The sequence below is a fragment of the Micromonospora sp. H33 genome (assembly GCF_052068455.1).
Lineage (GTDB): Bacteria > Actinomycetota > Actinomycetes > Mycobacteriales > Micromonosporaceae > Micromonospora.
This window is the reverse complement of record NZ_JBQHDE010000001.1, coordinates 565645-623315: the sequence shown is the minus strand read 5'-3', so window position 1 is coordinate 623315 and position 57671 is coordinate 565645. Positions and strand designations below refer to the sequence as shown.

The 57671-nt window shown below is 72.7% G+C and carries 50 protein-coding genes (2 of these 50 only partly in view); 28 read left to right on the top strand and 22 right to left on the bottom strand.

From position 1 onward, the window contains the following. From nuoF to ACTMS0_RS02875, 10 genes are all read left to right on the top strand, one after another. A protein-coding gene (gene nuoF / locus ACTMS0_RS02920; protein ID WP_441153503.1) for an NADH-quinone oxidoreductase subunit NuoF crosses the window boundary here: on the top strand, positions 1–322 show its end. 995 nt of this gene lie to the left of the window's left edge; 322 of the gene's 1317 nt are visible here — the last part of the coding sequence; the start codon falls outside the window, past its left edge; its stop codon occupies positions 320–322. Then, entirely contained in the window at positions 322–2835 is a 2514-nt protein-coding gene (locus ACTMS0_RS02915; protein WP_441153502.1) for an NADH-quinone oxidoreductase subunit G, read from the top strand. Before nuoF ends, ACTMS0_RS02915 begins: the two co-directional genes overlap by 1 nt. Beyond that, positions 2832–4178 (top strand): NADH-quinone oxidoreductase subunit NuoH, encoded by a 1347-nt coding sequence (nuoH, locus tag ACTMS0_RS02910; protein ID WP_441153501.1) that lies wholly within the window; start codon positions 2832–2834, stop codon positions 4176–4178. Before ACTMS0_RS02915 ends, nuoH begins: the two co-directional genes overlap by 4 nt. A gap of 1 nt (position 4179) precedes the next feature. Next, positions 4180–4815: an NADH-quinone oxidoreductase subunit NuoI gene (gene nuoI / locus ACTMS0_RS02905; RefSeq protein ID WP_441153500.1), complete on the top strand. Its 636-nt coding sequence runs from the start codon at positions 4180–4182 to the stop codon at positions 4813–4815. Then, complete coding sequence (locus tag ACTMS0_RS02900; protein ID WP_441153499.1) at positions 4812–5582, top strand: NADH-quinone oxidoreductase subunit J; 771 nt, start codon at positions 4812–4814, stop codon at positions 5580–5582. The genes nuoI and ACTMS0_RS02900 overlap by 4 nt, the downstream gene beginning before the upstream one ends. Next, positions 5579–5896: an NADH-quinone oxidoreductase subunit NuoK gene (gene nuoK / locus ACTMS0_RS02895; RefSeq protein ID WP_441153498.1), complete on the top strand. Its 318-nt coding sequence runs from the start codon at positions 5579–5581 to the stop codon at positions 5894–5896. Before ACTMS0_RS02900 ends, nuoK begins: the two co-directional genes overlap by 4 nt. Before the next feature lie 13 nt (positions 5897–5909). After that, on the top strand, positions 5910–7865 hold the full coding sequence (gene nuoL, locus ACTMS0_RS02890; protein WP_441153994.1) for an NADH-quinone oxidoreductase subunit L: 1956 nt from the start codon (positions 5910–5912) through the stop codon (positions 7863–7865). A 79-nt stretch (positions 7866–7944) separates the two neighbouring features. Then, entirely contained in the window at positions 7945–9477 is a 1533-nt protein-coding gene (locus ACTMS0_RS02885) for an NADH-quinone oxidoreductase subunit M (RefSeq protein ID WP_441153497.1), read from the top strand. Continuing rightward, positions 9474–11027, top strand: coding sequence for an NADH-quinone oxidoreductase subunit NuoN (gene nuoN / locus ACTMS0_RS02880; protein WP_441153496.1), 1554 nt, complete (start codon positions 9474–9476; stop codon positions 11025–11027). Before ACTMS0_RS02885 ends, nuoN begins: the two co-directional genes overlap by 4 nt. A 146-nt stretch (positions 11028–11173) precedes the next feature. Beyond that, entirely contained in the window at positions 11174–12259 is a 1086-nt protein-coding gene (locus ACTMS0_RS02875; RefSeq protein WP_441153495.1) for a polyprenyl synthetase family protein, read from the top strand. A gap of 92 nt (positions 12260–12351) precedes the next feature. Here ACTMS0_RS02875 and ACTMS0_RS02870 read toward each other — a convergent pair whose 3' ends face one another. Continuing rightward, positions 12352–13533, bottom strand: a complete 1182-nt coding sequence (locus ACTMS0_RS02870) for an MFS transporter (protein ID WP_441153494.1) — start codon at positions 13531–13533, stop codon at positions 12352–12354. 154 nt (positions 13534–13687) lie between these two features. Between ACTMS0_RS02870 and ACTMS0_RS02865 the strand changes: the two genes are divergently transcribed. Then, positions 13688–14470: an IclR family transcriptional regulator gene (locus ACTMS0_RS02865; RefSeq protein WP_441153493.1), complete on the top strand. Its 783-nt coding sequence runs from the start codon at positions 13688–13690 to the stop codon at positions 14468–14470. Positions 14471–14592: 122 nt separating this feature from the next. Here ACTMS0_RS02865 and ACTMS0_RS02860 read toward each other — a convergent pair whose 3' ends face one another. Beyond that, positions 14593–16713 (bottom strand): PhoX family protein, encoded by a 2121-nt coding sequence (locus ACTMS0_RS02860; RefSeq protein WP_441153492.1) that lies wholly within the window; start codon positions 16711–16713, stop codon positions 14593–14595. 179 nt (positions 16714–16892) lie between these two features. Between ACTMS0_RS02860 and ACTMS0_RS02855 the strand changes: the two genes are divergently transcribed. After that, entirely contained in the window at positions 16893–17459 is a 567-nt protein-coding gene (locus ACTMS0_RS02855; protein ID WP_441153491.1) for a sigma-70 family RNA polymerase sigma factor, read from the top strand. Next, entirely contained in the window at positions 17456–18139 is a 684-nt protein-coding gene (locus tag ACTMS0_RS02850) for an anti-sigma factor family protein (RefSeq protein WP_441153490.1), read from the top strand. Before ACTMS0_RS02855 ends, ACTMS0_RS02850 begins: the two co-directional genes overlap by 4 nt. A 6-nt stretch (positions 18140–18145) precedes the next feature. On the opposite strand, the gene rarD is transcribed toward ACTMS0_RS02850, so the two are convergent. The 4 genes from rarD to eccE all read right to left on the bottom strand — a co-directional run bounded on the left by rarD (position 18146) and on the right by eccE (position 22058). Next, entirely contained in the window at positions 18146–19135 is a 990-nt protein-coding gene (gene rarD / locus ACTMS0_RS02845; RefSeq protein WP_441153489.1) for an EamA family transporter RarD, read from the bottom strand. Beyond that, the gene (locus ACTMS0_RS02840; protein ID WP_441153488.1) at positions 19132–19623 is read right to left on the bottom strand and encodes a GNAT family N-acetyltransferase; all 492 of its coding nucleotides are present in this window, start codon (positions 19621–19623) and stop codon (positions 19132–19134) included. The genes rarD and ACTMS0_RS02840 overlap by 4 nt, the downstream gene beginning before the upstream one ends. Positions 19624–19696: 73 nt before the next feature. After that, entirely contained in the window at positions 19697–20083 is a 387-nt protein-coding gene (locus tag ACTMS0_RS02835; RefSeq protein ID WP_441153487.1) for a phage holin family protein, read from the bottom strand. Positions 20084–20165: 82 nt separating this feature from the next. Continuing rightward, positions 20166–22058, bottom strand: a complete 1893-nt coding sequence (eccE, locus tag ACTMS0_RS02830; RefSeq protein WP_441153486.1) for a type VII secretion protein EccE — start codon at positions 22056–22058, stop codon at positions 20166–20168. Between the two features lie 258 nt (positions 22059–22316). On the opposite strand from eccE, the gene ACTMS0_RS02825 reads away from it, so the two are divergent. Together ACTMS0_RS02825 and ACTMS0_RS02820 are read left to right on the top strand one after the other, a co-directional pair. Further along, positions 22317–22637 (top strand): WXG100 family type VII secretion target, encoded by a 321-nt coding sequence (locus tag ACTMS0_RS02825; protein ID WP_441153993.1) that lies wholly within the window; start codon positions 22317–22319, stop codon positions 22635–22637. Between the two features lie 27 nt (positions 22638–22664). Continuing rightward, positions 22665–22958 carry a WXG100 family type VII secretion target gene (locus ACTMS0_RS02820; RefSeq protein WP_441153485.1) on the top strand — a complete coding sequence of 98 codons (294 nt, stop codon included), beginning with the start codon at positions 22665–22667 and terminating at the stop codon, positions 22956–22958. Positions 22959–23137: 179 nt separating this feature from the next. Here ACTMS0_RS02820 and mycP read toward each other — a convergent pair whose 3' ends face one another. Then, on the bottom strand, positions 23138–24397 hold the full coding sequence (gene mycP, locus ACTMS0_RS02815) for a type VII secretion-associated serine protease mycosin (protein ID WP_441153484.1): 1260 nt from the start codon (positions 24395–24397) through the stop codon (positions 23138–23140). 152 nt (positions 24398–24549) lie between these two features. Between mycP and ACTMS0_RS02810 the strand changes: the two genes are divergently transcribed. After that, complete coding sequence (locus ACTMS0_RS02810; protein ID WP_441153483.1) at positions 24550–27336, top strand: SseB family protein; 2787 nt, start codon at positions 24550–24552, stop codon at positions 27334–27336. After that, positions 27333–27698, top strand: a complete 366-nt coding sequence (locus ACTMS0_RS02805; protein ID WP_441153482.1) for a hypothetical protein — start codon at positions 27333–27335, stop codon at positions 27696–27698. The genes ACTMS0_RS02810 and ACTMS0_RS02805 overlap by 4 nt, the downstream gene beginning before the upstream one ends. Before the next feature lie 8 nt (positions 27699–27706). Here the strand turns inward: ACTMS0_RS02805 and ACTMS0_RS02800 are convergent, their stop codons facing one another. The 5 genes from ACTMS0_RS02800 to acs all read right to left on the bottom strand — a co-directional run bounded on the left by ACTMS0_RS02800 (position 27707) and on the right by acs (position 37255). Next, positions 27707–28639, bottom strand: a complete 933-nt coding sequence (locus tag ACTMS0_RS02800) for an alpha/beta fold hydrolase (protein ID WP_441153481.1) — start codon at positions 28637–28639, stop codon at positions 27707–27709. Positions 28640–28754: 115 nt separating this feature from the next. Continuing rightward, positions 28755–29192 (bottom strand): hypothetical protein, encoded by a 438-nt coding sequence (locus ACTMS0_RS02795; RefSeq protein ID WP_441153480.1) that lies wholly within the window; start codon positions 29190–29192, stop codon positions 28755–28757. Between the two features lie 119 nt (positions 29193–29311). Beyond that, positions 29312–31771 (bottom strand): immune inhibitor A domain-containing protein, encoded by a 2460-nt coding sequence (locus ACTMS0_RS02790; RefSeq protein WP_441153992.1) that lies wholly within the window; start codon positions 31769–31771, stop codon positions 29312–29314. Between the two features lie 439 nt (positions 31772–32210). Next, positions 32211–34997, bottom strand: a complete 2787-nt coding sequence (locus ACTMS0_RS02785) for an immune inhibitor A domain-containing protein (RefSeq protein WP_441153479.1) — start codon at positions 34995–34997, stop codon at positions 32211–32213. Between the two features lie 269 nt (positions 34998–35266). Then, positions 35267–37255 carry an acetate--CoA ligase gene (acs, locus tag ACTMS0_RS02780; RefSeq protein WP_441153478.1) on the bottom strand — a complete coding sequence of 663 codons (1989 nt, stop codon included), beginning with the start codon at positions 37253–37255 and terminating at the stop codon, positions 35267–35269. Positions 37256–37530: 275 nt separating this feature from the next. Here acs and ACTMS0_RS02775 point away from each other — a divergent pair, with 275 nt between their 5' ends. After that, the gene (locus tag ACTMS0_RS02775; RefSeq protein ID WP_441153477.1) at positions 37531–38277 is read left to right on the top strand and encodes an oxidoreductase; all 747 of its coding nucleotides are present in this window, start codon (positions 37531–37533) and stop codon (positions 38275–38277) included. Here the strand turns inward: ACTMS0_RS02775 and ACTMS0_RS02770 are convergent. The 8 genes from ACTMS0_RS02770 to ACTMS0_RS02735 form a co-directional block, all read right to left on the bottom strand. Continuing rightward, positions 38274–38903, bottom strand: a complete 630-nt coding sequence (locus ACTMS0_RS02770; protein ID WP_441153476.1) for a TetR/AcrR family transcriptional regulator — start codon at positions 38901–38903, stop codon at positions 38274–38276. The two genes, ACTMS0_RS02775 and ACTMS0_RS02770, sit on opposite strands and share 4 nt — an antisense overlap. Next, positions 38798–40144: a methyltransferase gene (locus tag ACTMS0_RS02765; RefSeq protein WP_441153475.1), complete on the bottom strand. Its 1347-nt coding sequence runs from the start codon at positions 40142–40144 to the stop codon at positions 38798–38800. The genes ACTMS0_RS02770 and ACTMS0_RS02765 overlap by 106 nt, the downstream gene beginning before the upstream one ends. Continuing rightward, positions 40141–41046, bottom strand: a complete 906-nt coding sequence (locus ACTMS0_RS02760; protein ID WP_441153474.1) for a hypothetical protein — start codon at positions 41044–41046, stop codon at positions 40141–40143. Before ACTMS0_RS02760 ends, ACTMS0_RS02765 begins: the two co-directional genes overlap by 4 nt. Before the next feature lie 142 nt (positions 41047–41188). Next, positions 41189–41992 (bottom strand): HAD family hydrolase, encoded by an 804-nt coding sequence (locus tag ACTMS0_RS02755; RefSeq protein ID WP_167999634.1) that lies wholly within the window; start codon positions 41990–41992, stop codon positions 41189–41191. Between the two features lie 353 nt (positions 41993–42345). Then, entirely contained in the window at positions 42346–42705 is a 360-nt protein-coding gene (locus ACTMS0_RS02750; protein ID WP_441153473.1) for a tyrosine-type recombinase/integrase, read from the bottom strand. 107 nt (positions 42706–42812) lie between these two features. Then, complete coding sequence (locus tag ACTMS0_RS02745) at positions 42813–44054, bottom strand: low temperature requirement protein A (RefSeq protein ID WP_441153472.1); 1242 nt, start codon at positions 44052–44054, stop codon at positions 42813–42815. Between the two features lie 327 nt (positions 44055–44381). After that, a complete protein-coding gene (locus ACTMS0_RS02740; protein ID WP_441153471.1) occupies positions 44382–45593 on the bottom strand; it encodes a hypothetical protein in 1212 nt (403 codons plus the stop codon). A gap of 387 nt (positions 45594–45980) precedes the next feature. Further along, positions 45981–47000 (bottom strand): hypothetical protein, encoded by a 1020-nt coding sequence (locus ACTMS0_RS02735; protein WP_441153991.1) that lies wholly within the window; start codon positions 46998–47000, stop codon positions 45981–45983. Positions 47001–47414: 414 nt separating this feature from the next. Here ACTMS0_RS02735 and ssd point away from each other — a divergent pair, with 414 nt between their 5' ends. The 7 genes from ssd (at position 47415) to ACTMS0_RS02700 (ending at position 52782) form a co-directional block, all read left to right on the top strand. Next, positions 47415–48518, top strand: coding sequence for a septum site-determining protein Ssd (gene ssd, locus ACTMS0_RS02730; RefSeq protein ID WP_441153470.1), 1104 nt, complete (start codon positions 47415–47417; stop codon positions 48516–48518). Continuing rightward, positions 48515–49726, top strand: a complete 1212-nt coding sequence (locus tag ACTMS0_RS02725) for a TadA family conjugal transfer-associated ATPase (protein ID WP_441153469.1) — start codon at positions 48515–48517, stop codon at positions 49724–49726. The genes ssd and ACTMS0_RS02725 overlap by 4 nt, the downstream gene beginning before the upstream one ends. 275 nt (positions 49727–50001) lie before the next feature. Next, entirely contained in the window at positions 50002–50994 is a 993-nt protein-coding gene (locus ACTMS0_RS02720; RefSeq protein WP_441153990.1) for a type II secretion system F family protein, read from the top strand. Next, on the top strand, positions 50994–51770 hold the full coding sequence (locus ACTMS0_RS02715) for a type II secretion system F family protein (RefSeq protein WP_441153468.1): 777 nt from the start codon (positions 50994–50996) through the stop codon (positions 51768–51770). Before ACTMS0_RS02720 ends, ACTMS0_RS02715 begins: the two co-directional genes overlap by 1 nt. A gap of 18 nt (positions 51771–51788) precedes the next feature. Next, entirely contained in the window at positions 51789–51962 is a 174-nt protein-coding gene (locus ACTMS0_RS02710) for a DUF4244 domain-containing protein (RefSeq protein ID WP_441153467.1), read from the top strand. Continuing rightward, the gene (locus ACTMS0_RS02705) at positions 51959–52321 is read left to right on the top strand and encodes a TadE family type IV pilus minor pilin (protein ID WP_441153466.1); all 363 of its coding nucleotides are present in this window, start codon (positions 51959–51961) and stop codon (positions 52319–52321) included. The genes ACTMS0_RS02710 and ACTMS0_RS02705 overlap by 4 nt, the downstream gene beginning before the upstream one ends. Before the next feature lie 101 nt (positions 52322–52422). Continuing rightward, on the top strand, positions 52423–52782 hold the full coding sequence (locus ACTMS0_RS02700; protein WP_441153989.1) for an Rv3654c family TadE-like protein: 360 nt from the start codon (positions 52423–52425) through the stop codon (positions 52780–52782). Positions 52783–52972: 190 nt separating this feature from the next. On the opposite strand, the gene ACTMS0_RS02695 is transcribed toward ACTMS0_RS02700, so the two are convergent. After that, complete coding sequence (locus ACTMS0_RS02695) at positions 52973–53551, bottom strand: hypothetical protein (protein WP_441153465.1); 579 nt, start codon at positions 53549–53551, stop codon at positions 52973–52975. 197 nt (positions 53552–53748) lie between these two features. Next, positions 53749–56100 carry a DEAD/DEAH box helicase gene (locus ACTMS0_RS02690; protein WP_441153988.1) on the bottom strand — a complete coding sequence of 784 codons (2352 nt, stop codon included), beginning with the start codon at positions 56098–56100 and terminating at the stop codon, positions 53749–53751. A 280-nt stretch (positions 56101–56380) separates the two neighbouring features. Here ACTMS0_RS02690 and ACTMS0_RS02685 point away from each other — a divergent pair, with 280 nt between their 5' ends. The 3 genes from ACTMS0_RS02685 to ACTMS0_RS02675 form a co-directional block, all read left to right on the top strand. Next, positions 56381–56716 (top strand): STAS domain-containing protein, encoded by a 336-nt coding sequence (locus ACTMS0_RS02685; RefSeq protein WP_155329250.1) that lies wholly within the window; start codon positions 56381–56383, stop codon positions 56714–56716. Further along, the gene (locus tag ACTMS0_RS02680) at positions 56716–57150 is read left to right on the top strand and encodes an ATP-binding protein (RefSeq protein ID WP_441153464.1); all 435 of its coding nucleotides are present in this window, start codon (positions 56716–56718) and stop codon (positions 57148–57150) included. Before ACTMS0_RS02685 ends, ACTMS0_RS02680 begins: the two co-directional genes overlap by 1 nt. 321 nt (positions 57151–57471) lie before the next feature. Then, on the top strand, positions 57472–57671 hold the 5' portion of the coding sequence (locus tag ACTMS0_RS02675) for a sodium-translocating pyrophosphatase (RefSeq protein ID WP_441153463.1). The gene runs 2155 nt beyond the window's last position; the window shows 200 of its 2355 coding nt (coding positions 1–200); it begins with the start codon at positions 57472–57474; its stop codon lies beyond the right edge, outside the window.

The window sequence follows — 57671 nt, the reverse complement described above, 5'->3', positions numbered from 1 at the left end:
CTGCCCGGTGTACGCGACCTACCGGTGGCTGGAGTTCTACCACCACGAGTCGTGCGGCAAGTGCACCCCGTGCCGTGAGGGCAACTACTGGATGGTCCGCGTCTACCGCCGGATCCTCTCCGGCCAGGGCACCCACGATGACCTGGACACCCTGCTGGACACCTGCGACAACATCCTCGGCCGCTCGTTCTGCGGCCTGGGTGACGGCGCGACCAGCCCGGTGACCTCGTCGCTGAAGTACTTCAAGCAGGACTACCTCGACTACATCGAGGGACGTACCGCTCCGAAGCTCTCCGACAAGCAGCTGGTGGGAGCCCACTGATGACCGATGTAGCCAAGCAGACCGAGACGGTCACGCTCACCATCGACGGAATCCAGGTCACCGCCCCGAAGGGGACGCTGCTGATCCGGGTCGCCGAGCAGATGGGCATCGAGATCCCCCGGTTCTGCGACCACCCGCTGCTGGCCCCGGCCGGCGCCTGTCGTCAGTGCCTGGTCGAGGTGGAGGGGCAGCGCAAGCCGGTCGCCTCCTGCACCCAGACCGTGGCCGACGGCATGGTCGTGAATACCCAGCTCACCTCCCCGGTCGCCAAGAAGGCGCAGGAGGGGATCATGGAGCTGCTGCTGGTGAACCACCCGCTCGACTGCCCGATGTGCGACAAGGGCGGCGAGTGCCCGCTGCAGAACCAGGCGATGTCGACCGGCCGCACCGACTCCCGGTTCCACGAGCACAAGCGGGAGTACGAGAAGCCGGTGGAGATCAGCACCCAGGTGCTGCTCGACCGGGAGCGCTGCGTGCTCTGCCAGCGCTGCACCCGGTTCTCGGAGGAGATCGCCGGCGACAAGTTCATCGACCTGATGAACCGGTCGTCCGCCGAGGAGATCAACATCTACCGGGACGAGGCGTACGGCACCGACGGCGACGACGGGGACGAGCCGTTCAACTCGTACTTCTCCGGTAACACGGTCCAGATCTGCCCGGTCGGCGCGCTGACCGGCGCGCAGTACCGGTTCCGGGCCCGCCCCTTCGACCTGGTCTCCAGCCCCAGCGCCTGCGAGCACTGCTCGGCCGGCTGCGCCCAGCGCACCGACTGGCGGCGCGGCAAGGTGCTGCGGCGGCTGGCCGGCGACGACCCGGCGGTCAACGAGGAGTGGAACTGCGACAAGGGGCGCTGGGGCTTCCAGTACACCCGCGCCTTCGACCGGCTCACCACCCCGTTGGTGCGGGACGCGCGCACGGGTGAGCTGCGCGAGGCGTCGTGGAGCGAGGCGCTGACCGTCGCCGCCGAGGGCCTCCGGGCGGCGCGGGACGGCGGGCAGGGCGCGGCCGTGCTCACCGGCGGCCGGCTGACCGTCGAGGACGCGTACGCGTACGCGAAGTTCGCCCGGGTCGCGCTGAACACCAACGACATCGACTTCCGGGCCCGCCCGGTCTCCCGTGAGGAGTCCGACTTCCTCGCCAGCTCGGTCGCCGGGATCACCGACGTCACCTACGCCGACGTCGAGGCGGCGCCGGCGGTGGTGCTGGTCGGCCTGGAGCCGGAGGAGGAGTGCCCGATCCTCTTCCTGCGGCTGCGCAAGGCGTACCTGAAGAAGACCCTGACGGTGTACGCGCTCGCGCCGTTCGCGACGCGCGGCCTGGAGAAGCTCGGCGCCAAGCTCGCCCGGGTGGTGCCGGGCGAGGAGGCCAGCGTGCTCGCCGAGCACGCCACGGTCGCCGAGGCGCTGAGCCAGCCGGGGGCGATCCTGATCGTCGGCGAGCGGCTGGGCGCGGTGCCCGGCGGGCTCTCCGCCGCCGCGGACGTCGCCCGGCGCACCGGCGCGAAGCTCGCCTGGGTGCCGCGGCGCGCCGGTGACCGCGGCGCGGTGGACGCCGGCTGCCTGCCGAACCTGCTCCCCGGTGGCCGGCTGGTCACCGAGCCGGCAGCGCGGGCGGAGCTGGGCGAGGCGTGGGACATCCCGGCCGGGGTCATCCCCAGCCAGGCCGGCCGCGACACCGACGGCATCCTCGCCGCGGCGGCCGCCGGCCAACTCGGCGCGCTGGTGGTGGCCGGGGTCGACCCGGCCGATCTGGCCGACCCGCGGCTGGCCGAGGCGGCGCTGGACGCGGTGCCGTTCCTGGTCAGCCTGGAACTGCGGAACAGCGCGGTGGCCCGCCGGGCCGACGTCGTCTTCCCGGTCGCCCCGGTGGTCGAGAAGGCCGGCAGCTTCCTGGACTGGGAGGGGCGGCTGCGGACCTTCGAGGCGGTCCTGCACACCGCGGCGATGACCGACGGCCGGGTGCTGGACGCGCTCGCCGCGCACCTCGACGTGCGGCTCGGCACCGCCGACGTGCCGACCGTCCGCCGCGAGCTGGCCGGCCTGCCGCCCACCCGCACCACCCGGCCGGCCGCGCCGTCGGTGGCCCCGGCGGCGGTGCCGCAGCCGGGGGCCGGCGAGGCGGTGCTCGCCACCTGGCACCAGCTGGTCGACCTGGGCAGCCTGATCGACGGCGACGAGCACCTCGCGGGCACCGCCCGCCCGCCGGTGGTCCGGCTGGGCAAGGGCACCGCTGAGGCGATCGGCGTGGCCGACGGCGAGCCGGTGACCGTGGGCACCGACCGGGGCGCGGTCACGCTGCCGGCGGCGGTGACCGAGATGCCGGACGGTGTCGTCTGGCTGCCGACCAACTCGCCCGGCTCGACGGTCCGCCGCAGCCTCGGCGCCACGTCCGGCGCGATCGTGCGGGTGGCCGCCGCGAGCGCCCCGGGCGTTCCCCAGCAGGCCGACGCGCCGGTCGCCGCCGACGCCGCCGGCCGTCCCGGCCCGCTCCTCAACTCCGGGGGTGTCTCATGACCTACCTCGCGCAGGACCCGACGCTGGCGGACTTCGGCCGGGACCCGTGGTGGCTGGTCCTCGGCAAGGTCGTCTTCGCGTTCGCCTTCGGTCTGCTCGCCACCCTGCTCGGGGTCTGGTTCGAGCGGCGGGTCGTGGGTCGCATGGCGGTGCGGCCCGGCCCGAACCAGGTCGGCCCGTTCGGCCTGCTCCAGACCCTCGCCGACGGTCTGAAGATGGCCTTCAAGGAGGACATCCTCCCGCGGACCGCCGACAAGGTCGTCTACTTCTTCGCCCCGGTCATCTCGGTGGTCTGCGCGGTCACCGCGTTGTCGGTGATCCCGTTCGGTCCGATGGTCAGCATCTTCGGCCACCGGACGCCGCTGCAGGTCACCGACGTGCCGGTGGCGGTGCTGGTGGTGCTGGCCTGTTCCTCGCTGGCGGTGTACGGCGTCGTGCTGGGCGGGTGGGCCTCCGGCTCGACGTACCCGCTGCTCGGCGGTCTGCGCTCCACCGCCCAGATGATCTCGTACGAGGTCGCGATGGGTCTCAGCATCGTGGCGGTGTTCATGACCGCCGGCACGATGTCGACCAGCGGGATCGTCGCCAAGCAGGGCGACGCCACCCGGCTGACCGTGTTCGGCACCGAGATCCAGGCGCCCGGCTGGTACGCGATCCTGCTGCTGCCGAGCTTCGTCATCTTCTTCATCGCCGCGGTCGGCGAGACCAACCGCGCGCCGTTCGACCTGCCCGAGGCGGAGTCCGAGCTGGTCGCGGGCTTCATGACCGAGTACAGCTCGCTCAAGTTCGCGCTCTTCATGCTCAGCGAGTACGTCGCCATGGTGACCATGTCGGCGGTCACCGTGACGCTCTTCCTCGGCGGCTGGCACGCGCCGTGGCCGCTCACGGTGTGGGAGGGCGCGAACTCCGGCTGGTGGCCGATGCTGTGGTTCTTCGGCAAGGTCGTCGCCCTGGTCTTCGTCTTCGTCTGGCTGCGGGGCACGCTGCCCCGGCTGCGCTACGACCAGTTCATGCGCTTCGGGTGGAAGGTCCTGCTCCCGATCAACCTGGTCTGGATCCTGGTGCTGTCCGGCCTGCGGTCGATCGAGGACTGGGACAGCCGCAGCAAGCTGATCGCGGTCGGCATCCCCGCCGGCCTCCTCCTGCTCGCCACGCTGTTCTGGCCGAGCCGCAAGCCGGCGCCGAAGCCGACGCTCGCCGAGCAGGTCAACAACCGTCCACCGGGCAGCTTCCCGCTGCCCCCGCTGGACCTTCAGGTACCACCCAGCCCGCGGACCCGGCGCGTCGTCGCCGAGCGGGAGCCGGCCAACATCGCCGCCGGCACGGACTCCAGGGAGGTGTGACGTGGGCGCGATCACCGGAACGTTCAAGGGCTTCGGTGTCACCTTCTCGCACATGTTCAGGAAGGTCGTCACCACCGACTACCCGTTCAAGCCGCCGGTCTCGGCGCCGCGCTACCACGGGCGGCACATCCTCAACCGGCACCCGGACGGCCTGGAGAAGTGCATCGGCTGCGAGCTGTGCGCCTGGGCCTGCCCGGCGGACGCGATCTACGTCGAGGGTGGCGACAACACCGAGGAGCAGCGCTTCTCCCCGGGTGAGCGGTACGCCAGCGTCTACCAGATCAACTACGCGCGCTGCATCTTCTGCGGGCTCTGCATCGAGGCCTGCCCGACCCGGTCGCTCACCATGAGCAACGAGTACGAGCTGGCCCGGGACAACCGGCAGGACCTGATCTTCACCAAGGAGCAGCTGCTGGCGCCGCTGCTGCCGGGCATGGAGCAGCCGCCGCACCCGATGCGGCTCGGCGACAGCGAGAAGGACTACTACGTCGGCGCGCTGGAGAACCCGGGCACCTCGGCCGGCGCGGAGCACTCGCCGATGGGCCCCGGCCGCTACCAGCTCGACGAGCACCCCGGGGTCACGTTCCCCGGTGCCGAGCAGGCCGCGCAGCGGGCCGGCAAGGGAGACAGAGCATGACCACGCAGACGGTGCTCGCCGCGGCGGGCTCGGTGTCCGGCGGCGAGGCGGTCACCTTCTGGATCCTCGCCCCGCTGGCGCTGCTCGGCGCGATCGGCATGATCGCCGCGCGCAACGCCGTGCACTCGGCGCTCTGGCTGGTGCTTACCATGCTCTGCCTGGGCGTGTTCTACGTGCTCCAGGCCGGGCCGTTCATCGGCATGGTGCAGATCATCGTCTACACCGGCGCGATCATGATGCTCTTCCTGTTCGTGCTGATGCTGGTCGGCCGCGACGCGTCCGACTCGCTGATCGAGACGCTGCGGGGCCAGCGGATCGCGGCGATCCTCCTCGGGCTCGGCTTCGCCGGCCTGGTCGGCACCGGCGTGTACCGGGCGCTGGCCGGCGGCACCGCCGCCGGGCTGACGGCGGCCAACGCCGAGGGCAACGTGCAGGGCATCGCCCGGCTGCTGTTCACGAAGTACGTCTTCGCGTTCGAGCTGACCTCGGCGCTGCTCATCACCGCGGCCGTCGGCGCGATGGTGCTCGCGCACATCGAGCGCCGCAAGGAGGACAAGCTGGACCAGGTCGCCACCATGAAGGCGCGGTTCCGCCCCGGCAACTACCCCGGCCCGAAGCCCGGCCCGGGCGTCTTCGCCACCTCCTCGTCGGTCGCCACCCCGGCCCGCCTGCCCGACGGCCGGCTGACCGAGCGGAGCATCCCGGACATCCTGCCGGTCCGCGAGCTGACCGCCGAGGAGATCTCGCTGAAGGGGACCGACAAGTGAACGACTTCTTCTCGGTCGAACCGAACTACTACCTGGTCCTCGCCGCGGTGCTGTTCACCATCGGCGCCGCCGGGGTGCTCATCCGGCGGAACGCGATCGTGCTGTTCATGTGCGTCGAGCTGATGCTCAACGCGGCCAACCTGACCCTGGTCACCTTCAGCCGGATCAACGGTGACCTCAACGGCCAGATCATGGCGTTCTTCGTGATGGTGGTGGCCGCGGCCGAGGTCGTGGTCGGGCTCGCGATCATCATGGCGATCTTCCGGACCCGGCGCTCGGCGAGCGTCGACGACGCCAACCTGCTGAAGTACTGAGGGGCCTGCGGTGATGGAGATTCTGGCGAACGCTCCGGTCGAGCCGGTGGGCACCGTCACGTACGCGCCGGCCGACGGGTTGCTGGGCAGCGTCTGGCTGCTCGTCGCGATCCCGCTGGTCAGCGCCGCGATCCTGCTTCTGCTCGGCCGCCGGGCGGACCGGTGGGGGCACTGGCTCGGCGTCGCGTCGATCGGCGTCGCGTTCGTGCTCGGCCTGACCTACTTCCTCCAGCTGAGCGGCCTGGAGAACCGGTCCGTCGAGCTGAGTCTGTGGGAGTTCATCGCGGTCGGTGACCTGCGGGTGGACTTCGGCCTGCTCTTCGACCCGCTGGCCGCGGTCTTCGTCCTGCTGATCACCGGGGTGGGCTTCCTGATCCACCTGTACGCGGTGGAGTACATGGCGCACGACGTCGGGCGCCGGCGGTTCTTCGGGTACTTCAACCTGTTCGTCGCCGCCATGCTCCTGCTGGTGCTCGGCAACAACTACGTGATGCTCTACTTCGGCTGGGAGGGCGTCGGTCTGGCGTCGTACCTGCTGATCTCCTTCTGGTACGAGCGGCCGAGCGCCGCCACGGCCGGCAAGAAGGCGTTCCTGATGAACCGGGTCGGCGACGCCGGCCTGGCGATCGGCATCTTCATCATGTTCGCCACCCTGGGCACCACGCAGTACGACGAGGTCTTCAGCGGGGTCGGTGCGCTGACCTCGACCACCGTCCTCGTGCTCGGCCTGCTCCTGCTGCTCGGCGCGACCGGCAAGTCCGGCCAGTTCCCGCTCCAGGCCTGGCTCCCGGACGCGATGGAGGGCCCGACCCCGGTCTCCGCGCTCATCCACGCGGCCACCATGGTCACCGCGGGCGTCTACCTGATCGCCCGGTCGAACCCGATCTTCTCGGCCAACTCGACGCTCCAGCTGGTCGTGGTGAGCGTCGGTGCGCTGACCCTGTTGATCGGCTGCGTCATCGGCGCGGCCAAGGACGACATCAAGCGGGTGCTCGCCTGGTCGACGGTGAGCCAGATCGGCTACATGTTCCTCGGCGTCGGCCTGGGCGGCGCGGCGTACGCGCTGGCCATCGTGCACCTGCTGGCGCACGGCTTCTTCAAGGCCAACATGTTCCTCGGCGCCGGCTCGGTCATGCACGGCATGAACGACCAGGTCGACATCCGCCGCTTCGGCGCCCTGTCGAAGTACATGAAGATCACCTGGCTGACCTTCATGACGGGCTGGCTGGCCATCATCGGCCTGCCGCCGTTCTCCGGCTTCTTCTCCAAGGAGCCGATCATCGTGGCCGCGTTCGAGCGGGAGGGCTGGACGGCCTGGCTGTTCGGCACGGCCGCGCTGCTCGGTGCCGGGCTGACCGCGTTCTACATGACTCGGCTGTTCGTGCTCACCTTCCACGGCCCGGCCCGCTGGACCGAGGACATCGCCCACCCGCACGAGTCACCGAAGCTCATGACGATCCCGCTGGTCCTGCTCGCCGTCGGCTCGGTCGCCGCGGGCGCGCTGATGGCCGGCCCGGTGCCGTCGTGGCTGGAGGAGACCGCGGGGCTGGGCGGCCAGACGGAGGCGCACGAGGCGGTGCTGTCGCACCTCGCGATCACGATCCTGTCGATCCTGGTCACCGTGGTCGGCGCCGGGCTGGCCTGGTTCCTGTTCCGGGCCGGTACGGCCACCGAGCCGCAGCCGGCCGGGGTGCTGGTCACCGCCGCCCGGAAGAACCTCTACACCGACGCCGTCAACGAGGCGGTCTTCGAGAAGCCGGGCATCTTCCTCACCCGGGCTCTGGTCTACCTCGACAACCGCGGCATCGACGGGCTGGTCAACGGCCTCGCCGCCGGGGTGGGCGGCGGCTCGGGCCGGCTCCGGCGGCTGCAGACCGGCTTCGTCCGGTCGTACGCCACCTCGATCCTGGCCGGCGCTCTGCTGGTGGTGGCGGCCTTCCTGGCCGTCGAGGCGGGGTGGCTGGCGTGATCGACCTCAAGAGGCCGTCGGCCTCTCACGCGGCCGTCGCCGGCGGACCGCGCAGTGACGACGGAGGTAAGGCCGCGTAATGTCCGACTTTCCGTTCCTCTCGGTGCTCACCGTGGCGCCACTCGTCGGCGCCCTCGTGGTCGCCCTCCTGCCCCGCCACCGGCCGGAACTGGCCAAGCAGGTGGCGCTCGGCTGGTCGCTGCTGGTGCTGGCGCTGTCGGTGGTCATGTGGGTGACCTGGCAGACCGGCGGTGAGCGGTTCCAGTTCCGCGAGTCGTACCCGTGGATCCCGAACTGGGGCGTCAACTTCACCTTCGCCACCGACGGCATCGCGCTGGTGATGCTGATGCTGATCGCGGTGCTGGTGCCGCTGGTGATCCTCGCCTCCTGGCACGACGCCGAGTCGTCCAAGCGGTCGGTGCCGGTGTACTTCGCGCTGCTGCTCGTCCTCGAGTGCACGATGATCGGCGTCTTCGCCGCCGCCGACGTCTTCCTGTTCTACGTGTTCTTCGAGGTCATGCTCGTGCCGATGTACTTCCTCATCGGCAGCTACGGCGGCCACCAGCGGCAGTACGCGGCGGTGAAGTTCTTCCTCTACTCCCTGGTCGGCGGTCTGTTCATGCTCGCCGCGGTGATCGGCCTGTGGGTGGTCGGCGGGAAGACCTTCGACTGGGCGGCGCTGAGCCAGGTGGACATCTCCACCGGCACCGAGCGCTGGCTCTTCCTCGGGTTCTTCCTCGCGTTCGCGATCAAGGCGCCGTTCTTCCCGTTCCACACCTGGCTGCCGGACGCCGGTGGCGCGGCGCCGGCCGGTGCCGCCGCCCTGCTGGTCGGCGTGCTGGACAAGGTCGGGACGTTCGGCATCCTGCGGTACTGCCTCCCGCTGTTCCCGGACGCGGCCAAGTGGTTCGCCCCGTGGGCACTGGCGCTGGGCCTGATCGGCATCATCTACGCGGCGCTGCTCGCGGTCGGCCAGAACGACCTCAAGCGGCTGGTGTCGTACACGTCGATCGCGCACTTCGGCTTCATCGGGATCGGCATCTTCGCCTTCACCAGCCAGGCGGCGACCGGCGCGGTGCTCTACATGGTCAACCACGGCCTCGCCACCGGCCTGCTCTTCCTGGTGGTCGGCATGCTGATCGCCCGGCGGGGCTCCGCCCTGATCAGCGACTTCGGCGGAGCCGGCAAGCTGGTCCCGCTCCTCGCCGGGGTGCTGTTCTTCGCCGGTCTCGCCTCGCTGGCCCTGCCCGGGACCGCGCCGTTCATCTCCGAGTTCCTGGTGCTGATCGGCACGTTCACGGTGAACAAGCCGGTGGCGGTGATCGCCACGCTCGGCATCATCCTGGCCGCCGCGTACGTGCTGTGGATGGTGCAGCGCACCACCCAGGGCACCCTCAACCCGGCGCTGACCGAGGTCGACGGCATGAAGCGTGACCTCAGCCTGCGCGAGAAGGTCGTGGTGGCCCCGCTGATCGCGCTGATCGTGCTGCTCGGCTTCTACCCGAAGCCGGTCACCGACGTGATCAACCCGGCCGTGCAGGCCACCATGCAGGACATCGGCAGGACCGACCCGGCTCCGTCGGTGGGCAACGTCCAGGAGGCAGCGAAGTGACCGAGCTCAAGTTGCCCGCGATCGACTACGCGGCGCTCGCGCCGACGCTGATCATGCTGGGTGCCGCGCTCGTTGGCGTCCTCGTCGAGGCGTTCGTGCCGCGGCGGCTGCGGCACACGGTGCAGCTGTCGTTGGCGCTGCTGGCGGTGCTCGCCGCGCTGACCATGGTGGTGCTGAGCGCCGACGACCGCCTCATCACCATCGGCGGGGCGATCGCGGTGGACGGCCCGGCGCTGTTCCTCCAGGGCGCGATCCTGGTGCTGGCCGCGATGGCGCTGCTGCTGATCGGTGAGCGCTCGATCGAGCGGGGCGGGGCGTTCGTGGCCCAGGCCGCGGTGACCGCCGAGTCGGCCGACGACCGCCGGCAGGCCGAGGGCACCAACGGGCTCACCGAGGTGTACCCGCTGACCACCTTCGCGATCGGCGGCATGCTGATCTTCGTGGCGGCGAACGACCTGCTGACCATGTTCATCGCGCTGGAGGTCTTCTCGCTGCCGCTCTACCTGCTCTGCGCGCTGGCCCGCCGCCGGCGCCTGCTGAGCCAGGAGGCGGCGCTGAAGTACTTCATGCTCGGCGCGTACGCCTCGGCGTTCTTCCTGTTCGGCGTCGCCCTGGTGTACGGCTTCACCGCCGGCATCCCGGGCCGGCCGGCCGGGGTGGACTTCGCCACCGTCCACGCCGCCGTCACCGACAGCCCGGCCAGCCCGCTGCTGCTCTTCGCCGGCATGGCGCTGCTCTCCATCGGTCTGCTGTTCAAGGCCGCCGCCGCGCCGTTCCACGTCTGGACGCCGGACGTCTACCAGGGTGCGCCCACGCCGGTCACCGGCTTCATGGCCGCCTGCACGAAGGTCGCCGCGTTCGGCGCGCTGCTGCGGGTCTTCCACGTGGCGTTCGAGGGGGCCCGGTGGGACTTCACCCCGGTCCTCGGCGCGGTGGCGGTGCTGACCATGCTGGTCGGGGCGGTGCTGGCGGTCACCCAGACCGACATCAAGCGGCTGCTCGCGTACTCGTCGATCGCGAACGCCGGCTACCTGCTGGTCGGCGTCCTCGCGCCGAACAGCGAGGGCGTCTCCGGGACGATGTTCTACCTGGTGGCGTACGGCTTCTCGGTGCTGGCCGCGTTCGCCGTGGTGACCCTGGTCCGGGACGCCGACGGGGAGGCGACCCACCTGTCCCGGTGGGCGGGCCTGGGACGCCGCTCGCCGTTCTACGCCGCGCTGTTCACCTTCATCCTGTTCGCCTTCGCCGGCATTCCGCTGACCAGCGGCTTCACCAGCAAGTTCGCGGTCTTCGGGCCGGCGCTGGACGGCGGGCAGGCGTGGCTGGTGATCGCCGGTGTGCTGACCAGCATGGTGCTGGCCTTCCCCTACCTGCGGGTGGTCGTGATGATGTGGCTCTCCGAGCCCGGCGAGTCGACCCCGGCGGTGACCGTCCCGGGCGGGCTCACCTCGGCCGCGCTGATGATCGGCGTGATCGCCACCCTGGTCCTCGGCGTCGCCCCGGCGCCGCTGCTGGATCTCGCCACGGGAGCCGCCGAGTTCGTGCGGTGACCTCAGCTCCCCGTGGGGGCCGGTACGCGTCTGCGTACCGGCCCCCACGCCGTTCGCGCGGCCGTCCCGCGCCGTCCACCGAGGTGGCGGCCCTGCCCCGAGAGCTGCGGCCATCCCCGCCCCGGGGCTGGTCGAACGGGTGTGGCATGGTTGGAGACGTGGTGAATCCGGCTGGCGAGCGTTCAGGTGCCACCGGCGCGGGCGGCCGCCCGGGCCGGGAGCGCACGGGTCAGTTCGGCGCGCTCGGCCTGCACCTCGCCGATCCCCGCGTCGAGGAGTCGGTGCTGGGTGTGCTGGAGGCCGTCGAGGTCGAGCTGCGGGCCAGCGTCGCGAGCGCCGACCCGTTCGTCACCGAGGCCGCCCGGCACCTCGTCGAGGCCGGCGGCAAGCGGTTCCGGCCGCTGCTGGTGGCCCTCGGCGCCCAGTTCGGCGACCCGACGGGCGCGCAGGTCGTGCCGGCGGCGGTGGTGATGGAGCTCACCCACCTGGCGACGCTCTACCACGACGACGTCATGGACGAGGCGCCCGTGCGCCGGGGCGCCCCGAGCGCCAACTCGCGCTGGACGAACTCGGTCGCCATCCTGGTCGGCGACTACCTCTTCGCCCGTGCCGCGGACATCGCGGCCGACCTGGGCACCGAGGCCGTACGCCTCCAGGCCCGGACGTTCGCACGGCTGGTGCACGGGCAGATCGCGGAGACCGTCGGGCCGCGGGCCGGCGATGACCCGGTGGCGCACTACCTGCACGTCATCGCGGAGAAGACCGGCTCGCTGATTGCCACGTCGGCGCGTTTCGGCGGAATGTTCGGCGGTGCCAGCCGGGAGCACACCGAGGCGCTCGCCGGCTACGGCGAGACCATCGGGGTGGCCTTCCAGCTCTCCGACGACCTGCTGGACATCGCCAGCGAGTCGGTGCAGTCGGGCAAGACGCCCGGCACCGACCTGCGCGAGGGCGTCCCGACCCTGCCGGTGCTGTACGCGCTCGGCTCCGACGACGCCGACGCGTCGTCGATGCGACTGCGGGAGATCCTGGCGACCGGCGCGCTCACCGACGACGACCTGCACGCCGAGGCCCTGGGCCTGCTCCGTGAGAGCCCGGCCCTGAAGCGGGCCCGGGAGACGGTCCGCAGCTACGCCGAGGACGCCCGCGCCCGGCTGGCTCCGCTCCCGCAGATCCCGGCGCGCCACGCCCTCGAGTCCCTCTGCGACTACATCGCCGACCGCACCAGCTGACGGCCCTCCTGGGCGCCCGCCACCTCGTTGATCATGAGGTTGGCGGCAGTTCCCGCGATCGACTTCGCCGCCAACCTCATGATCAACGCGGATCAGCGGGTGGGGTGGGACAGGAGGCGGCTGCCGGTCAGCATCAGGGCGGCGGCCAGCAGCATCGAGACGGCTGCGGTGGTCCACATCGTGGAGTAGCCGGCGTGGGCCGCGAGGGGGCCGAGCGACAGGGGACCCAGGCAGCCGCCCGCGTACACCCCGGTCTGGGTGATCGAGGTGGCGGAGGCCGGAGCCTGCGGGTGGAGCCGGACCACGGCGAAGTTCATCAGCCCGGGCCAGGCCCAGCCGAGACCGAACCCGAGCACCACGCCGACCACCAGCGGGACCGGCCCGGCCACCGCGAGCAGACCGAGGCCGCCGGCGCCGACGACCAGCATCCCGGCGATGACCGCCACGTGCCCGCCCGCCCGGCGGTCGGCGAGCCAGCCGGCGCCGACCCGGGCGGCGACGCAGACGGCGCTGCCGAGGGTCAACGTCAGACCGGCCAGCCCGGGCGCCAGCCCCCGGGTGACGGCGGAGTCCACGACGAAGGTGCCGAGGGCGTTCGCCGAGCCGGAGGCGAGGGTCGCGGCCACCCCCACGACCACCAGGGCGCCGGTGGCACGCCCACCCCGGGCCGGTGCGGCCTCCCGGACCGGGCGGGGCTCCCGTGCGGGTACGGCCGGCAGCACGGCCAGCGCGGCGCCGGCGGCCGCCACGAACGCCCAGCGCCACCCGACGGTCAGCGCCACGGTCGGCACCGCCACCCCGGCCAGCAGCGTGGAGACCGGGATGGCGGCCTGCTTCACCCCGAACGACAGCCCCTGCCGCCGGACCGGGACGTGCCGGGCCAGCGCGGCGTTGCTGGCGAGCTGACCCAGGGCGTTGGCCGTGCCCGCCAGCGCGAGCAACCCGACCAGCACCAGGTACGACCGGGCGAGCCCGGCCACGGCCAGCATGGCGCCCGCGGAGACCAGGATGCCGGCCCGGGCCACCACGGCCGGACCGTAGCGCTCGGCGAGCGTGCCGGAGGGCACCGACGCCAGCGCGCCCACGCCGAAGTAGACCGCCACGACGACGCCGAGGCCAGCCGGGGAGAAGCCCAGGTCGTCGCCCATCTGGACGGCGAGCCCGCCGACCAGGAAGACCGGCAGGACGCAGGCGATGGTGACGGCGATGGCCGCGGCCGCGGCCCGTACGGGCCGGGCCGGGGCGTCGAGGGACTGGAGCGCGGTGTCGGCCATGATCTGAACAACTTACGCGAGCCGTTCCGGGTCCACGCTTCGTGTCCGGACCGGCACGAGCGGTGGATGACGATCTGGCATCCTCCACCCGATCAGGCATTTCGCACGGGGCACGTATTTCATATGGTGTAAGTCCCCGGCTGCGGAGGTGGTTGTGCGCGACCCCTTGGCGGAACCTTCGGACCTGATCCGGAGCGTGTCCCGCGCGCTGCGAGTGCTCGAGTCGGTCGGTCGTGCCCCGAAGGGGCTGACCGTCAAGCAGATCGCGCGCAGGTGCGAGCTGACCGTGGCGACCACCTACCACCTCGTCCGGACGCTGGCCTACGAGGGCTACGTGATCCGGCGCGAGGACGGCACGTACATCGTGGGTCTCGAGGTCGCCGACCGCTACCGCGAGCTGGTCACGGCCTTCCGCGGGCCGCAGGCGGTCGGGGAGTGCCTGCGGCGCGCCGCCGCCGACACCGGCTACAGCCACTACCTCGGCAAGTTCATCGGCGGTCAGGTGGCCATCACGGCGGTCGCCGAGGGCCCGCGCTCGCCGTACCTGGAGGATCTCGTCCCCGGCTTCGACGAGGGGGCGCACGCCACCGCGCTGGGCAAGGCGCTGCTCGCGACCCTCACGGCCGAGCAGCGGTTCCGCTACCTGCGGGAGTACGGCATGCGCGCGTTCACGTCCGCCACGCTGACCACGGTCGAGGCGTTCGAGGCCGACCTGGCGGCGGGGGACCGGCGGGGAATGCAGATGGAGCTGGGTCAGTTCCGGCAGGGGGTCGCCTGCGCGGCGGTGCTGGTGACCCCCGACAAGGACATGGAGCGCCGCGTGGTGCTGGCCTGTGCGCTGCCGGCCAGCGAGATGATGACCTCCGCCCGGGTGGTCCGGGCGAAGCTGCTCACCACCGCCCGCACCATCGCCGACAGCCTCGCCGCGGAGACCTGACGGCCGGCCGTCACGGCTTCCCGGCAGCAGGTGGGCGACGACCGGCCACGGACGGGCCCTCTCCCCGGCTGGGAGAGGGCCCGTCCCGGCGGTCCAGCGCCGAACCGCCCTGAGGGGAGCTGTCAGCCGCCGATCGGGCCGCCGTCCAGGCGCCACGTGACGGTGACGCCCGGCTTGGCGTAGTCGCCGTCCGGCCAGTTGGACGCCGGCTTCTCGACGGAGGCGCCGGAGATCTCACCGGGGTGCTGCACGGCCACGAAGACCGAGCGGTTGTCGCCGGTGATGAACGGGCCGCAGGCCTCGGCGCCGAGCGGCACGGTGAGGAACTGCTTGAGGTGGCCGCGCTCCGGGCCCTCGACCGCGGTCGCGAAGAGGCCGTCGTTGCTGCCCAGCGCGTTGCCGTCGGTGGAGATCCAGAGGTTGCCGGTGGCGTCGAAGGCGACGTTGTCCGGGCAGGAGATCGGCGAGACCTTGCTCTTGTCGTACCCGGCGAAGTAGGTCGACGGATCGGTCGGGTCACCGGCCACGATCGGCACCGACCACGCGAACGTCTCGGCCGCGTTGTCGCCGCGGTCCTCGACCAGCTCCAGCACGTGGCCGTGCTTGTTGGCGGTGCGCGGGTTCGCCTCGTCCGCCTTCGGGTTGCTGCCGACGCCGCGGTTGGTGTTGTTGGTCAGCGCCACGTACACCTTGCCGGTGAGCAGGCTCGGCTCGACGTCCTCCGGACGGTCCATCTTGGTCGCGCCGACCTTGTCACCGGCCAGCCGGGTGAAGGTGAGCACGTCCGCGGCGGTCATGCCCTCGACGTACGAGCGGTTGCCGCTGACCAGCTTGATCCACTGGCCACGACCGTTGAACGCGCCGTCGGCGGGAAGCTTGCCCGAGCCGTCGATCTCGGCGGCGCTGGTCTGGTCCAGCTTGGCGACGTAGAGGGTGCCGGACTCCAGCAGGGTCAGGTTGTGCCGGCGGGCGACCCAGGAGTCGCCCTTCATGAACTTCTTGTCGGACACGAACTTGTAGAGGTAGTCGAACCGCTCGTCGTCACCCATGTACGCCACGACGTGGCCGCTCCTGGCGACGATGACGTTCGCGCCCTCGTGCTTGAACCGGCCGAGCGCGGTGTGCTTGCGCGGCCGGCTCTCCGGGTCGTACGGGTCGATCTCGACGATCCAGCCGTGCCGGTGCGCCTCGTTGGGGTGCCGGGCCAGGTCGAAGCGCTCGTCGGCCCGGTCCCACTTGCGGTTGCCGCTCGGGTAGCGGGTGGTGGTGCTGAAGCCGTAGCGCGCCAGCTTCGGCTTCAGCTCCTCCGGGGCGCCGTCGCCACCGACGAAGTACTGGTTGAAGTTCTCCTCGCCGGAGAGGACGGTGCCCCACGGGGTCACGCCGCCGGCGCAGTTGTTCAGCGTGCCGATGACCGTCCGGCCCTTGGGGTCGGCGGCGGTCTTGAGCCACGCCGAGCCGGCGGCCGGACCGGTCAGCTCGAACTTCGTGGTGTTGGTGGTGACCCGCCGGTTGTACTGCCGCCGGCCGGACCGCACCGGGCGCCACTCGCCGGTGCCGCCGACGCGCTCCAGCTCCACCACGGACATGCCGTGCGCGGCCATGGCGACCTTCAGCTGCTCCACGGTCAGCGCGTCGAAGCTGGTGAAGCCGGGGAACATGAGGTCCTCGTTGGTGTACTCGTGGTTCACCACGAGCAGGGCGCGGTTGCGGCCCAGCGGCAGCACGCCGACGAAGTCGTTGTTGTAGCCGAACTGCTCGGCCTGAGCGGCGGCCGTCTGGTGGTGCAGGTTGAACTCGGGCGCGCCCGGCACCACCTCGTCACCCCACCGGATGACGACCGAGTGGTCGTAGCCGTTGGGGACGATGAAGCTGTCGAGCTTGTTCGGCGGGACCGGCTTGAAGGTCAGGGCGCCGCTGCCGATACCGCCGCTGGGGCGGGCGAACTCGGTGGTGTCCGGCACCGGCGGGGCGCCGGGGGCGGCCGAGGCGGCGCTGGCGCCGGCCAGCGCACCGGCGGCCGCGCCGCCGAAGCCGAGGACCAGCGCGCCGACCGCGCCGGCCCGGACCACGCCGCGGCGGGAGACCTCGGCGTCCACCAGCTCACCGAAGTACGCGTTGTCGGACGTGTTCGGCACCGGGTGGTCGCAGGCGTTGCCGCACCGGTAGAGACAGGTCATGGCGTCACGGCTGCCGTGGCGGGTGGAACCCAGCAGCGGGAGCAGCCGAGGACGGTCGCTCATGTGGAGGAGCCTCCTGGATGGGGTTGGCGCACGACGGAGTCAGGTGATGACGTGCGTACCCGCCGGACGCTAGGAGGAGCCGGTGGCCGCTCGTCGGCGCCGATGTGAACCAGGTATGAACAACTCGCCCGGGGCAACGGTGATGACCTGCGGCTGAACCGATCGGGACGGCCGCACGTATGTCCGTGCGGAGGCCACGCCGGACTCGCGCCGAGAGCGAGGAGACCGCCATCAGCGACCACGACGCCCACCTGCTCCGCGCCCTGCACGACGAGCACGCGGAGGCGCTGTACGCGCACGCCCTGCGCCTGGTCAACGGGGACCGGCAGCGGGCCGAGGACCTGGTGCAGGAGACCCTGCTGCGCGCCTGGCGGCACCCGGAGTCGCTCGACCCGCGCCGCGGGTCGGTCCGCGGCTGGCTCTTCACCACCGCCCGCAACCTGGCGATCGACGCCTGGCGCCGCCGGTCCACCAGGGTCGGCGAGGTCTACACCGACGAGCTGCCCGAGCCGTCGGAGACGGTCGACGAGGCGGAGCGCGCGGTGGAGGCGTGGACCGTCGCCGAGGCGCTGAACCGACTCAGCCCCACGCATCGTGAGGTCCTGGTGGAGTGCTTCTACCAGGGTCGGTCGGTGGCCGAGGCCGCCGCGCGGCTCGGGGTGCCGCCGGGCACCGTCAAGTCCCGGACGCACTACGCCCTGCGCTCACTACGGTTGGTCCTGGCCGAGATGGGGGTGACCGGATGACCCGGTGCGAGTTCGCGCACGACGACGGCGCGTACGTGCTGGGTGCGCTGACGCCGGCCGAGCGGACGGCGTACGAACGGCACCTCGCCGGCTGCGCCGAGTGCCGCCAGGCGGTCGCGGAGATCGCCGTGCTTCCCGGGCTGCTCGGGCGGCTCGACCCGGCCGGCCTCGAGCAGTTCCTGCCGCCCCCGGAGGATTCCCGCCTGCCCGACCTGCTCGCCGCGGCCCGGGAGCGCCGGCGCCGCGAACGGCTGGCCATCCGCCGCCGGTACGCCCTCACCACGCTCGCCGCCGCGGCGCTGGCGCTGGTCGTCGGCCTCGGCACGGCCGCCGTGCTGCCTGGTACGGATCAGCGCGGGGGAGGGGAGATGGTCGCCATGCAGCCGGTCGCCGGCACGGTGCCGGTGCACGCCGAGATCGGGCTGACCGGCACCGAGTGGGGCACCGAGGTGACGATGCGGTGCGGGTACGACTCGTCGGTCGGCTATCGCAAGGCGTCCGCCTTCCGACTGGTCGCGCGCAGCGCCGACGGCACCACCGAGCAGATCGGCTCGTGGCTCGCCGGCCCGGGCGACGACCTGCGGATCAGCGGCGCCACCCGGTTCACCGACGCGGAACTGGTCCGGCTGGAACTGGTCCGCGCCGACGGCACCCCGGTTCTGGCGTACGACGTCCGCTGACGGCGGTCACCCGCGATCTTGCGCCTTCTGACCGGACGGAGGTCGTGAACCGGGCGAGGCGGCGGCCGAAACTGCAAGATTGCGGTGTGGGGCCGCCGGTGCGGGCCGGCGGTTGCGGCGCTGGCGGTGGGCCGAGCGGAGGGCGTCGGTCGTGAAGATGGCCAGTGCCAGCCACACCAGGGCGAAGCCCGCCAGGCGGGCCGGGGGCATCGGCTCGTGGAAGACGAGGACGCCGCAGGCGAGCTGGAGGATCGGGGCGAGGTACTGGATCATCCCCAGGCTGGTGAGCGGCAGCCGGTTGGCCGCGCCGGCGAACATCAGCAGGGGGATCGCGGTCGCCGCGCCGGCCGCGACGAGCAGCGCGGTATGCCCGGCCGACACCGCGCCGAAGCTGGCCCCGCCGGTGCCGCCCAGCCACACCAGGTACGCCAACGCCGGCAGGGCCAGCACCGCCGACTCGACGAACAGCCCCTCGGCGGCGGGCAGCCCGAGCCGCTTCTTGACCAGGCCGTACCCGGCGAAGCTGAACGCCAGGACCAGCGCGAGGAACGGCAGCCGTCCGTAGTCGACGGTCAGCACCGCCACCGCCGCCCCGCCCACGCCGAGCGCCACCCACTGCGCGGGGCGCAGCCGCTCACGCAGCACGAACACGCCGAGCAGCACGACCACGAGCGGGTTGATGAAGTAACCGAGGGCGGTCTCCACCACGCGGTCGGAGTTCACCCCGTAGATGTAGGTGCCCCAGTTGAGGGCGATCAGCGCTGCGGCTACGCCGACCCCGGCCAGGGCGCGCGGCCGGCGGAGCAGCGCACGCAGGAAGCCGACGTTGCGCAGCGCGGCCAGCACCAGTGCGACGAAGACCACCGACCAGACGATCCGGTGGGCCAGGATCTCCAGCGGGCCGGCCGGCTGGAGCAGCTTCAGGTAGAGCGGGAAGAAGCCCCAGAGCAGGTACGCCCCGATGCCGTACAGGTAGCCGAGCCGACGAGGCGTCACGCCTCCACCGTAAGGGGCGTATCGGCCTGCTGCTCCTTGCTGGTGACGGGGCTCACCCGCTGGTCCAGCTGCATCCACCGGTCCGGCTGCTCGAGCGGGGCGAAGCCCACCTTCGCGTACACGCCGTGCGCGTCGTACGTGCTCAGCAGGATCCGGCGTACGCCGAACTCGGCGAGGTGGTCGCGGACCGCGCCGGCGAGCCAGCTGCCCAGCCCGCGCCCGCGCTCGGCCCGCTCGATGTAGACGTCGCAGAGCCAGGCGAAGGTGGCGTGGTCGGTCACGACCCGCGCCACCGCCACCTGGCGCCCGTCGCCGGGCCGGTAGACGCCGAAGCCGATCGAGCCGGCGAAGGCGCGCGCCACCGTCGCCCGGTCCCGCCCGAGGGCCCAGTACGCGTCGGTGCTGAGCCAGTGGTGCACCCGGTCGAGGTCGAGGCGCTCGGGGTCGGTGCTGATCAGGTAGCCGTCGTCACGGTTCAGGGTGAACACCGCTCCGACGCTAGTCGCCGGCCCAGGTGGCCTCAGCAGCCAATTTCCGCGATCTGGACCCGTGCCGCCGCCGTCAGTCGCGGTCGAGGATGGCGCCGAGGATCCAGGTGACGACGCTGACGAAGAGCGCGCCGAGCACGGCGGCCGGCCAGAACCCGTCCACGTGGAACGGCAGCCCGGCCTGGCCGGCGATCCAGCTGGTCAGCAGGAACAGCAGCCCGTTGACGACCAGCGCGATCAGCCCGAGGGTCAGCAGGTAGAAGCCGCAGCCGACGGTCTTGATGATCGGCTGGAGCACCGCGTTGACGACACCGAAGATCACGGCGACGAGGACCAGCGTCGTGACCGCCTCGGTGACCGATTCCGAGTCCAGCGTGATCCCGGGGATTAGCAGTGTGGCCAGCCAGAACGCCAGCGCCGTGACGCCCAGCCGGATCAGGAGCCCTTTCAGAAAACCCATGGCGGATGATGCTGCCACGGACCGATCTTCGGGGGAACCCTCCCGGCGCATGATCCACCCGCTGCTGCCGCTCCGGCATCGCTCATCGGCGCGTCGGGCGGCCCACCAGTTGCGCCTCGATCGGGGACGGGGTGAGCCGCGCCCACCGCAGGGCCCGTCGGTTGACCACCGCCACCATGTCCTCCCGGATCCGGGTGAGCCATCCGGCGGAGGCGCCGAGCCCCAGCGCGCCCCCGGCGAGCGCCGCCTCGGCCGGGCCGAGCGGCTGGAGGAGCGCCAGGTCGGCGCGGCCCAGCGTCGCCACGTCGGCCGCGGTCAGCTCGTCCCGGATGAGCAGGGTGGCCTGCCACGGCGGCCCGGGCTCGGGATCGGGCGGAACCGGGCCGGCATCGACCACCAGCAGCAGCGGCCGCAGGGGTGATCCCGGCTCCCCACCGGGCGGACGGCCCGGCGGCAGCAGCGGGATGGTGCCGCCAGGTGCGCCGACCCCCCGGACGAACGGCTCCCACGCCCGGGGGCGGGCGGTCTGCACCACCACCCGGGCGCCGAGCGCCATCGCCCGCAGGGCGATCAACTGGCCGGCTCGGAGCCCGCCGACGAGCACGACCCGGGTGCTCTCCGGACGGAACAGCCGGACGGTCAGGGCATCTCCGTGCCGGTTGGCGCCGACCAGCAGGCCCGCGTCGCCGACGGTCAGCTCCGCGGCGGCCGGCCCGGGCGGGCCGGCGCCGGGCAGGGCCAGCGGCGCCGTGGCGGCCAGCCCGGCGAACTGCTCCCCGTCGAGTCGCCGCACCGCACCGCCCGGCCCGGTCACCGCGCGGTGCAGCGCCTGCTCCGCCGCCGCCAGCTCGGCCGGCGTCCCGGCGGCGAGGCGTACGGCGAGTTCGGACGGGACGGCCGCCACCGCACCGGCTGACGGCCCGGCGCTGAGCGAGACGGTGATCGCGGTGGCCGGTAGGGCGAGCAGCCGGGACACCAGGCCCCGGGCGCCCTCGGTGCGCGGGTCCGGCCACCGGTCGAGCTGGAAGGTCGCCTGCCACAGACCGCCGGACCGGAGCGCGGGCCAGGTCTCCCGCACCGCCCCGGCGTCGTGGTGGGCCAGCTCGGCCAGGACCCGCAGCGCCGCGTGCTCCCCGAGCGGCCGGGCGGTCACCGGGGCGAGCCGGCGGAGGATCCGGCGCAGCGTGCCGTGCAGCGCCCGGCGCAGCTCCTCCGGCGTGACACCGTCGACGCGGAGCACCCGAACGGCGAGCACTGCCCGCTCGCGGCCGGGCAGCCGCCCGTCGGTGAGTTGCCGGTACGAGGTGGCGACCGTGCCGCCGCCGAGCGCGACGGCGGGTGCGGGCACCCCGGCCAGCAGGAGCTGGACCCGTACCGGCGGGCCGCCCGGTGGGGCGGCGGAGAGCAGGGCCGCCGGGGACGGCAGCGCCCGTGACCCGTCGCCGATCAGCTCCGCCGGATCCAGGATCTCCAGCAGGGCCACCATCCCGGTGGTGTCGTCCAGCACGGCGGCCGGTGCACCGGCCAGCTCCGCGGGCCGTACGACGGCGCCCGGATCGACCAGCTCCAGCAGGGCGGCCGGCTCGGCGTCCGCCGGCAGGGCGCGCGGCCGGGAGGCGTACGCCACGGCGGTCCCCAGCCATTCGAAGAGCCAGCGCCCGCGCAGGCGCGCCCCGGCCAGCACCACCAGCAGCGCGGCCACCGCCACGGCCGCCAGCATCGCCGCTGCTCCCCGCCCCGTTGCCGCGACGACGACCGCCACCGCGACCTGCCCGGCGACCACCTGGCCGGCCCGGACGTGGCGGGCCGACCGCCGGCGACGGAGGCTCCACTGTGGTGGCAGGACGGCGGGGGCGTCGGTGACCGGGGCCGGGTCAGCCCGGTCGCCGGGGCCCGGATCGCGCCGGCCGGGCAGCGCGGGCGGCGTGCCTCCCGGTGGGGACGAGGGCAGGCTCGCCGTGGTGGTCGCCGGCACCGCACCCTCCTCCACCGATCACGCACTGCGATGTGGCTGCCGCCCATCGTAAGCGTCTCGGCGGCGCGGCGGGAGCCGCAGTTGTCCACAGGGGACGCGGACGGGGTAGCAGAACCGCGATCGTACGGCTACCGTCAGCGACGAGTTATCGCTGACCCGCGCCCGCCGTGCTCGACGTCCCGGGCGGCGCGAGCGGCGCGCTCCCCGAGCGGGCGTGTCGACGGCCAGCACGACGCAGGAGACGAGGTGACGTCCGGAGTGTCCGAGACCCAGGCGGAAGCCGCGGTGATGCAGCAGACCGCCGCGAAGTTCGAGCAGGTCGACCAGTCGTTGCAGTCCATGCTGAGCGGCCTGATGGCCGAGCTGGAGGTGTTGCAGCAGGCCTGGCGCGGCGCCGGCGGGCGCTCGTTCGAGCAGGTCAAGCAGCAGTGGGCGCAGGACCAGGCGGCGTTGCAGCGGGCTCTGCGAGAGACCGCCACGGCGATCCGCACCGCCGGCCAGCAGTACGACGTCTCGGACGCCGAGGCCGCCAGCCGGGTGTCCACGACCAACCGCGGCGGCATCCAACTGCCGCTGTAGACCCGGACCCGGGGGAGGAGACAAGCGATGGAGCACGGTGTGCTGGTCGTCAACTTCGCGGCGCTGCAACAGGCCAGCGCGGACATCCAGAAGGCGCTGAGCACGCTCGACGCGCAGCTCGGTCAGCTCGAGCGGGACGCCGCCCCGCTGGTCGCGAGCTGGTCGGGTGAGGCCCGCGCGGCGTACGAGCAGCGGCAGACCCGCTGGCGGTCCGCCTCGCAGGATCTGCAGGCGATGCTGCGCGACATCAAGCTCGCGGTGGACGACTCCGCGGCCGACTACCTCGACACCGAGAAGCGGAACGCCAACCTGTTCCAGTGACACCCGCAGGACGTGGCGCCGGTCCGACGGGGTGGGCGCCACGTTCCGCATGTCCGGCCCCGCGCGCGACCGGTCGCCGCTCTCCGCGGGGCGTCGATGACGGTGAGGGCGGCTGCGGCGCGCCGAGGAGCTACCGGGGCTGATCACGTTCCGCCGGTGCCGCCGCCGGCCACCCCGGATCAGGCCGGGTCGGGCGGTCGCCACCGGCGGCGGGCGCCGCGGGGCAGCACGAGGGCCAGCAGCACCGCCGCGGTCACCGTCCCGCCGCCGACCCCGGCCACCAGCAGCGCCCGGTCCCGGGCCGCCGCCCGCCGTGCCTGCTGGGCCAGCAGTGCCGGGTCGGCCCGCTCGTCGAGCAGGGCCGCGGCCGGCCGGGTACGGGCCGGTCCGCCGCCGCTCTCGGTGAGTGCCCGGTACGGGTTCAGCACCCCCGCGCCGTACCCCGCCCCGGGAGCGGGATCGGTGGTCGCCAGGATCCGCTCCGCCACCTCGGCCGCGCCCAGATCCGGCCGGTACTGCCGGAGCAGGGCGGCGGTGGCGGCCACGAAGGGCACCGCGTAACTGGTGCCCTCGGCCCGGTGGTGTCCCTGCCCGGGCGCGGCGGTCACCACGTCACTCCCGGGCGCGACCAGGTCGACGTACGGGCCGATCTGGGAGAAGGAGGAGCGCACCCCGTCCGCCCCGATCGCACCCACCCCGAGCACGCCGTCGTACGCGGCCGGATAGGGCCGGGGATCGCCGCTCTCGTGCAGGTTGCCGGCGGCGGCCACGACGACGACGTCGCGGGCGAGCGCGTGGGCGACGGCGTCCCGCACGGCGGAGTCGTCCGCGTACAGCACCACGGAGAGGTTGAGCACGTCGGCGCCGTTGTCGACCGCCCACCGGATGGCCCGGGCGAAGTCGCGGGCGCTGACCGTACGCCCCGACTCCCGGCCGTCGACCACCTGCTGCTCGCTGACCCGGACGGGCAGGATCCGCGCCTCGGGGGCGAGGCCGTAAAAGGCCACGCCGTCGTGGCGCGCGGCGACGATGACGCTCGCGACTCCGGTGCCGTGGCCGGCGCAGTCCCGGGTGCCGTCGCCGCCGGGGTCGAGCAGGTCGGTGCCGGCCCGGACCCGCCCGGCGAGTTGCGGGTGGCGACGGTCCACACCCGAGTCGACCACCGCCACCGTCACGCCCGCCCCGGTGGCGAGCGGAGCCAGCCGCTCCGGGGCGTACCGCTGCTGCGGCCACGGCACCGCGGTGATCGGGCGGGCGGGCGCGAGGGGTGCGGCGCACGCCGGCGCGGCCCGACCGGCGAGGCCGGGGCCGGCCGGACCGGTGGTGGGGACGCCGGGGACGGGTGCCGTCGGGCCGGCGGGCGGCGCGGCGCCGGCCGTCAGCGTCGCCACCACCGCCGCGAGAGCGGCGAGCAGCGGCCGCGCGGGGCTCCGGGACATCGACCGCCTCCGTATCGTGTCGACTCCGGAACGCGATGTTATCGCGATGCGCCGTTACCGGTCGCCCTGGCGCGGCCAGCCATTGTGATCTTGATACGACCTTGTAGGTTGTACGCGATACCTGTGACCTGTTGCCGGGAGGAGGGGTGGCCGTGACCGAATGGGAGCCGGCCACCGAGGCGGAAGCGGCGCTGCGCGACGCGCTGCGCGCCAACGACCAGCAGCTCTACTTCCGCATCCTGTCCCGGACGGACCTGTTCCTTCCGGTCTCCGCGCAGGCGCTCGCCGGCCAGGCCCCGATGAACTGGGGCACGTGGACCACCGGCGGTCGCACCCACGTGCTGGCCTTCACCTCCGCCGCCGCGATGCGGGCCTGCCTGGGCGAGCACGCCGGCGCGAGCCGGCGCGCCGCGTACGACGAACTGGCCAGCCAGTGGCCGAACCACGAGTGGTGGCTCGCGGTCAACCCGGGCCTGCCCATCGAGGGGTACCTGCCCGCGTGGTACGTCGCCCAGCTCTCCCGCGGTGACGTCCGCCTGCCCGGCCGCACGATCGGGGCGCGGGCGCGCCTGGAGCGGGCTGAGACGCTCGCTCGAGTCCGGGCCGCGGAGAGCGCTCCGGGCGGCGGGGAGGACCAGCCGACCACCGGCCCGCAGGGCCGCGAGCCCAGCGCCGGCCAGGCACCCGAGGGCACCGTTCCCCTGCGACCGGCTCCCGCGCCCGTCCCGCCCCCCGGCACACCGTTGCGGAGCCCGGCCGAGCTGCGTGCCGCCGCCCTGCGGCGGCCGCTGGCGGACGCCGGCCGGGTCGCCACGCCGGCCGGGGAGACGGACGCCCGGTGGCCGGCGCCGCCGGATCCCGGGGGCGACCGTGCGGGCCGGCGTCCCGCCGACGCGCCGACGAACGGCCGCACCGGCGGCGAGCCGGAGCGGCCGAATCGCCGATCGTTCTTCGAAGCCGCGTCCGGCCGCGCCACCCGTGACGAGCGGGCCGTCCCGCCGCCCCGCTTCGCCCGGGGCTCCCAGCCCTTCCCGCGCCGCCAGCCCCGCACCGACCCGACGTCCGAGAGCCCCACGCAGGCGTTCGCCGGCGGGGACGCGACCCGTGCCGATCGGGACGCCCCGCCCTCGGCCCTCGCCCCGGCCGGGGAGACGTCCCGGACGCCGCAGCCGCGGGCCGCCGGGGAGGAGACCCGGCCCGTCCGCTTCCCGGTGCCCGATCCGGCGACCCTCCAGGCGTACGCCCGCCCCACGGCGGACGAGGAGGCCACCCAGACGCTGCCGCGGCGCCGCCCCACGCCGCCGCCCCCGGATCCGGAACCGGCCTCGATCGCCGAACCGGTCTCCGGGCCGCCGGCGCCCCGGCGGGGCTTCACCCCGATCGTCATCGAGGGCACGATCATCGAGTCGCGGGATCTCACCGTCCCGCCGGCCGACCCGGTCGGTGCCACCGGGCTGCGCAACGACCCGGCCCTGGCCGTGGGAACCGGCGCCGCCGCGCTGCTCGACGACCGGGGGCCGGGCGTGGAGCCGTCGCCCGCAGCCGAGTCGTTACCGCAGCGTCCCGCCGTCGCGGATACCCCCGGCACGGCGGGCGGGTGGGAGCCGACCAGGCCGGACGCCGAGCACCCGCAGCCCGGGCCGACCCTCCACCCCCTGGACGACCAGGAGGTCACGGCTCCGATTCCGGTTCCGCGGCCCCACGTGCCGGAGCAGGCGGGCCCGACGCCGGACGCGCTGGTGGCCGTCCCGGTCGTGGACGACCCGGCTCCCGTCGTCGCGGCGGGCACATTCGCCGCGCATCCCACCGTCGCGGGGGGCACACCCGTCCCGGACCCCGTCGGCGCACCAGGTACCGCCGGCCCGGACCTCGCCGGCGCGCCGGCGGATGCCCCGGTCGCGCCGGCCACCGCCGGTCCGGTGGACGCAGCCCCCCGGCCGGTCGGGCCGGCGGTCCCCGTCCCGGCGGACTTCGCGCCCGCGAACGCGGTCGAGGAGGACCTGCTCGACGCGACCGGCGCCGGGAGCACCGACACGTTCCTGTCGACGCTGCTGCTCGCCCGCGTGCTGCTGCCGGTGGCGCCCGACTCGGCCCCCGGCAGCCGGCCCGGCGAGCCCGGGTTCGTCTGGCGTACGGAGGAGCTGGACGGCGAGACGTTCGTCGTCGTGTACACGTCCCCGGAGCGGCTCGCCGAGCACACCGACGCCGCCGTCGAGACGGTCCGGGTGCGGTTCGTGCAGCTCATCCACCGCTGGCCGGACGAGTCGTGGTCCTTCGCCGTCAACCCGGGCAGCCCGATCGGCGCGAAGCTGCCCGGTGAGCAGATCATCGGGCTCGCCAACTGGGCGGCGGAGGTGGGCCTCGGCGCGGACACCGGCGCCGAGCCGGAGGCGCCACCCGCCGCGGCGGTCCCCGCCGAACGGCCGCGCTACGACCCGCCCGCCCCGGACCCGACCCGGCCGGTCGTCATGCAGAAGGCCGTCGCCCCGAGCCAGCTCGCGTACTACCTGGAACGGGGCTACGACCGGGTCTCCGGCTTCGTGCACCGCGCGGGCGAGCTGGCCCACCTGACCACCCCGGCGCAGCTGTTCGACGCGCTCGGCCTCGGCTACCCCGACTCGCCGTTCGCCCGGGCCGCCGAGGAGATCTACGTGTTGCGCTGGCCGGCGTACCGGCCGAGTCTCTACCGCATCCCGTACGGCGGCCAGAACGAGACCGCGATGCGGGCCATGGAGGGCTGGGTCATCGAGCGGCCCCCGTTCCGCGGCAACGGCTTCGCACCGGGGGAGAGCAGCGACGTGGTGGCGGAGTTCAAGGTGGACAGCGCCCGGTTGCCGCACGGCGCGCAGCTGTGGCGGATCGGCGCGGACGGCACCGAGCGGGTGGTGGCCACTCTGGACGCCGACGCGCTGCTGTGGCGGGAGGTGGGCGACGCGTGACCCGCGACGGGTTCGTGGCCCGCTGGCAGGGCCGCGAGTACCAGGCCAGCCCGGACGGCGACGACGTCCGGCTCTACCAGCCCGGCCCGGGAGAGGGCTTCACCGAGGTACGCCCCGGCCGGTACGTGCGGGTGGTGCCGGCGGCCGAGGTCGAGGACCTGGCGTACGTCCGCACGACCTGCACGTGGCAGGGGCAGCCGTTCATCGTGCTCGGTGAGCACGACGGCTGGCTGCGCGTGGAGTACACGGGCGGGCGGTGGCCGGTCGCGCAGGCGATGGGCCTCGAGGTGTTCGACTTCGGCGTCTACCAGGGCTGGGCGCCCGCCGCCGAGGTCAGTGACCTGCACGAGCAGCGGGTCTAGGGCCGGTCCTACGACTTCGTCCAGCGCAGGATCTCGCCGAGCACCACGTCCCGGGCCTCCACGTGCGGGAAGTGCCCGACGTGGTCGAGCAGCCGCCACTCGTACGGGGCCACGACGTAGCGGCCGGAGCCCTGGGCGGTACGGGGCAGGGCGGCGCTGTCGAGGGCGCCGTGCAGCTGGAGGGTCGGGGTGACCAGGGGCTTCTGCATGAGCCGCACGAACCGGTACCCGTGCAGGCGAAGCACCGACCGGAACGCCCAGCGGTAGCCCTCCAGGGCGCAGAACGCGGCCTGCGGGATCCGCATCGCCTCCCGGCACCGGGCGGCGTACGCGGGGAAGCCCGGACCGTTCACCCACCGGGGCCCGCCCCAGCGGCGCAGCATCTCCTCCACCGCCGCCGCGTCGTCGCGGGTCAGCATGTGTTCGTAGCGGGGAAGCTGGAACTTCAGCGTCGGCGTGGAGGCGGCGAACTGGCCGCGCGGGTCGGCGAAGATGGCGGCCCGCAGCCGCAGCGGGTGCGGCGCACCGAGCACCACCAGCCGTCGGACCAGGGACGGGTGGAACGACGCCACCGTCCAGGCGATCAGGCCACCGGCACCGCTGCCCACCACGGTCGCCGACCGCTCGCCCAGCGCCCGGATCAGCCCGGCGACGTCGGCGGCCAGCGTGTACCCGTCGTACCCCCGGGGTGGCTTGTCGCTCGCCCCGTAGCCGCGCAGGTCGACCGCGACGGCCCGGAACCCGGCGTCGGCGACCGCCGGCAGCATCTCGTGCCAGGCCCACCAGTGCTCCGGGAAGCCGTGCAGGAACAGCACCATCGGGCCGGCGCCGGCCTCCACGACGTGGAACCGGCTGCCGTTGGCACCGACGAACCGGTGCGTCCACGGCCCCTCGGTGAGGACGCAGGACTCGTCGACGGGCCCGCCGCGCTGCTCGGTCATGGGCACAGCCTAGGGCCCCGGTGCCGGCCGGCCGTCCGGCCGACCCGTCGGGTGGCCCGCATCGCTCCCGCAGCGGCTGTCGGGAGTCCTCGCTCCGGCGTTTCCGGACGGCCGCTCAGCCGACCGGACTGATCTTCACGATGGTGGCCGGGACGCCCGTCCCGCAGTCGACGCCCGGGGCGGACGGGCCGATGGTCACCCGGACCCAGGTGCCGGTCACGAAGGTTCCCATGCCCGCGCCATGCAGCGCGTACTCCCGGCCGTCGTCGGTGGTCAGGCCGTAACAGGGACCGTCGCCGCCCCGGGTGATCCGGCCGACGAGCACGTTGGCCCGGTACGGGTCGGTCGGCAGTTTCGGGGGCGCGGTCGGCCGCCCCATGGTCGGCGGCGTCGTGGGCGAGAGCGAGGGATCGGAACGGGCTGACGACGGGGTCTGCTCGGCAGGCATGGGCGCTTCCTTCCCCGCTCCGGTGCAGCCGACCGACAGCCCGACCACGGCGAGGGCGGTGGCCAGGCTCGCGGCGGGCAGGCCGGCGCGGCTCACGACGGGCACGAGGACTCTGACGTGCGGGCCCCTGCTCCGGTTCCGGAATCCCGGACCGGCAGCCCGGCGGAACGGGCGATGCCCGGGCAGGTGACCTGCCCGGGCATCGCGAGGTGTCGATCGGTGGCTCAGAAGAAGCGGACCTTGACGGAGGTGCCGTTCTGCTCCAGAACCTTGATCTTCATGCCGGTCGCGGGGAGCTTGACGCCGTGGTTCGGCAGCTCCTCGTACCAGTACTTCTTGGTGTCGTCGAACAGCGGCTCCGCGGCCTGGCCCCGCACGTACTGCGGCTGGCTGTTGAGGTGCAGCGTGAACGAGTCGGCCTTCTTGAGGCTGAACGGCGCGTCGTACACCTGGACGCGGGCCCGCCACGGCTGGCCGGTCAGGTTGTGGATCGGCCGCGGGTGCGCGTCGATGATCAGGTTGCGACCCTCACCCGGGTGCTCGAACGTGTCGTTGTCCGCCCACCGCAGGTTCCAGTAGGAGATGAGCAGACCCTCCTGGTACGCGTAGTGGTCGACCCAGTCCGGGCGGGTGTTCGCGTAACCGAAGAAGTACGGACCGGTCTTCAGGTACTTGTCGTACGAGACGTACGAGCGGTGGCCCGCGATGTAGTAGTTCGCGAACTTCCGCTTGTAGGTCTCCTCGACGATGTCCCAGCCGGTCAGGGCCCAGTCGCCGGCACCGGCCTCGGCGCCGTCGGCGAGCACGGTCTGGCCGTCGACGGTCAGGGTGATCGCGTCACCGAAGAAGCCGCCCGCGGACACGCCGCCGTCGGTGGCGTAGCGGAGGCGGAACTGCGCGACCTTGCCGGCCGCGAAGTCCATCGGGACGGTGATGTCCACCCACTTGCCGTCGCTGCTGCCGCTGAGCGCCGGCTTCGGGTTGTCCTTGGAGACCGGCGGGATCGGCTTGCCGTCGACCGTGCCGGGCAGCGCCGACCAGGTCTTGCCGCCGTCCAGCGACCCCTCGAAGTAGAGGTAGTCGTAACCCTGCTCGATGCTGTAGCGGCCCTTCATCGACAGCGCGGCCGACGACTTCCCGGTCAGGTCGATCGTCCGGGTCATCGTGTTGTTAAGGTCGTCCGCGTTGCCGGAGAAGTACTGCTTGGCGCCCTCGAACGGCTTGCCGTTGTCGAAGGTGTACTCGCGCTCCGGCAGCACGACCACGGCGCCCTGCGGCTTGGCGGAGTTGTACTCCTGCGGGCCGAGGGTCATGGTGCGCTTCTGCCCGGCCACGATCACCTCGTAGTCGAGCCAGCCGAGCTGGAGCTTGTTCCACGCGCCGAGGTCGCCACCGCGCTCGCCGATGCCGCCGTCGTTCTTGGCGCTGAGCCGGCTCTGGGCCATCAGGGTCCAGTGCTCGTTGTTGTTGTCGCCGCCGTTGATGACGTTGTAGTCGTCCGGCAGGCCGAGGTCGTGACCGTACTCGTGGTAGAAGACGCTGCGGCCGCCGTTCTCCGGCTGGATGGTGTAGTCACCGATCCACACGCCGGTGTCGCCGATCTCGGTGCCGCCGGCCGGGAAGTTGGCCGGGCCGGTCGAGCCCTGGTCGGTGGCGAAGGCGTACCAGCGGTGGCTCCAGATCGCGTCCTCACCCTGGTTCGGGTCACCGTCGGCCATGTCGCCGCCGGCGTGGCCGATCTGGAAGTGGTCGATGTAGCCGTCGGACTCGTTGAAGTCGCCGTCGCCGTCGAAGTCGTACCGGTCCCACTTGTCCATCGCCTTGACGTCCGCGGCGATCTGGGCGTCGGTGCGGCCCTGGGTCTTCTGGTCGGCGACCCACTGGTTGGCGGCGTCGCGGACGAGCTCCCACGTGTTCTGGCAGACGTTGCTGGAGCAGACGGCGGAGTCGTCGCCCTCGCCCGGCTCCTCGCCCGGCTCCGGGTCCGGCACCGGGTCGTTCGACCGGCCGTAGCGGGCCTCGTTGTACTTGACCTTGACCCAGTTGCTGACCACGCCGTCCACGCTGTAGCGACCCGACGACTGGGCCTCGTAGTACTGCTTCAGCGACTCGTCGCCCGGCTTGGTGCCGAAGTAGAGCTTGCGGAAGTGCTCCGGGCTGAAGTCCGCCTGCCATACGGTGGAGTTGTCCGCCGCGCGATTCGGCGCGGGGATCTGGTTGTGCAGCGGCCCGTCGAACCGCGCCGGACCCGGCCAGTCGGGGTCGGTGTCCTTGTCCGGGAATTCCGGGTGACGCTCGTTGCCGAATTCGGCCAGGATCACGAAGATCTGGTCGTTGCGCTCCCGGGAGAGCTCGACGTACTGGTCCTTCTTGCCGCCGTTGCCGCGGGCCGACCGGGTGGTCGCACCGGTCTCGCCGGGCGCGCCGGCGGCGGTCTCACCGACCTTGACGACGGTGCTGCCGTTGATCCGCTGGGCCTTGGCCTTGCCGGAGAGGACCTCGCTCAGGCCCTCCTGGCGCAGGGCGCGGCGCTTCTCCTCGAGCGGGTTGGGCAGGTCGTGGTCGGTGTGGGCGGGCTCAGCGACCGACGGTGCGGGCGTCGGTAGCTTGGGTTGCGGCGCCGCGATGGCGGACGGTCCGACCGCCAGCCCCGTCGCCGTCAACGAGAGCCCGAGCAGACCCACTGCGACTTTGCGCACGTGGTACCTCCGGGTGTGAGAGAAACCGGCCCAACGGGGGTACGGGCCGGTGAAGAGTGATCCACATGTGGGACCACTGGTGAAGATAGACAGTCGTGTGACTCGTGGGAAGACGATCGCGGTGTTTTGTTGCAATGAGTTGTTGGGAATGCTTTTCACTGTCACATCCCCGGGCGTTACTTCAGGGGTGCTGACCTGCGCCGACGGTCGAACGACAGGGGGCCGGTGGCGTTTCCGCCACCGGCCCCACTGGTAACTGAATTGTCAGTTGCTGACCTTCACGACCATGTCGTCGGTCGGGTTGGTGCCCTGCTCCAGGATCTCGATCCGGGTGCCGGTGCCGGCCACCTTCACACGGACGGGGCCCGTCCGGAGCAGTTGCTCCGTCCGGGCCCCGCCGCACGCCCCGAGGGGCGGTGGTGGATCAGGGAGTCGCGGGGGTCACGTGCACCGTGGCGTACGAGTTGTCCTTCGCGGCCCGCTTGATCGTGATCGAGACGCCGTACGCGGCGCCCGCGTCACCCGGGTTGCCCGAGCCCAGCACGGTGAACCCGAGGTTCGTGCCGTACAGGCCGGTGGCCGGGGTGCCGTCCGCGTTGGTGACGCGGGTCGTGTAGGGCACGTTGCCCTTCGACGGGATGACCACCGACGCGTCGACGTCCCGGGCGAACAGCGACGAGCCGCGCACCTCGATGCCCGGGTACCAGCCCTTGGCGTCGGTGAACGCCGGGACGGCCGGCTGGGCGCCGAAGCTCGTGCAGTACTCGCTGTACGGCTCGCCCGTCGCCTCCAGGCACTCCTTGAACGGGTACGTGGGGTTGAGCGAGAAGGCCGCGTTCGCGGACTGCGGGCGGCTGGGCAGGTTGTCCAGCGTCGACGGGTCCTTGGCGGCCGCCTCACCCTGGCGGCGGTACGGGTCGAAGTGCGAGTCCACGATCAGCAGGCCGCCCTTGGAGCCGTAGCTCGGCAGCGCGGTCGACTGTGCGGTGACGTGGTTGTCGTTGCCCATCGTGGTGTCCCGGTACCACACCAGCATGCCCGGCGCGTTGTAGGAGATCTTGTCGACCTTCCACGCGTCGCGCGAGTAGACGGTGTCGTAGCCGTACTTCAGGCCCTCGTCGAACCCGTCGAAGTTGCGCCACTCGGCCAGGTAGTAGTGCGCCTGGGTCGAGGTGCCGCCGTCGATGTGCCAGCCGGCGCCGGTCGAGTCGACGAAGGTGCCGCCGGTCGCGGTCCAGCCCGCCGTCCCGTTCTCGATGTCGTCGCTCCACGTGGTGGCGCCGCCGCCGGTCACCGAGAAGTCGTCGGCGAACCAGCCCTTCTCCAGGAACGCCTCGTCCGTGGCGTACCGCAGCCGGACCTGGACGGTCTGACCGGCGTACGCCGACAGGTCGACGTAGTCGTGGCGCCAGCCGTGGGTGTCACCGGTGAGCCCGTACTTCTTGTTGCCGAAGTCGACCATCCGGCCGTTCGGGTCGGCGTAGCCGTCGTCCGTGGTGACCAGCTTGCCGGTCGAGTCGTAGACCTTCTGCTCGGTCCACGTCGTGCCGCCGTCGGTCGAGACCTCGACGAAGCCGAAGTCCCAGTCCGCCTCGATGACGAAGTTGTTCCACATCCAGAACTTCGCGTCGGCCGCCGCCGGCACCGCCACCTGGCGGGCGATCTTGACGTCGGCCCAGTCCTGGTCCGCGCCGGAGTACCACATGTTCGCGCCGCTGTGCGGCGTCGCGAGGGTGATCACCTTGTTCGGCAGGTTGACCTTGATGCCGTCCTTGGTGCCCACCGGCGTCCGCGAGGTCTGGCCCAGCTGCACGTCCCGCGCGTCCGACCCGGGGGTGATGGTCAGCGGGTCGGCCCAGCCGAGGATCCACTTGTCCCAGAGGCCCATGTGCGTCGGCAGCGCCTGGAAGATCTCGCCCGAGTGCGAACCCGAGGCCATCAGGTCCCAGAAGTCGACGTCGGAGTCGGCGTTGCCGGAGGTGTCGTAGAGGTCCGGCAGGCCGAGGTCGTGGCCGTACTCGTGGGCGAACACACCGACGCCGGCGTCCTCCGGCTGCACGATGTAGTTCGACACCTTGAGCTGGGTGCCAGGAATCGTGTAGCCGCCGACGATCGACGACGAGTGCGCCCAGACGGCGTAGGTGCCCTGTGCGCCGCCGCCGGCCGACTTGCCCTTGCCGGCGTGCACCAGCACCAGGTGGTCGATCACGCCGTCCGGCTCGAGGACGTTGCCGTCACCGTCGCGGTCGCCCTGGTCCTCGATGTCGTAGTCGGCCCACGGGAAGTCCGGGTCCATTGCCGCGAGCGCGTCGATCGCGTCGGTGGCGAGGCGGCCGGCGCCCTGCGGGTTGTCCGGGTGGCCGTTCATCGACTGCTGCCGCCCGGCGACCCAGTTGCCGTTCTCGTCCTTGAAGCAGCGGGAGGCCGCGTACCAGCCCTCCGAGTGCGGCACCTTGATCCACGGGCTGGCCTGCCCGTCGACCGTGTACGCGCCCTTGGACATCTCCAGGTACATGTTGCGCATCGTGCGGCCGGCCAGGCTGACGCCCGGCTTGCCGTCCGGCCCGGTCAGGTCGGTGCGGACCCGCTCGGTGATGCCCTCAGACGTGTAGAGCATCTTGTCGAAGTGCGTGGGCGAGAAGTCCGGCACCCACATCGAGTTGTTGTCCAGCTTCGGCAGGCTCGCCGGGTTCGGGATGTTGTTGTGCAGCGGTCCGTTCTGCACGGTGCCGAGGACACAGCTCCGGTCCTCGAAGACCGTCTTGGGGACCATCACGTCGGTGAAGTCGTCGTTGGCGTTCTCGTTGAACTCCACCAGCAGGGTCAGCAGCTTGGCGGTCTGCGTACCCTTGGCCTGCTTGATCTGCCGCGGGTTCTTCCCCGTCTTGATCGCCTCGGCCTCGGTCTTCGCCAGCTGGCGCGCGGCGACCGGGTTGCCCCGGGCGAACTTCCGGTCGTACGCCCGCGCCTCGTCGACGGCGGGGGCGTGGACTCCACCCTTGCCCTTGACCTCGCGGCCGTCGGTGTCCGGCTGCACCGCCGGCTCGGCGTAGTTGATGTAGAACTCGTCCGCCCCGATGGTGGCCGGGGCCGGACCGGACTGTGCCGACGCCGACGAGCCCGTCACGGTCAGTGACGCGGCGGCGAGGGCGATGGCGGGCAGCGCGACGAGTAGGCGTCGACGCGACCCAGGTTGCGGATTTCTGTTCATGCCGCTCCGTTTCTCGGGCATGGGGAGGGAGGGAGCCGGCCGGCACCGCTTATCGATGTGATGAACGTCGAACCGGTCCGACCTGCGTGAACCTAAATCAGAAACATGTCGAACGACAAGGCTGGGGCCTGCCTGTGTCCGTTCAGCTTCTCCCGCCTCCCCCAACCGACCGATGTGACAGTTGTCGGTACGCCCCGACCGAGGACGTCAGAAACGGCGGTGGGGTGACGGTCCGTGCGGACCGCCACCCCACCCGGGTGCGCCTGTCGTCAGTCCTCGTCGGACTTGCCGCCGCCCATGCCGGTGGAGATCAGGTCCATCACGGACGAGTCCTGGAGCGTCGTCACGTCGCCCAGCGACCGGTGCTCCGCCACGTCGCGCAGCAGCCGCCGCATGATCTTGCCCGAGCGGGTCTTCGGCAGCTCCGGAACCAGCATGATCTGCCGCGGCTTGGCGATCGGCCCGAGCGTACGGGCCACGTGGTTGCGCAGGTCGGCGATGAGCTTCTCGCCCGCCTCACCCGTGGTCTCGGTGTTGCCCCGCGGGATGGCGAACGCGACGATCGCCTGCCCGGTGGTCGGGTCGGTCGCGCCGACGACCGCCGCCTCGGCCACCGACGGGTGCGACACGAGCGCCGACTCCACCTCGGTGGTGGAGATGTTGTGCCCGGACACCAGCATCACGTCGTCGACCCGGCCGAGCAGCCAGATGTGCCCGTCGTCGTCCTTCTTCGCGCCGTCGCCGGCAAAGTAGACCCAGTCGTCGCCGGTGTTGGCGCCGGCGCCGAAGCGCGACCAGTACGTCTCGAGGAAGCGGTTGTCGTCACCCCAGATCGTGCGGAGCATCGACGGCCACGGCTCGGTGAGCACCAGGTAGCCGCCGCCACCGTTCGCCACCGACTGGCCCTGGTCGTCGACGACGTCCGCGCTGATCCCCGGAAGCGGGGTCATCGCCGAACCCGGCTTGGCCGCGGTCACGCCGGGCAGCGGGGAGATCATGATGGCGCCGGTCTCCGTCTGCCACCAGGTGTCCACGATGGGCAGCTCGCCGCGGCCGACGTGCTGCCTGTACCACATCCACGCCTCGGGGTTGATCGGCTCGCCGACGCTGCCCAGCAGCCGCAGCGACGTGAGCTCGAAGCCGGCGGGGATGTCCTCGCCCCACTTCATCATCGTGCGGATCAGCGTGGGCGCGGTGTACAGGATCGTCACCCGGTACTTGTCGACGATCTCCCAGAAGCGGCCCTTGTGCGGGGTGTCCGGGGTGCCCTCGTACATCACCTGGGTGGCGCCGTTGGAGAGCGGACCGTACACGATGTACGAGTGGCCGGTCACCCAGCCGATGTCGGCGGTGCACCAGTAGACGTCGGTCTCCGGCTTCAGGTCGAACACGGCGTGCGTGGTGTACGACGTCTGGGTCAGGTAGCCGCCGGTGGTGTGCAGGATGCCCTTGGGCCGGGCGGTGGTGCCGCTGGTGTAGAGGATGAACAGCGGGTGCTCGGCGTCGAACGCCGCCGCCTCGTGCTCGGTCGACGCGGTCTCCACGGTCTCGTGCCACCAGTGGTCCTTCTCCGACCAGGCGACCTCCTCGCCGGTGCGGCGGACCACCAGCACGTGCTCCACCGACGGGCACTTCGCCACCGACTCGTCGACCGTGGGCTTGAGCGCGGAGGGCTTCCCGCGGCGGTAGCCGCCGTCGGCGGTGATCACCACCTTCGCGCTGGCATCCTGGATCCGGTTGGTGAGCGCGTCGGCGGAGAAGCCGCCGAAGACCACGCTGTGCGTGGCGCCGATCCGGGCGCAGGCCAGCATGGCGACGGCCGCCTCCGGGATCATCGGCAGGTAGATCGCCACCCGGTCACCCGCGGTCACCCCCAGGTCGGTCAGCGCGTTCGCCGCCTGGCAGGTCAGTTTGTGCAGCTCGGCGTACGTGATGGTGCGGGTGTCGCCCGGCTCGCCCTCCCAGTGGATGGCGACCTTGTCGCCCCGCCCGGCCTCGACGTGCCGGTCGAGGCAGTTGTACGCCACGTTGAGCTGCCCGCCGACGAACCACTTGACGAACGGCGGCTTCGACCAGTCGAGCACCTCGTCCCAGCGCTTCGCCCAGGTGAGCCGGTCCGCCTGCTCCGCCCAGAAGGCCAGCCGGTCGGCGTTCGCCTCGCCGTACGCCTCGGCGGTGACGTTGGCGTGCGCGGCGAGTTCGGCCGGCGGCGGGAACTGGCGTGTCTCGTTCAGCAGATTGGCCAATGCCTCGCTCATGCCGTACTCCCTCGTCGCTCGGGGTGACCCGCGTCTCTCGGTGCAGAGGTTAGCCGGGAGACGGTTCGCAGGCGACCACCGACGGCGAAGCGCCGCGCCGAGCGGCCCCTGAGACGCGCCCGGCGGTGGCGGTGCAAGGAAGGGACCCTTCTTAACGCATGCGGTAGGGGAAGGGTCCCTTGTTAACACTCGAGGGACGGCGCGGCCGAGTGGCGGCGGTCGCGTTCCGGGCGCCTTAGCGGCGGGGCGTACCGGGCGGTGGATAGCGTGACGGGGTGACCGACGACCCGCTCGCCCCGCTGCTCGCGCTCGCCGACGTCGCCCCCGCTGTGGAGCGGGCCCGCGAGCGCTTCGACCAGGCGCTCCGGCACCGCGCGCTGCGCCGGCACGGCGGCCAGGTCGCGGCCGAGGTCAGCCTGCGGTCCGCGGTGGCCAGCGCCGCCCTGGAGGGGTACGCCCACGAGCGCGAGGAGGTCCGCGCCGGAACGGTCACCGAGCCGGTCCTCCAGGGCGCGCTGCGGGTCGCCGGGGCGCTGCCCGGGCTGACCGACCTGTGGCCGAAGGCGCCCCGCCAGGCCCTCGCGAAGCTGCACGTCCTCGCCGCGCGGGACGTGGTGGCCGAGGCGGACCTGGGCCGGCCGGTGAACGACCCGGTGGTGGCCGCTCGCCTGGACGCGCTGGCCGGCCTCGTCGCCGGCGGCACGAAGGTGCCCCCGCTGGTGCTCGCGGCCGTGGTCCACGGCGAACTGCTGAACCTGCGGCCGTTCGCCGGGCCGTCCGGGGTGGTCGCCCGCGGCGCCGCCCGGCTGGTGCTGCTGTCCAGCGGCTTCGACCCGCGTGGCCTGCTCGCCGTCGACGTGGGCCACCGGGAGCGGGAGCCGGAGTACGTCGGCTCGGCCGGTGCCTTCGCCACCGGCACGCCGGACGGACTGCGGTCGTGGCTCCGGCACTACATGAGCGCCGTCGAGGTCGGGGCCGACCAGCTCACCGAGATCGGCGACGAGGTGCTCGCCGCGGCCTAACGCCGGGTCGCTCTGCTGATCTTGCTCTGGAGGGCGCGCCGGGCGATCGGGCCGAGGTCGTCCACGATCTCGATCAGCACGGCGAGCTGGTCCAGCGCCGCCATTGCGCGTTCCGCGCCGGGCCGGTCGACCCCGTCGTACAGCTCCAGGCCGATGAACGCGGACGACACCGCCCGGGCGAGCCCCGCGATGTCGGCGACCTCGGCGAACGGGGACCCGGCCAGCAGCCGCCGCAGCACCGACTCGATCTCGTCCACCCAGAGCTGCAACGCCTCGCCGGTGGGGGCGGCGAGGCGTTCGTCGGTCTGCGCGCCCGCCAGCATCTGCGCCAGGACCGACACGTTGCCCAGCACGCGCTCCTCCTCGTGGAGCGCGCGACCGACGTCGAGGAGTTCGCGCAGCGACCGGACGCCGCCCAGACGGGTCGACCAGTGGGCGACCCGCTCGGCCGTGCCCGTACGGCACGCCGCCGTCAGCAGCTCGTCGACCGTCCCGAAGTGGTAGAAGACCAGCGCCTGGTTCACCCCGGCGGCGGCGGCGATGGTGCGGGCCGAGACGCCGGCGATGCCGTGCTGCCGGATCGCGTCGAGTGTGCCGTCGAGCAGGCGTCGCTTGGTGTCGGACATCGGTCCCCTCCCGCCGGGTGTGGCGGTGCGATCATCGCATCGGTCACGAGCTGGGCCAGCCAGGTCACCCCGGGCAGCCGCAGGCTCCAGCCCACCCAGGCCCAGCCCAGGGTGAGGTGTTCGAGCCCGCGGGCGACGGCGGCCACCCCCCGTTCCGTGTGGCCGTCGCCGCCCGCGTACTCCGCTCGCACCTGACCGTCGGCGGGCGCGATCGTCAGGTTCACCGGGTCCCGCCGCGCCAGGAACCGCCAGACCGCCCCGCAGGGCCCGCAGTCGGCGTCCAGCCGCAGCACCGCGGGCTCTCCCGAGGCGTACGGCCGCCAGCGTGGCCACCAGTCGCGGACCGACCGCCGCCACGCCCGCCACGCGGCCCCGTGCCGGTGGGCCAGGTCGTGCTCCTCATGCGGCCGGGCGACGGCCGCGCTGAACGCCACGGCGGTGCCGGCCACGACGAGCAGGACCAGGCTCCGCGCGGCCGCGGCGGTGACCAGCAGCAGGGCGGTGGCGCTCAGCTGCATCGGATTGGCGAGGTACGCGTACGGCCCGGTGGTGACCAGCCGGGCCGGCGGATCCCACGGGTACGGGGTGCCGCGGCCACGTACGGCGAACTCGCGCACCGCGACGAGCGCCGGCGTCGCCACCAGCAGCGCGACCTGGGCCAGCACCAGGAGGTGCGCCCGGGGCAGCCCGGTGAGCCGGGCCCACGAGCCGTCACCCAGCTCGAAGGCGAGGCTCGGCAGGAACCACAGCACCAGCATGGCGAACACGGTGACCTGGAGCAGCACCCGTGCCCGCAGGTGCCGCCCGTCCGCACTCCACCGGCCGAGCAGCTGGGCGGGGAGGGCGACCGCGGCCAACCCCACGACCTCGCCCACCAGCCAGGCCGGATTCAGGGACACCAGCGGGTGCAGCGCCGGCATGGCCACCGCGTCGAGCCAGAGCAGCAGTCCCAGCGCGACGGGCAGGGGCAGGAACCGGCGCAGCAGCACTGGCACCGGGCCCCAGAGCGCGGCCCAGCCGAGCCACAGGTCGACCGGCAGACCCCGGTAGGCGCCGTCCACCGGCGCGAACGTGTACCACCCGGCCCGGCGCGCCACCTCGTGGAGGGCCGCGACACCCAACGCGGCGGCCACGAACGCGAGCAGGGCCGCCGCCCGGGCCCGCCGGGCGCGCTCCAGCCGTGCCGCGGCGAGGACCGCCAGCAGGGGTACGCCGAGAGCGAGCCACCGCGCGGCGGTCACCGGAGGACGAGCGTGTCGAGCAGGTACCCCATGCCCTCATGGAGCAGGGCGTCCTGAAGTGGCCCGAAGTACCAGGCGGGATCGAGTCCCCGCTCGTACGCGACCCGTACGCGCACCGCGGTGTGTTCCCCGTCCACCGCGTGCCAGCTCACCTCCGCGTGCCGGAAGGTCACCCAACGGCCGGTGATCGCGGTGTCCTCGACGAACCGGAAGCCGACCCGACCCGGTTCGACCGTCGTCACCTCGGTGAGCAGATGTCCGCCGGGGCCGTGCGAGCTGCCGTGGTAGGCGAACATCCAGCGGTCGCCCGGGGCGAGGCCGTCGCCGGTGACCCGGGTCGGGAGGGGCACCCCGAGCAGGCGCAGCGGCACCGACCGGACCGGCATCGGGCGGGGGCCGGCCGCCAGGCGATCGTCGACGAGGTGCGCGGGGAGCGTCACCACGCGGCGCACCTCGACCGACTGCTCCGGCGCGACCCGTGGGGCGAGGCCGCTGCCCTCCAGGCCGGACGTGAGCAGCAGCGGCACGGCGACCAGCGCGTACGCCCGGGACGCGCCGCGGCGGGCCAACCGGATCAGGGCGGTGGTGCCGTGCGCCACGGCGTACACCAGCGGGGCGGCGAGGACGACACAGATCGCTCCCTCGTGCAGCGCCACCGCCGCCAGCAGCAGGGCGATCGTGGTGACCACGAAGACCCGGCCGTGCGTGGTCCGCCCCGGCGTCAGGGCGAGGGCCGCGGCCAGCAGGACCGGCAGCGCCACGAAGAGCAGGGCGCTGTCGGCCCGCCCCTGGGCCACGGCGACCGCGAAGGCGACCACGCCGAACGCCGTGATGAGGCCGGCGAGCGTCCAGTTGGCCCAGGTGCGTCTCGGCGCCGGTTCCGGCTCGTACGCGTCGGACATCGTCCCTCCCCGTCGGTTCTTGAGCGATCGCTCAAGTGGAGGGTAGGCTGATTTGAGCAGACGCTCAAGACGCGGGTCGTGAGTGGTGACGTGCCGATGCGGCGGCGGGGATGAGGGGGCGACGTGCCGGGTGCGCGGTCGGTCAGGCGGCGGGGGCGGTGCGGGTACGGCGGTGCCGGCCGTACCAGGCGATGCCGATGGCCACACCCACGCCGACGCCGAGGGCGGCGGCCGCCACCGGGACGGCCGGGCGCTCGCGCAGTCGCCGGCCCAGCGGGACCGGATGCCGGAACTCCAGCACCGGCCAGGAGTTCTCCAGTGCGAGTTTCCGCAGCTGGCGGTCGGGGTTCACCGCGGTCGGGTGCCCCACGCACTCCAGCAGCGGCCGGTCGCTGTACGAATCCGAGTACGCGTACGAGTCGGCGAGGTCGTACCCCCGCTTGAGTGCCAGCTCACCGACCGCGTCGACCTTGCTCGGGCCGGCCGCGTAGAACTCGACCACCCCGCTGTAGCGACCGTCGACCACGCCCATCCGCGTGGCGATCACGTCGGTGACGCCGAGCAGCGCGCCGATCGGCCGGACCATCTCCTCACCCGAGGCGGAGACCAGGACGACGTCCCGCCCCGCCGCCTGGTGCTCCTCGATCAGGGCGGCGGCTTCCGCGTACACGTAGGGGTTGATCAGCTCGTGGAGCGTCTCCGCGACGATCTGGCGGACCTGTTCCACCGGCCAGCCCTTACAGAGCGTGGCGAGGTAGTCGCGGGTCCGGGCCATGGTCTGCTCGTCGGTGCCGCCCAGCCGGAACATCAGCTGCGCGTACGCCGACTTGACGACGTCACGCCGAGTGATCAGACCGTCCCGGTAGAACGGCCGACCGAACGCCAGGGCACTCGACTTGGCGATGACGGTCTTGTCCAGATCGAAGAAAGCGGCGCTTCGGCCCACGGCGCGAAAGTCTAGCCCGATGGTCTATGGTCTGCGGGTGCCCGGGGGGTCGCCGATCCCCCGGACCTGCGGACCAGGCGACGTCACGTTGGCTGTGCGTGACCGCGATCACACTCAGCGAACAGGAATTCGCAGGGAGTGGAGGCTACACCACTCGACGTAGCCAGGTTCGCTCAGGCAGACTGTCGGCACGACGAGCGTTCATGTCTCGGACAACCAACAGACCCTCGGCGGTTGCACCCCCCGTGACCGCTGAGTGGGTTCGGCTCGACCCCCCCGGAGCCGAACCTCCGACGACCCCCGTCTCCCCCCGACGGGGGTCGTCCCTTTCCCGGGTTTTGCTCCGCCCCAGGTCACAGTCCCTCCCCATCGTCATCGAGGGCGCTCTCTGACGGCGTTTCCTCGGCTGGAGTCAGCAGATCGTCAGCAGGCAGCGTGAAGGCGTCCAAGATCCGAGAGGCATAGTCGGCTGGAGTGTGCGTATAACGGTTCAGCGTCGTCGACGCCTGCTCGTGGCCCATGACCCGCTGCACCAGGTTGATCGGGACGCCGTCGGTGACCAGCCAGGTGGCGTAGGCGTGTCGCAGATCGTGGAAGCGCATCCCGCCGGCAGCCTTGGCGGCCACACAGGCGACCGCCTCCCGCTCGGTGGTGAACTCCGCCGACCACTCCACGCCCTCCCGATCAGGCCAGACCGCGCCGCGTACGTCCACGCCCAGCACCCTAATCGAGCACATGTTCGACCAGCCGGACTGCCGGCCGTGCTGGGTCTCAAGACGTCCGTGACAGATCATTTTCGGGACGTGGGTGACACTTCCGGCTAGCCGGGTCGTGATGGCAGCTCGCGTGGGTGTCGTCGTGCGCGTATCGCGTCGGCTACGGCGACTCCTGCCAGGACGATGACGGCGGCGGTGGCGACGCCTAGCGGTGGCACCAGGATCATGACTGGGGAGATGACGGCGAGCACGAGGACCCCGATCGGCCGATCCCAGGACACACGGCGGAACACCGCATACTCGAAGAGGGCACGTCCGGCGAGGAACAGTCCGGGCCCGCCGAGGATCACGGCGATCCAGGCCGGCTGGTTGTGTCCGAACGGGTGCACGATGACAAGCTCGTCGCCGACGGCGATCGCGACGATGCCGGCGATCATGGCGAGGTGGGAGTACACCGACGGGATGCCCACGCGGAGTGGGTCGGGGGCGGCTGCCAGGGCCGTGTCCAACAGTTCACCGGCGCGGTAGATGTAGATCCGCCACAGCAGCACGATGGTCGCGAACGCCACTACGACCGCAGCGCTCCGGTCGGCCTCGAAGCCGCCGTTGCCGAAGGCCAGCCCCGTCGACAGGATCAACTCGCCGAGCGCGATGATGAAGAACTGCCGGAAGCGCTCTCCCAGGTGCTCGCCGGAGATCGCGAACTCCGCTGCACGGGCCCGGCCAAGCCACGGTGTGGGGTAGCGGAGTGCGACCGCCGTGTACTCCACGGCCAGCGCGAGCGCCCATAGCACGGCACGCGCCGTATCGTGCGCGGCGGCTCCCGCGATCCACGGCACGGCAGATACGCCGAACCAGAAGAGCAGCCGCAGGTAGAAGCGCCGTACCTCGTCGTCACGCACGACGGCCACGATGAACGCACTGCGGCCGACGTGAATGGCGACGTATGCACCTGCGAAGAACAGGCCTCGCTCGTGGAACGCCTCCGGGGCGGCGGCGGCCATCAACAGAGTGCCGAACATCGTCGCGATGACCAGCAGCTGTATCGGCGCTCGTCGCGGGTCGAGCATGTCGGCTGCCCCTGCGGTATGGACCCAGACCCACCACAGGGCGAGCAGCAACACCAGCGTCTGGAAGGCACCGCTCCAGGTCAGATGCTCCAGCAGCCCCTGCGAGACCCGGAAGAGCGCGAGGACGAACACCAGGTCGAAGAACAGTTCCAGGAACGCGCTCGCTGTGGATCCTCGGGTCTCCGCCGCAGCCCCGCTGCACCACCCGTCATCGGCTCGCCCGCTTCTGCCGTTCTGCCTGCCTTTGACGCAGTCGTACCATGACGCGGCCTTCACCGACGTGGATGTGTCGCGATGGCATTGGCTGAGGTTCGGCAGGCCCTGCTAACTCATGGGCCAGCGGTATAGGGGCGTGAGGTCCCGCCAGCCGTCGCCGCCGGTTCGCATCTGTCGTCAACGACGACCAGTGGCGACGAGATCTGCCCAGGTCACCGGGCGTGACGAGCCTCCTGGCCGGCCACGACGGCGACGGCTTACCTGTAGTTGGTGAACCGCAGAGTTGACCCGTCTACTTGGGCTGCGACGGACAGCACATGGCCGTGCGGGCTTGCGGGCCGCGCTCATGTCAGTGCCTTGGCTGGCGCCAGTCCGGGGCGTGGGTGATCAGCGGTAGCACCGCCAGGCATATGCATCGCCGGGATTGGTTGTCCGTGCGTAGGCGCCCGAATCATAGGTGTCCTGGCAGGCGATGTCCATGTTGACGATGGACGCGGAGAAGAGAGTTTCGCATTGCCAACGGCCGTCGCGGCGTGGGTCCGCCGAGCCGCCGGTGTGCCTGTCGCAGTACCGCTGGACCAAATTTTCCACCCCACCCCCGCTTTGTGGGCCGAGCAAGACCGGACCCGGACTTTGGGTCGGCGCAGGCGTGACCGACGGTGTGGCGCTGGGCGTAGCGGAAGGCGTGACCGACGGTGTGGCGCTGGGCGAGGAGGAAGGCGTGACCGACGACGTCGCACTGGGGGTAGCGGAGGAGTCGGGCAGTGTTGGGGAACTTGGCGGCGCGGATGGCTCCGGATGGGTGCTTGGCTGCTCGTACGCGTCCGTCGGGCTGGCGGCCGCCGGCAGCGGCAGCCCCGCTTCGGGCGGCTGGTCCGACCCCCACATGAACGCGAGAGCGCTGAGCAGCGCCGCCAACGCAAGCCCGCCGACCGGAATCATCCAGCGCCGCCGCCGGTTCGCCGGCCTTGGGCGGACATCAAGCTCCCGGCTGTGCTTACTTTGGGGCCGCGTCTTCTCCTCCGCCTTGGAGTCCCGCGCGTCAGACTCCTCGTGGCGGTACTCGTTACGGCCAGCGTAGCCCCCGTGGGGGTACTCCCTGCGGGCGTAGTCCTCCTCCGGCTGGGGGTACCTTCCCTGCTGCGCGGCGTACGCGTACCCGTGAGCCAGAGAGGTATCGGCCGGTCCATACGGCTCTTGGGCTCGGTGCTCCTCCTGGTAGGACTGGTCGTGCTCGTCGTACTGATAGGTCTGGTCGGGCGCGTAGTACGCCGGTTCGGGGTAGGCCAGCGACTCGGACCGCCGGTACGCGTACTCGTGCTGACGGTAGGCCCCGTCGTACTGTTCGTAGTCATCCTCGTACTGCTCGCGCGCCCGATGCCTTGCGTGTCGCCCTTCATAATCCTGGTAGGCATTCCCGGGCTCGTACGACTCCTCGCGCCGTTGCGGCGCGGCAGCCTCCAGCCGCTCGAAATACGGGTCCGAATCACTTGCTGCCAGCCGCGACCGCCGAGAGATCCAGTTGTCTGAGCTACCCGCCGGGTCGTCGTAATATCCGGTAGCCACATCGGCGGAACGAGCGGTCGATCTCTCGGCCACGATCGCCGGCCTCCTCAGAGTGCACGGGTGCGGACAGCCAGATCACTCTACTCGCCATCGGCCAAAAGTCGACCCGGCCATCCCGCGAACGGACGACAGAAGCCGCCGACGGCTGCGCACAGACGACGGCCCGAGGTCGCGGACGGGCGCAGACACGTCCCGACGCAGCGCGCAGATTTTGTAAACGAGACGTCATGCAGCAGCGAGGCAGCGAGGCAGCGAGAAGGCAGCAAGAGCCTTGATCCAGGTCGGTGCCGGACGTCGAACGACGGCGGGGTTTACCTGCTCGACGGTATAAGCCGCTAGGAGTCGCTGGCAGCCGACAATTTCGGTCCGCATCCCTCCGACGGGGGTCGTCCCTTTCCCGGGTCGTTGTCCCGCCGCAGGTCACCGTCTCTTCTCGGCGGTTCCGGCCTCGGTTGTCGGCGCTCGCCGGCAGAGCCGGCGGTACTCGGCGGTCACCACCGCGAGCAGGAAGAGGTCCACGCCGAGCGCGGCGAGCGCCCCGAACTGGTTGACGGTGAAGCTGAAGATCTGCCCGAACAGCAGATCCACCAGCAGCGCGAGTTTGAACAGCCGGAAGGCCCGCACCTGGTCGCTCGGTAGCAGCAGCGCCCCGCGGATGCCGAGCACCGCGGTGATCAACGCGGAGAGCGCGACCCCGAGCACGGCGCCCCATTCCCGCTGGTCGGGCAACTGGCCGGTGGCCGCGTCCTCCACGACGCGGAGTACGACGACGAACGGCTCGCCGACCAAATAGAGCACCACCAGCGACACCACCCACCGGTGGGTGGTCACCCAAGCCAGCGCCCGGCGCCCCCGGTTGAGCCAGGGTTGCCAGAACCTGGTTCCGGGTGGCTCGCGCCGGGGCACGGCGTCCAGCAGCCGGGCCACCCCCTCCTCCACGTCCGGGCCGCAGCCGCGAACCAGCCGCATCACCGCCTTGCGACGCAGATCGGTGAGGCCGGTGCCGAGCCCGCTGACCACCGTGTACAAGGCGTTCGCCGTCCGCTCCGGACCGGAGAGCCGGGTCCGGCCGCGGATCGCCTGGGTAATCAGCACCAGCAGGGCGAAGGAGCCGTAGATGATGCCGGCGGCCGGGGCGTAGAAATAGTCGGTCCCGGCCGTGACGAATTTGCCGACCTCGTCGATGAAGAGCCCGAACCCGGTCCCGCCCAGGATCGCGCCGAGGATGCGCGCCGCGCTGCCGAGGAAGACCAGCGCGACACCCAGGCCGGCGGTCATCAGCAGGCCACCCCAGAGCACGTGCGCGATGTGGAACCCTCCGCCGCCGAGCCGCGGGTAACCGGCCGCCTGGAGAAAGGCGCGGGTGACCAGCACCGTCACCACCCCGGAGAGCACGAACGCCTGCAGGTACGACGGTGCCTCCAGTACCCGGGGCGGCATCGACCAGCGGGACGAACGGGCCGGCATGGTCCAGACGCTAGTGCTGGCGTCCGTTGCCCCGGGCCCGTTCCGCCCGAATCGACGGAGTCGTCGGTCGCCGCGGCGGGTCGGCCGCACGGGCGACTCGTTCCGGTCAATCGGCCACTCGCCGGAGTCGACTCCGGCGGACGAATCTCCGCGGTCCGTTCGCGACCCCACCGCCCTACGTCGTGCGCAGCCATTCGCGACGACAGGCGCTGCCACCTCGACGAATGCTTCGCCGAGCGCCGGCAGGCATAGCAGATCAACTGCTGTTTCGGGCGTTGTCCACAGGTGGCTCGGTCGTCCACAGGCGGCGCCCGTGGGGCGGCGTCTGCGGGCCGGAGCGAGCAGGGTTCCGGACCAGCGAATCCGAGCCGACCGCTGGAGGCCGTGATGCCACCCCGTACCTCCGTACCACCCCCTCGGCGCCTGCCCCTGCTCGTCACGTCCGACGGGGACCTGCTCGACGACCTCCTGCGGCTCGCCGCAGCCGGCGGCGTCGAGGTGGACCTCGCGCCGGATCCGGTGGCCGCCCGGTCCCGTTGGTCGCCCGCTCCACTGGTGCTCGTCGGCAGCGACCAGGCCCAATCGTGCCTGCGGGCACGGCTGCCGTACCGGCGTCGCCTGGTGCTGGTCGGCCGCTCCGGCGAACTCGAGCCCGGCTGGGAGGTCGCCGATCTGATGGGGGCCCAGCACGTCGCGACCCTGCCGGCGGCCGAGCCATGGTTGGTGGACCGGTTCGTCGAGTGCGGCCCGGACCAGCCGGTCCCCGGCGGGGCCCGGGCCGTGGCCGTCCTGGGAGGTCGTGGTGGTGCCGGCGCGAGCATCCTCGCCGGCGGTCTCGCCGTCACGGCTGCCCGGTCCCGGCTGCGCACGCTCCTGGTCGACGCCGATCCGCTCGGCGGCGGGCTGGATCTGGTGCTGGGCTGGGAACAGTTGGACGGCCTGCGCTGGCCGGCGCTGACGGACGCCGAGGGGCGGGTCGACGCGCCGGCTCTGGTTCGTGCCCTGCCGAGCCGGGGCGACCTGGTGGTGCTCTCGTGGGACCGGGGCGACCTCCTGCCGCTGCCCGCTCCGGCGATGGCGGCGACCCTCGACGCCGCCCGCCGTGGTCGGGACGTCGTCGTGGTCGACCTTCCGAGACATCTCGACGACGCGGCGGTGACCGCCCTGCAAGCCGTCGATCGGGCGTTCCTCGTCGTTCCCGCCGAGCTGCGCGCCACGGCCTCGGCAGCGCGGGTGGTCGCCGCCGCCGTGCCGCACTGCGCCGACCTGTCGCTGATCGTGCGGGGGCCGGCGCCGGGCCGACTCAAGGCCGCCGAGGTGGCGGGGGCACTCGGGCTTCCGCTCGCCGGGACGTTGCGCCCGGAGCCCGCGCTCTGCCGGGGCCTGGAGCGCGGCGAAGCCCCGGCCGCCGACGGTCGGGGCTCGCTGGCGGCCCTGTGTCAACGGATCGTCGCCGAGCTGACCGGAGCGCCCGCGGCGGGTGCGGCGTGACCGGGCCCGCCGACGGGGAGGGGCTCGCCGCGCGGGTCCGGCAGCGGATCGCGTCCTCGTCCGCACCGGTCACCCCGGCCGCGATCGTCTCCGCCGTCCGGGCTGAGCCGACCGCCGCCGTGCTCGGCGACACCACCCTGCTCCGCCTGGCCGACCGGGTGCACGACGACCTGGTGGGTGCCGGTCCGCTCGCCCCGCTGCTGGCGGATCCCGAGGTGACCGATGTGCTCGTCAACGGCGTCCGGGTGTGGGTCGACCGGGGGCGGGGCCTCGAGCAGGTCGCGGTGCCGGTGGGCTCGGTGGACGACGTACGCCGGCTCGCCCAGCGGCTCGCGGCCGGCGCCGGGCGGCGGCTGGACGACGGCTCCCCGTACGTCGACGCGCGGCTCGCGGACGGCACCCGGCTACACGCCGTGCTGCCCCCGGTGGCGACCGACGGGCCGTACCTGTCCCTGCGGACCTTCCGGCAGCGACCGTTCACGCTCGACGAGCTGGTACGCCACGGCACTGTGCCGCGTCCGGTGGCCCCGGTGCTGTCCGCGGTGGTGGCGGCCCGGCTCGCGTACCTCGTCGTGGGTGGCACGGGCTCCGGGAAGACGACCCTGCTCAACACGATGCTCGGTCTCGTGCCGGCCACGGAACGGATCGTGCTCGTCGAGGACGCCGCCGAGCTGCACCCGAGCCACCCGCACGTGGTGGGTCTGCAGGCTCGGACGGCCAACGTGGAGGGCTCGGGCGCGATCGGCCTGACCGACCTGGTACGCCAGGCGCTGAGGATGCGACCGGACCGGCTGGTGGTCGGTGAGTGTCGCGGGCCGGAGGTGGTCGACCTGCTGGCCGCACTCAACACCGGGCACGAGGGCGGCGCCGGGACGCTGCACGCCAACGCGCCGTCCGACGTGCCGGCCCGGCTGGAGGCGCTCGGCCTTCTGGGCGGCCTGCCCCGGCCCGCGCTGCACGCGCAGGTGGCGGCGGCCCTCCAGGTGGTGCTGCACGTCCGGCGTTCGTCGCGGGGACGGGTGCTGGAGTCGGTCTGCCTGCTCCTGCCGGACGGGCCCGACCGGCTGGTCAGCGCCGTGCCGGCGTGGGTCCGCAGTGGCGGCCCGGCGTCCGCCGCCCGAACGCTCGCGGAGCTGCTGGACGGCCGTAACGTCGCGGTCCCGCCGATCCTCCGGGGGCCCTGGCCCGGATCGGCGGGACCGGCATGACCCCGCCGTACCTGCTGCTGACGCTGGTCCTGGTGACCATGGCGGTCGTCGCGGGCCGGCCGCTGCTGGTCACCCGTCGGCGGGCGTTCGGCACGGGTGCTGCCCCTGTCGAGGATCCCCTGGTCGCGTGGGTGACCAGCCTGCGGCGTGACCATTGCGCACCGGCCGGTGGCGGATTACCGGACGGGGAGCCGTCGACGTGGGCTCCGGACGAACTGCCAGCGGCCGAGCCGGTGGTGGAGGTGGTGACGCGGGCTCCGATCTCCCGCTCCGGGATGGTCACGCCGCAGGGCGAGTCGTCGTCGGCCGACCCGGGCCCGTCGTCGACTGCCGGCCCGCAGGAGGTTGGCTTGTGGCCACCGGCGGCTGCCGCAGCCCTCCCGCCCCGAACGGCCCGTGCGCTGGAGGCGTCCCGCCTGCTCACGATGCCGGGTTCACCGGACGCGCGCGGCCCGCGTCGCACGGGGCCGCCGTCGCGGCGCGACTCGCGGCGTCCGGGCGGGCCACCGCCGTCCGGGGGCGACGGCCGTCGCGGGGGGACGCCGACGCAGTCCGCGCCGTCGGCGACGCCATCGGCCGCGGCGACGTCCTTTCGCATGTCGGCCACCGGCTCGGCCCGTCGGGGACCGGGGGTCGCCCCGGGACGGCGCTGGTGGGCGGGTCCGGCGGCGTCACCGAGGCGCACCCTGCTGCTGGCCGGCCTGGTCGCGGCGGCCCTGGGTGCCGTGGCGGGCGGTCCGGTGGCGGCGTTCGCCGCAGGGGCGTACGGCACGGTGGGAGTTCGCGGCCTGCTGCGACGCGAGGCGTCGCGGCGCGCCCGGCAGGCCCGCAAGCACCGGCTCGACCAGCTCTGCGACCTCGCCGCCGACCTGCGGGCCGGTCTGCCGGTGGCCCAGGCGGTGGCACTGTCGACAGACGCAACCGACGGGCCGGGGAGTTCCCTGACCCGGGCCGCCGTCCATCTCGCCGACCGGACCGGCGCGCCGCTGGCGGAGCTGCTGGAACGGATCGACGTGGACGCCCGTTCCGCCGACCGGGGCCTCGCCGCCGCGGCGGCCCAGGCGGCCGGCGCGCGGGCGACCGCCTGGCTGCTCGCGGCCCTGCCGCTCGGGGGCATCGGCCTGGGGTACGGCATCGGCGTCGACCCGGTCGCCGTGCTCCTGCACACCCCGATCGGCGGCGGCTGTGCCGTCCTGGCCGTCGTACTCCAGGTCGCCGGGCTGCTCTGGGCCGAACGGCTCACTTCGATCCCGGGCCGGAGCGCGTGATGTCCCGCATGGTGCTCACCTCGGGTTGCCTTTCCGCGGGGGTGCTGCTGGCGGCGGTCCTGTGGACGAGGCGCCGCCGCCCGGTACGTCGCCTGCGGGATCTGCGCCGGGCCCCGGCCGGTCCGCCACGGATCCGGCCGGAGACCCCGGCGGGCACGTCCGGCCAGCCGCGACGCCGTCTCCGGCCGGACGCGATCCGACTCGTCGCCGTGTTCGTCGGGGTGTCCGTCGTCGTGGTGGTCGGCGGCTGGGCGGGACTCCTCGGTGGGCCGGTCGCCATGGTGCTGCTCGACCGGACGCTGCGGCGGATCGAGTCACCGGCCGTACGCGAGCGGCGCCGCCGGGAAGCCGAGGACCTCCCGCTCGCCGCGGACCTCCTGGCCTCGGCGATGCGCGCGGGCGCCCCCGTCGACCGTTCGGTGCTGGCCGTGGCGGATGCGCTCGACGGCCCGCTCGGGGAGCGTCTCGCCCGGGTCGGTCGGTTGCTTCGGCTCGGGGCCGACCCGGCGGAGGCGTGGGCGTCGCTCGGTCCGGTGCCCGGTGCCGAGCGGCTGACCGCGGCCGCGCTCCGCTCGGCGGCCAGCGGTGCCGCCCTAGCCGGCGCGCTGACCCGCCTCGCCGACGACCTGCGGGCGGACCGTGCCACGGCGGCCGAGGCGGCTGCCCGCCGGGCCGGGGTGCTGATCGTGCTGCCGCTGGGGCTCTGCTTCCTGCCGGCCTTCATTCTCGCCGGTCTGGTGCCGGTGATCGTCGCCGTCCTCGGTGACGTGCTCTGACCACTTCGAGAAAGGACCATGCACATGCGCAGACTCATCGCCCGCCTCCGCGGGGACGCCGGGATGAACACCGCCGAGTACGCCGTCGGCACGCTCGCCGCGGTCGCCTTCGCCGGGATCCTGCTGAAGGTGCTGACCTCCGGCAACGTGCAGTCCGCGTTGACGGCCGTCATCGACCGGGCACTCAAGTGACGCAGCGCCGGCGGGCCGGCCGTGACCGGGGATCGTTCACCGCCGAGCTGGCGGCCGGACTTCCGGCGCTGCTGCTGTTCCTGTTCGCGGGCCTGACCGCGGTCCACGCGGTGGGCACGAAGGGCGAATGCATGCACGCGGCCCGGGAGGCGGCGATCGCCGCCTCCCGGGGCGACGACGGACGGGCCGCCGCGGACCGGGTGGCCCCGCCGGGGGCGGAGGTGTCGATCACCGTGGACGGGGATCGGGTACGCGCGACGGTGCGGGCCCCGGTACGCGCCCTCGGTGCCCGGCTGCCCCGGCTCACGATCACGGCGACCGCTGTGGCCGCGGTCGAGCCCGGCCCGGCCCTGCCGTGATCCGGGAAACGTTGATCGGATACGCCTCCCGGGTTCGACACGCCGACCACCGTGCCGCTGGGACGTATCCGATCAAGGGGCGCTCCGATCACGGGAACGACATGAGGATCAACGTGGACGATGACCGGGGTGGTGCGACGATTCTTCTGCTTGTTGTCGGCATCGCGTTCGTCCTGTTCGGTACGGCCGGCGCAGCGGTGGCGGCCGCCCGGGTGGCGCGGCAGCAGGCTGGCGTCGCGGCGGACCTCGGCGCCCTGGCCGGCGCCGGTGACGCGGCCCTGGGCGCTGCCGCGGCATGCGCGTCGGCCGCCGACGTCGTCTCGGACAACGGCGGACGAATCGTCGACTGCCGACTCGACGGGCTGGACGTCGTGATCGCTGCCGAGGTGACCGTCACACCGATGCCGGGCCTGACCAGAGTGGCGACGGCACGCGCCCGAGCCGGTCCGGTCCGAGGCTGAGCGGCGCGGGTGCGGCATGCGTGCCGGCCCAGCCGGAGATCAAGCGGTGCGTGCGGCGGCGGCCGAGGTTGAGCGGTGAGCGCCGGGACGGCCGTGCGGTCGAACAGACACGTCCGTTCGCCTTCGCCGGCCCGGTTTCAGGTCTGGGCCGGCGAAGGCAACGTCGGCCATGGGCCGGAGCACCTCGACGTCAGCGGGCCTGGAAGGCGTCGAGGGCGACGGCCATCGCGATCACCAGCCGACGGTCGATCTGCGGGTGCTGGATCTGAACGACGTACCGGTCGCGGAGGCCCCACTTCTTGATGACGGAGAAGACCGGCTGGCCGTCCGCGACGAAGTCGAAGTGGTACGGCAGCCAGGACAGCGAGTCGACGAAGCGGCGGAGCAGGGCCACCGGCAGGGAGCGCTCCTGCCCGGTGACCTGGGGCAGCCCGGGCTGCTCGACGTGCCACGTCGAGCGGAGCAGGGACTGCGCGAAGTCCTTGCGGAACGCCCCGATCGGGTTGCCGGCGTGGTCGGTGACGTCGTAGGTGGCACCGAGGTCGAGGCGCTGTCGCGCCTTGAAGCCGAGCAGCGGCTGCTGCTTCGAGTCGTCGGTGTAGATGGTCACCTGCTCCTTGAAGGCGAGCCGCTTCTGCTGGGCGAACGCCAGCAGACCGCCTTCGGAGCCGTCGGGGGCGACGGCGTGGACCTCGTACTGGTTGACCATCAACCGGATCCGTTGCCGGATGTGGAACTGCTGCTGAGCCTGCAAATTGTCGGGCTGCATGAGATCTCCTTCAGCGGGTGGGCCGGAGTCTCGCACAGCCCGGGCCTCGCCGCCCGCCCCCGACGCCCCGGATGGCCGCGTGTCAGCACTTGCCGTCGGCCGTCGTGCGCAGGGCCGAACTCAGCACCGGCCGTCGGCCGTCGTGCGCAGGGCCCAGGTCTGGAGGACGGGCCCAGGCCCGCGCCGGTCCATGCCGCTCAGGAGGGGAGGTTCGCCAGCACCACGTCGAGGACGCGGATGGCGTCCGGCTTGGAGAGCGGGTTGTTGCCGTTGCCGCACTTCGGGGACTGGACGCAGGACGGGCAGCCGGACTCGCAGGCGCACTCCGCGATCGCGTCCCGGGTCGCGCGCAGCCACGCCGACGCCGTCCCGTACGCGCGCTCGGCGAAACCGGCCCCGCCCGGGTGCCCGTCGTAGACGAAGACCGTCGGCGCCTCGGTGTCCGGGTGCACCGCGGTCGAGAGCCCGCCGATGTCCCACCGGTCGCAGGTGGCCATCAGCGGCAGCAGCCCGATCGCGGCGTGCTCGGCGGCGTGCAGCGCGCCCGGCACGTCGGCCGGGTCGACCCCGGCTGCCGCCAGAGACTGCGGCGAGAGGGTGAGCCAGACCGCCACCGTGCGCAGCTCACGGGCCGGGAGGTCCAGCGGGCGGGTGTCGATGACCTCGCCGGTGGCGATCCGCCGGCGCTGGTACGACACCACCTGACTGGTGACGTCGACCTCGCCGAGGAAGAGCCCGACCGGCCCGGCGTCCACGTACGACCGTACCGACACCACCGACAGCGACGTGACGTCGCGGGCGTGGGTGGACCAGTCCGGCTCCTCGGGGTGCACCAGCGCGCACCCGTCGGCGAGGTCGAGGGTGTCGACCACGTACGACACGCCCTGGTGCAGGTAGACCGCGCCGGGGTGGAGCAGGAAGTGGGACGACCCGCCGTCGACCGTGCCGAGCAGCCGCCCGGTCGCGGCCTCCACCACGCAGACCGGCGCGCCGTCCTCGCCGCGCAGGTCGACCTCGGGGCGCTCCCGGTGCCGCCAGTACCAGCCGGTCGGCCGTTGCCGCAGCGCACCCGCTTCGACCAGCGCGTCGACGGCCTCCTTCGCGCCCTCGCCGAACAGCTCCAGGTCGGCGGGGGTGAGCGGTGCCTCGGCCGCCGCGCACGCGAGCTGCGGCCCGAGAACGTACGGGTTGGCCGGGTCGAGCACGGTCGCCTCGACCGGGGCCCCGAAGACCGCCTCCGGATGGTGGACGAGATAGGTGTCGAGCGGGTCGTCCCGGGCCACCAGCACGGCGAGTGCCTCCTGGCCCGAGCGCCCGGCCCGGCCGGCCTGCTGCCAGAGCGACGCGCGGGTGCCCGGGTACCCGCAGATCAGCACCGCGTCCAACCCGACCAGGTCGACGCCCAGCTCCAGCGCGTTGGTCGACGCCAGCCCGAGCAGGTCGCCGTGCAGCAGCGCCCGCTCCAGCTCCCGCCGCTCCTCGCGCAGGTACCCAGCCCGGTAGGCGGCCACCCGGTCCCCGAGCCCGGGCACCGCCTCGTCGAGGGCGCGCCGGGCGTTCGCGGCCACCACCTCGGCACCGCGCCGGGACCGGACGAACGCGAGCGTACGGACCCCGGAAGCAACCGTGTCGGCGAGCAGGTCCGCGGTCTCCCGCAGCGCCGACCGGCGGACCGGCGCCAGGTCGACATCGTCGGGGGAGGTGGCGGTGGCGGGCAGCAACGGTGGCTCCCACAGCGCGAACGTCACCCCGCCGCGCGGCGACGTGTCCTCGGCGACGGCCGTGACGGGCAGGCCGGTGAGCCGCCCGGCCGCCGCGGCCGGGTCGCCCGACGTGGCCGAGGCCAGCACGAAGACCGGGGTACGTCCGTAGCGCGCGCACTGCCGCCGCAGCCGGCGCAGCACGTGGGCGACGTGCGAGCCGAACACACCCCGGTAGGTGTGGCACTCGTCGACCACCACGTACGCGAGCCGGCGCAGGAACCCCGACCACTGTGCGTGCCCGGGCAGGATGCCATGGTGCAGCATGTCGGGGTTGGTCAGCACGAACCGGGAGTGCCGCCGGATCCACTCCCGCTCGGCGCGCGGGGTGTCCCCGTCGTAGCAGGCGGGGCGTACCCCCTCCAGCTCCAGGTCGGCGACGGCGCGCACCTGGTCGGCGGCGAGCGCCTTGGTCGGCGCGAGGTAGAGCACGGTGGCGCGGGGGTCGGCGAGCAGGGTGGCCAGCGCGGGCAGCTGGTACGCCAGGGACTTGCCGGAGGCCGTGCCGGTGGCGACGACGACGTGCGTCCCGGCGTACGCGAGGTCGGCCGCCTCCACCTGGTGCCGCCACGGCGCGACGACGCCCCGGCGGGCGAACGCCGCGCGCAGCTCCTCGGGAGCCCAGGCGGGCCACGGGGCGGGGGTGCCGGGGCGGGCCGGCACCCGCTCGACGTGGGTGACCGGGTCGGCGTCGCCGCGGGCGCGCAGCCGGTCCAGCAGGTCGGCTGGCGCGGGGCCTGCGGTGAGGGTGGCTGCGGACGACGGCTCCAGGTCGTGGCGCGGCGCCAGACGCGCGGAGCCGGAGCTGTCGGACGACTGCTTCAGGCCGTGGCGCGGCGCCAGACGCGCGGAGCCGGAGCTGTCGGACGACGGCTTCAGGTCGTGGCGCGGCCGCAGACGCGCCGAGCTGAAGCTGTCGGAGGTCACGTCCTGCACTCTCGCACTGGTGTTCGGAGATGAAAAGCGGGGGCCGGGGGTAAGGGAGAGATCGCCGCCGGTGACCGACAGGTCGTCCCGGCGGTAATGGTTAGATGCCCTGGAGAGTTTACGGCTCTTGCGAGGAGGACCGATGGAGCTGTCGCTGGCGACCCGCACCGTGGGGGAGCACACGGTGCTCGAGGTCGGCGGTGAGGTGGACGTCTACACCGCCCCCCGGCTGCGCGAGCGGCTCCTCGAACTGATCGACGGTGGGGCGCGGCACGTCGTGGTCGACCTCGGCCGGGTGGACTTCCTCGACTCCACCGGGCTCGGCGTGCTGGTGGGCGCCCTCAAGCGGCTGCGGACCGCGGGCGGCACGTTCGCCCTGGTCTGTGACAAGGAGCCGCTGCTGAAGATCTTCCGGATCACCGCGCTCGACCAGGTCTTTCCGCTGCACCCGACGGTCGACGCGGCGACCGGCGCGTGATGGCCACGGTCCGCCTCTCGTTCTCGCCGGCCCCGGTGCACGTCCGCACCGCCCGACTGGTCGGCGTCGCCGTCGCCCGGCGGGCGGGCGTACGGGAGGACCTGCTCGACGAGGTGCGGCTCGCGATCGGTGAGGCGTGCACCCGGGCGGTCGCCCTGCACCGCCAGTACGGCCTGCCCGACCCGGTGCTGGTGGAGATGTCCGACTCCGGGGCGTACGCCGTCCGGGTCGTCGACCGCGCCCCGATCGAGGCCGGGATCGGCCTGGCCGCCCTGCCGCCGGACGAACTGGCCAAGGAGTCGCTCAGCGAGGACGCCCTGACCACCGGCGTCGGCTTCGCACTGCTGGCCGGCTTCGTCGAGGACCTCCAGGTGCGCCCGGTGGAGGAGGGTGTCGGCACCGAGGTGCGGATGGTGTGGCCGGTCGGCCGCTGAGCTGATCTTTCTTTTCGCAGGCCGCGTCCCGAGCAGGGGGCGCGGCCTGATCGTCATGGACGCCCTCCTATATCAGACTTCCGCTCATAACACAGCGACGAAGATCATCCGGACACGGTGCCCCCTCGGTGTGACCTCCGACACTGCGGAGGGCTACAGTACGCGGGTTGTCAGCAAGTGATCCATCCCGCCGCCAGCGGGAACGGTGTTCCATCGCTGGTCCGCTCGGGGTGGGTTGGCGCGTGCTTGCGACACCGCATCCAGGCGCCATCCGGTGCGTCTCCACCGGCCGGCGCGAGCGTTCGGTACAGGAGGACACAGATGTCCGACACCTTGGCCGCCGACAGCGGCGGGATCTCCCTCACCGGGGACAATGTCACGTACGTGGTTCTCGCCGCCGTGATCGCGGCCGTGGCGCTGGTCTTCGCCGCCACGTTGACCAGGACCGTGCTGGCAGCTGGCAAGGGCACCACGAACATGCAGGAGATCTCGGGGGCGGTGCAGGAGGGCGCCTCGGCGTA

What these genes read in the sequence shown, in the direction of transcription:
- ACTMS0_RS02915 (WP_441153502.1), top strand. Translation starts at nt 322, where the DNA reads ATGACCGATGTAGCCAAGCAGACCGAGACGGTCACGCTCACCATCGAC.
- nuoH (WP_441153501.1), top strand. Translation starts at nt 2,832, where the DNA reads ATGACCTACCTCGCGCAGGACCCGACGCTGGCGGACTTCGGCCGGGAC.
- ACTMS0_RS02900 (WP_441153499.1), top strand. Translation starts at nt 4,812, where the DNA reads ATGACCACGCAGACGGTGCTCGCCGCGGCGGGCTCGGTGTCCGGCGGC.
- nuoL (WP_441153994.1), top strand. Translation starts at nt 5,910, where the DNA reads ATGGAGATTCTGGCGAACGCTCCGGTCGAGCCGGTGGGCACCGTCACG.
- ACTMS0_RS02885 (WP_441153497.1), top strand. Translation starts at nt 7,945, where the DNA reads ATGTCCGACTTTCCGTTCCTCTCGGTGCTCACCGTGGCGCCACTCGTC.
- ACTMS0_RS02875 (WP_441153495.1), top strand. Translation starts at nt 11,174, where the DNA reads ATGGTTGGAGACGTGGTGAATCCGGCTGGCGAGCGTTCAGGTGCCACC.
- ACTMS0_RS02870 (WP_441153494.1), bottom strand. Translation starts at nt 13,533, where the DNA reads ATGGCCGACACCGCGCTCCAGTCCCTCGACGCCCCGGCCCGGCCCGTA.
- ACTMS0_RS02860 (WP_441153492.1), bottom strand. Translation starts at nt 16,713, where the DNA reads ATGAGCGACCGTCCTCGGCTGCTCCCGCTGCTGGGTTCCACCCGCCAC.
- ACTMS0_RS02855 (WP_441153491.1), top strand. Translation starts at nt 16,893, where the DNA reads ATGTCCGTGCGGAGGCCACGCCGGACTCGCGCCGAGAGCGAGGAGACC.
- ACTMS0_RS02850 (WP_441153490.1), top strand. Translation starts at nt 17,456, where the DNA reads ATGACCCGGTGCGAGTTCGCGCACGACGACGGCGCGTACGTGCTGGGT.
- ACTMS0_RS02835 (WP_441153487.1), bottom strand. Translation starts at nt 20,083, where the DNA reads ATGGGTTTTCTGAAAGGGCTCCTGATCCGGCTGGGCGTCACGGCGCTG.
- ACTMS0_RS02820 (WP_441153485.1), top strand. Translation starts at nt 22,665, where the DNA reads ATGGAGCACGGTGTGCTGGTCGTCAACTTCGCGGCGCTGCAACAGGCC.
- mycP (WP_441153484.1), bottom strand. Translation starts at nt 24,397, where the DNA reads ATGTCCCGGAGCCCCGCGCGGCCGCTGCTCGCCGCTCTCGCGGCGGTG.
- ACTMS0_RS02800 (WP_441153481.1), bottom strand. Translation starts at nt 28,639, where the DNA reads ATGACCGAGCAGCGCGGCGGGCCCGTCGACGAGTCCTGCGTCCTCACC.
- ACTMS0_RS02785 (WP_441153479.1), bottom strand. Translation starts at nt 34,997, where the DNA reads ATGAACAGAAATCCGCAACCTGGGTCGCGTCGACGCCTACTCGTCGCG.
- acs (WP_441153478.1), bottom strand. Translation starts at nt 37,255, where the DNA reads ATGAGCGAGGCATTGGCCAATCTGCTGAACGAGACACGCCAGTTCCCG.
- ACTMS0_RS02770 (WP_441153476.1), bottom strand. Translation starts at nt 38,903, where the DNA reads ATGTCCGACACCAAGCGACGCCTGCTCGACGGCACACTCGACGCGATC.
- ACTMS0_RS02760 (WP_441153474.1), bottom strand. Translation starts at nt 41,046, where the DNA reads ATGTCCGACGCGTACGAGCCGGAACCGGCGCCGAGACGCACCTGGGCC.
- ACTMS0_RS02735 (WP_441153991.1), bottom strand. Translation starts at nt 47,000, where the DNA reads ATGCCGCCCCGGGTACTGGAGGCACCGTCGTACCTGCAGGCGTTCGTG.
- ssd (WP_441153470.1), top strand. Translation starts at nt 47,415, where the DNA reads ATGCCACCCCGTACCTCCGTACCACCCCCTCGGCGCCTGCCCCTGCTC.
- ACTMS0_RS02720 (WP_441153990.1), top strand. Translation starts at nt 50,002, where the DNA reads ATGGTCACGCCGCAGGGCGAGTCGTCGTCGGCCGACCCGGGCCCGTCG.
- ACTMS0_RS02715 (WP_441153468.1), top strand. Translation starts at nt 50,994, where the DNA reads ATGTCCCGCATGGTGCTCACCTCGGGTTGCCTTTCCGCGGGGGTGCTG.
- ACTMS0_RS02710 (WP_441153467.1), top strand. Translation starts at nt 51,789, where the DNA reads ATGCACATGCGCAGACTCATCGCCCGCCTCCGCGGGGACGCCGGGATG.
- ACTMS0_RS02700 (WP_441153989.1), top strand. Translation starts at nt 52,423, where the DNA reads ATGAGGATCAACGTGGACGATGACCGGGGTGGTGCGACGATTCTTCTG.
- ACTMS0_RS02695 (WP_441153465.1), bottom strand. Translation starts at nt 53,551, where the DNA reads ATGCAGCCCGACAATTTGCAGGCTCAGCAGCAGTTCCACATCCGGCAA.
- ACTMS0_RS02685 (WP_155329250.1), top strand. Translation starts at nt 56,381, where the DNA reads ATGGAGCTGTCGCTGGCGACCCGCACCGTGGGGGAGCACACGGTGCTC.
- ACTMS0_RS02680 (WP_441153464.1), top strand. Translation starts at nt 56,716, where the DNA reads ATGGCCACGGTCCGCCTCTCGTTCTCGCCGGCCCCGGTGCACGTCCGC.